The sequence below is a fragment of the Parahoeflea olei genome (assembly GCF_001703635.1).
GTDB classification, from domain to species: domain Bacteria; phylum Pseudomonadota; class Alphaproteobacteria; order Rhizobiales; family Rhizobiaceae; genus Hoeflea; species Hoeflea olei.
In genome coordinates this window covers 452700-508554 of record NZ_LQZT01000012.1, presented here as the reverse complement: position 1 = coordinate 508554, position 55855 = coordinate 452700, and the positions used below count along the sequence as shown (strand labels likewise).

Sequence of the window (55855 nt, the reverse complement as noted above, 5' to 3'; positions counted from 1 at the left end):
AATATAACCGCCGCCGGCAATCAGGATCGATTTCGGCAGTTCCTCGAGGTGAAACGCCTCGTTGGAACTGATGCAGAACTCGTGGCCCGGCAGCGCCGCATGCGGGTTGGCGCGGCCGCCGACCGCGATCAAAATCCGCTCGGCCGTCACGGTCTGCCCCGTGGCCTTGAGCAGCACCGAATGCGGCCCGGTGAGTTCGGCGCGCGAGGCGATGATTTCCGCACCGGCGTTTTCCAGCCCGCGCCGGTAGAGCGCCTCCAGCCGGTCGATCTCACGGTCCTTGTTGGCAATCAGCGTGGGCCAGTCGAAGCTTGCCTCGCCCGGCGTCCAGCCGAAGCCGCGCGAATCCCCGAAATGCTCGTGGAACTGCGAGGCGTAGACGAACAGCTTCTTGGGCACGCAGCCGCGGATCACGCAGGTGCCGCCGAACCGGTATTCCTCCGCGATCGCCACCTTCTTGCCGAGCGAGGCGGCAAGCCGCGCCGCGCGCACGCCCCCCGAGCCGCCACCGATGACGAAGAGGTCGAAGTCGTAATCGCTCATGAAAGCTGGTCCTTTTCGCGCGCTGCGGCGCAGTCGGGGACGCCGCTGGGGGTGGCAGGGCCGGCGGGCGCCGGCAGAGCCGGTGTTTTAACCGAGCGGCCGCAAAAGAAAAGCCCGGAACGGGTCCGGGCTTTCAAACATGGCGCACGGTTGCGTGAAGCAAGCGGCCGGCGCATCGGAAGGGCACGGCTGCCCGCGTCCGAGACCCGGACCGGCAGGCCCCTCGCCCGCGTCAGTTCTTGGGCATGACTTCTTCGTCGCCGACCTTCGGCCGCGCGCCGATCTTTTCCTGCAGCGCCTGGTTGACGTTCTGCGCCAGATCGCGGGCGATGCCCGAAGACCAGATCTCGGCCGACTTGATCAGTTCGCGGGTGACCAGCGGGCCGTTGTCGATCAGCTTCTTGCCGGGGCCGGAATTGTAGAAATCGGCGATCGCCTGCAGCTCTTCCTTCGTAAAGGCCTTGGCGTAGATCTGCGCGGCTTCCTTTTCCAGGTCGGCGCGACGCGGCACGATCTTGAGCGCTTCCTCGTCGATGGTGGCGCTGATGACTTCCTGAAGGTCGGCATTGGAGCGAATCAGCTCGACCTTGAGCTGCTCGGCGGCCGCCGGAATCACCGCGTCGAACTGGTCGGTGGACTTGAGCGCGGCTATGGCAGCACGGGCGGCTGCAATGTGATCATCGCTGATATCCTGCGCGAGCGCCGAGTGGCCCGCAATGACGAGGCTCGACGCCACGATCAAACCCGCGCCGAAACGCTTGAGACCGGTAAAGATAGTCATGTTCGGTGTCACTCCTGTTTAAGTCTTCGCCGTCAATGTCCGCGCGCCACTTTGCGAAGCGATGATCGCGGCATCCGCCATGTTGAGAAAGAGTCCGTGCTCGACCACACCGGGAATCGCGGCCAGTCCGATTGCGAGCGCTTCTGCATCGGGAATGCGGCCAAATGATGCATCGAGAATGAAATGTCCGCCATCGGTGAGATAGGGTCCATCCTTGTCGGGACGCTGCACGATGTCGCCGGTCAGGCCGAGCCGCGCGGCAAGCCGCTCGACCGCAAGCCGGGTCGCCGTCAGGCCGAACGGGGCCACCTCGATCGGCAGCGGGAACCGGCCGAGCGTATCGACGAGCTTGCTTTCATCGGCGATCACGATCATGCGCGCGGATGCCGCAGCGACGATCTTCTCGCGCAGCAGCGCGCCGCCGCCGCCCTTGATCAGGCCGAGCGCGCCGTCGACCTCGTCGGCGCCGTCGATGGTCAGGTCGAGTTCCGGCAGGTCGTCGAGCGAGAACAGCGGCACCCCGAGTTCGACGCAGAGCCGCGCGGTGCGTTCCGAGGTCGGCACTCCCTGGATGGCAAAGCCGTCGGCCACCTTTTCGGCCAGCAGCCGGACGAATTCATCCGCGGTCGACCCGGTTCCGATCCCCAGCCGCATTCCGTCCTCGACGTGATCGAGTGCCGCCTGCGCTGCCGCGATTTTGAGTTGCCGGGCGTCCATGCCAGCTTTCCGTCGTTGTTGATACCGGATGGCCTGTTAGCATGTAAGATGCGGGGAGGCAAAGCCCGTCTGACGCGCCCCGCCGTTCCGCCGCCGCGGCCCCGCTCCGGCGACGCGCTGGTCGCCGCGGCATTGCCAGCCCCGCCCACAGGCGCTAGGGAACCCGCACCGAAACCACCCACCCCGGAGCGCACATGACCTCTCCCCTCGTCATCTTCGACCTCGACGGCACCCTGCTCGACACCGCGCCGGACCTGATGGCGAGCTTGAACCATGTGCTCGGCCTCAACGGGCTTGAACCCGTCACCTTCGAGGACATGACCTGGCTCGTCGGCCAGGGCGCCAAGGCGATGATCGAGCGGGCCTGGGCGCATCACGGCCACCCCTCCTCGCCCGAACAGCTCGAATCCGCCTTCGACGCCTTTCTGGTGCATTATTCCGCCGAAATGCCCGGCCGCTCGCAGCCCTATCCCGGGCTGATCGCGGCACTCGACCGGCTCGAGGCCGCGGGCATGCGGTTTGCGGTGTGCACCAACAAGTCCGAAGGCCTGGCGCTGCGCCTGCTCGACAGCCTCGACCTGACCCGACGCTTCGCCGCCATCACCGGCGGCGACACCTTCAAGGTCAAGAAGCCGCATGGCGACCACATTCTCGGCACCATAGACAAGGCCGGCGCAGACAGGACGCATGCGGTGATGATCGGCGACAGCGTCAACGACATCCGCGCCGCGCAGAATGCCGGCGTGCCGGCGATCGCCGTGCCCTTCGGCTATTCCGACAAGCCAGTCACCGATTTCGACCCCGACATCGTCATCGATCATTTCGACGACCTGACCCCGGGCATGGTCATCGACCTGATCGCCGCCCGCGCCGGTCGCGGCTGATTTTCCGCCAAGCTGGAGGGCGGCCAGACCCAGACTTCCGGCAGCCGACCCACAGGCTTGTGCATCGACGTGCGATCTGGTGCTTGACGCCTGCCCCAAGCTGCGCTTATACCGCCGCTCAGCCGATCGCACCGGATCACTCCGGCGTCAGCGACGGGCGCGTAGCTCAGCGGGAGAGCACTGCCTTCACACGGCAGGGGTCACAGGTTCAATCCCTGTCGCGCCCACCATTCTTTCAGTTCCGGGAGAAGATAGCGCAAGCTGCGGCGGCACAACGTCGCCCTACCGGCGCGCGCGCCGCCCGGACGCAGCGGCCACTTCATGCCGCGCCTCCGCCGCCCCGAGTGCAGCCCCGTCCTGGCGCAGCGCGAAGCCGAGCGCGTCCTCGGCGGGTTGCGGACGGGCAAAGACGAAGCCCTGCACCACGTCACAGCCCAGTTCACGCAGCAGCGCGACCTCTTCCGGCGTTTCCGCGCCTTCGGCGACGGTCGTCATGCCGAGGCCTCGGCCAAGCCCGATGATGCCGCGCAGAAGTTCGGTCCGGCGTTCGGAGCCGGTCACGCCATCGATGAAGATCCGGTCGATCTTGAGCTTGTCGAAGGGAAGCTGGGTGAGATAGCCGAGCGACGAGAAGCCGGTGCCGAAATCGTCGAGCGCGAGCACCACGCCATGGGCCTTCAGCGCCTTCAGCACCGAGCGGACGCGGGTTTCCTCCTGGTCCACCAGAAGCGATTCGGTCAGTTCCAGGCACAATAGCTCCGGCGGGAACCCGGTTTCGGCCAGCACCTGGCCCACATCGGTGACGAGGTCCGTGCCCCACAGTTGCGCCACCGAGACATTGACCGCGACTTCGCGCGGCGGCGCGCCGGCATCGAGCCAGGCCTTGGCCTGGAGCACGGCCTGGCGCAGCACCCAGTGGCCGATGTCGCAGATCAGATGCGAGCTTTCGGCGATGGGGATGAAGACCGAGGGCGAAATCGGGCCGAGCGTGGGGTGGTTCCAGCGGATCAGGGCTTCGAAGCCCTTGACCCGGTCGGTCGCAAGATCGATCTGCGGCTGGTAATGCAGCATCAGCCCCAGGTCGTCCTGCAAGGCCGCGCGTAGATCGCTGGCGAAGGCCACCTTGCGCTGCACCGCTTCATCCATCCCGGGCTCGAACACTGCATAGCGCCCCCGCCCTTCCTCCTTCGCCCGGTACAGCGCCAGATCGGCATTGCGCAGAAGGTCGGTCACGCAGGCGCCGTGGTCCGGTACGCGCGCGATGCCGATGCTGGTGCCGATGGCGATATCGACCTGGTCGATCATGGTGGTGCCGGAAATCACCTTCAGCACTTCGCCGGCGACCGCCTGCCAATCCAGATCGCCCGTTGCGCTTTCCGCGACGACCGCAAACTCGTCGCCGCCCAGCCGGGCGATGAAGTGCTGGTTGCCCAGGGTGCGGGAGAGCAGATGGGCGATCCGGACCAGAAGTGCATCGCCGGTGGTGTGCCCGAGCGTGTCGTTGACGTCCTTGAACCGGTCGAGATCGAGCAACAGCAACGCCCCGTTGGACGCCTTGCGCATGCACCGGTCGATCATGTCATCGAGGCGGCGCTGGAACAGCGCGCGGTTGGCGAGCCCCGTCAGCGGGTCGTGATAGGCGAGCTGCTCGAGCTGGGCTTCGGCCTCCTTGCGGTCGCTGATGTCCTGGATGGTGCCGTAGATCCCCACCGCATTGCCGCTGTCGTCATAGCGCGTCTTCGTGGTGACGGCGAAATGGCCGATCGAGCCATCGCCGCGACGGGCCCTGAGGTCGATCTTGCTGATGGTGCCGTCGCGCCGCGCCTGGACCTGGGATTCGATCAGTCGCCGCGCGCCGTCTCCGGCATAGAGCGACAGAACCGCGCCATAGCTGGGGACGAAATTGCGAGAGTAGTGCAGAAGCCGATAGACTTCGTCAGACCACCACAGGTTCCGGGCTCCGAAATCATAGCTCCAGTCGCCGATCTTGCCCAATGCCTGGGCTTCGTAGAGCTGCGCGGTGCGCCGTCTCAGGCTGTCGCTGAAATCCTCGAGCTGCCGGACCGCCGTGTTGAGCGAACGCAACGGCCGGACCCGGGCAAAATAGGCGGTGATGCCGAACAGCGTGCTGAGCACGGCAAGCCCCAGCACCTGAAAGGCAAGACCGGCGAGCGGAATGCTGACCTCGGTCCTGCCGACCAGCTTTCCGGCCGACACCAGCGGCGCGGACCGCGAAAGGTTGAGGCGGCCGGGATCGGTCCCGACCGACAGGATCTTGCGGCCGTTGGCGCGAAACACCGTCAATTGGGTTTCGGCAAGCTGGCTCTCGTCGAGCTCAAGGATTTCGGCCAGCCTCACCCGCTGGTACTGCCACATGGTTTCCTGGGTGTAGATGTATTTGGAAAGCCGCGCGGCCTGCAATTGCGCAACGAAGGCCACGTGGCGGCCGAGGTAGCCGATCGAAACCGTGGCATAGGTCAGCGGCGGGACCACCGAAAGCAAAACCGCAACGACAAAGGCCGCGCGGATGCGCGGCTTCAGATTGATGCTCGCGTTCAGTTTGCGATAGGCAGACATGCAGCCTCTCGCAATAGAGCCACGCCGGCATCCGAGCGGACAAAGGAGATGAAGCGCTCGGCGAGCGCCGTGGGCTCTGCCGGCTGCACGATGTAGAAGAGCTTCTGATAGGGATAGAGGCCGCGCTCGAGATTGTCGACGGTCGGTTCCTGCCCGTCGATCGACAGGAAATGCAGCGGCCGCTTTTCGGTGAGCACCTGGGCAAGGCTCGCCCCCACCAGCGACCCGTAGATGTCGGACGCCATGGTGAGGTTGTCCTGGTCGGTGCCGGCGACGGAAACGTCGATCCGCTCGCGCACCGTCTCCATCGCCTCGGCCATCCCCGGAAAGGTCTGCCCCAGCAGGGTCGTGTCGCTCTCGCTGAGCGGCCGCAGCACAACCCGGACCGGGGTATCGTCCGGCCAGCGCGAGTCCACCGACGAGAAAAAGCCGGCGACATCCTTGGCTTCGATGTTTCCCGGTCGTGGATAGGACGTCACCATGCCATAGGGGGTGCGGGCAAAAGGCGCTCCCGACAAGCCGAGTTCCGCTTCCCCCGGCTTGAGCGGACGGGCGGAAATGGCGATATCGATGGCACCGTCATAGGTGGCTTCGATGGCGCCGGAGCTGCCGAGCCCGCTGATGACCTCGACGGTTGCCCCCTCCTCCTGCGCCTCGAAGGCCGCGCCCAGCATCTTCATGAATTCGGTAGAGGCCCCGGTCCCGCCGATGCGCAGGGTTTCGGACTGGGCAGATCCCGCCTGACCAAGGCTCAGGGCAACAAGACAAAATGCCCATGCCGCAAATCGCCTTCCCGGACTCGATTTCATGCCAGCCCCCCAATTTCTACCAGATCATTTTAGAAATACTGGCTTAACGTCATGTAAACTTGCCGACGCAGGAATTCACGTCACCTCGAAGCGCTGTTTTACATGAACCCCGGGCTTCCCAACCATCGACCCCGAATCGGCTGCCGGCGCGGACGGCTCGGCAAAGCATGCCGGTCCCGCGGAAGGGTCTGGCAAAGCATTGCCGGAATACCTATCTCAGAAGGGCCAACGGTTCCCGCGGGCTTGATCCAGCACAAGACGGCAAAGCCGGCGCAGCACCCTGAATTGGCATCGCAATCCCGGCTCTTTCAGCGCGCCGCCGGCTAGCCCGGCGCCGATGCTCGCGAGGGCTGAAATCCATGCATTGCCGGAGCCAAACCGAATGAAGAATCCCTACGACATTCTCGGCATCAAGCGGTCGGCGAGCGATGCGGAGATCAAGGCGGCCTTCAAGAAGCTTGCCAAGAAGCATCACCCCGACCTGCATCCCGACGACAAGGCGGCCGAAGCCCGTTTCAAGGAGATCTCGGGCGCACACGAATTCCTGAAGGACAAGGAGCGCCGCCGCCGCTTCGACGCCGGCGAGATCGACGCGACCGGCGCCGAGACCCGGCAGCAGCGGTTTTACCGCGACTATGCCGGCCCCTCCGGCGCCCATGCGCGCCAGGACGGCTTTGCCAGCAACGAGGACCTCGAATCCTTCTTCGCCCGCGCCTTCGGCGGCGGCATGGGCGGCATGGGTGGCATGGGCGGGCGCGGCAGCATGAAGGCGCGCGGGCAGGACGTGACCTACACTTTGCGCGTTCCCTTCCTGACGGCGGCCCAGGGCGGCGTGCAGAAGCTGCAACTGCCCGACGGCAAGACCTTGAACGTCACCATTCCCGAAGGCGCCGAGGACCGGCAGAGCCTGCGGCTCAAGGGCCAGGGCGGCCCTGGCTTCAACGGCGGCCCGGCAGGCGACGCGTTTATCGAACTGCATATCGAGCCCGATGCCCATTTCGTGCGCAAGGACGACAATGTGCATATCGAGGTGCCGGTGACGCTCAAGGAAGCCGTGCTCGGCGCGCGCATCGAGGTTCCGACGATTGCGGGGCCGGTGAGTCTCACTGTGCCGAAGGGCTCGAACACCGGCACCAAGCTCCGGCTCAAGGAGCGCGGCATCCGCAATGCGAAAACAGGCCAGCGCGGCCACCAGTATGTGACGCTCAAGGTGATGCTGCCGCCTGCCGAGGAGCCCGAGCTCGCAGCCTTCCTCGAAGGCTGGAAGCCGCGGCATGCGCAGGATCCGCGCAAGGAGATGCTGAAATGAAGAAGCTCGAAGAGATCGTCTCGCTTGTCCCAGACCTCAACCGCGCCGACCTGGACCGCTGGCTGAGAGACGCGCTGATCGAAGCCGAGGAGCGCGAGGGCGGACCGCGGTTGAGCGACCTGCAGGTCGCCCGCGTGCAGCTGATCTGCGCGTTGCGCTACGACATGGACGTCGAGGAGGAGACGCTGCCGGTGGTGCTCGACCTGATCGACCAGCTGCACGCCACCCGCGAACGGCTGTTCCGGCTGAGCCAGGCGGTGCTGGCCCAGGACGAGGAAGTCCGCGACGCGGTGCTGACCATGCTCGGCCGCAGCGGCGCCCGGCGCTGAGGCCGGGCGGACGCGGCTTCAGCCTGCACCTCAGGCGCAGATTTCGAACAGGCCGGCGGCGCCCATGCCGCCGCCCACGCACATGCTGACCACGCCGTATTTCGCGCCGCGGCGCCGGCCCTCGATGAGAAGGTGGCCTGCCATGCGCGCGCCGCTCATGCCGTAGGGATGGCCGATCGAGATCGCCCCGCCATTGACGTTGAGCTTGTCCGGATCGATGCCGAGCCTGTCGCGGCAATAGAGGAGCTGCGAAGCGAAGGCCTCGTTGATCTCCCACAGGTCGATGTCGTCGATCTTGAGCCCGTGGCGGGCGAGCAGCCGCGGCACCGCGAGCACCGGGCCGATGCCCATTTCCTCGGGCGCGCAGCCGGCGACCGCCATGCCGCGGAAGATGCCGAGCGGCGAGAGGTTTCGGCGCGCGGCCTCCTCCCCTGACATCACCACCAGCGCCGATGCGCCGTCGGAGAGCTGGCTGGCATTGCCCGCGGTCACCACCTTGTCCGGCCCCATCACCGGCTTGAGCGACTGAAGGCCTTCGAGCGTGGTGTCGGGGCGGTTGCTTTCATCGGCGGAAAGCGTGACCTGCTGCTTCGAGGTTTCGCCGGTCGCCTTGTCGGTCACGAGCTTGACCGCATCCATCGGCACGATCTCGGCATCGTAGCGGCCCGCGCGCTGGGCTTCCGCCGTCCGGCGCTGGCTTTCGAGCGCATAGGCGTCCTGCGCCTCGCGGCTTACGGAATAGCGCTCGGCCACCACTTCCGCCGTATCGAGCATGCTCATGTAATAGCTGTCGGCCAGGTCCGCGATCCGGTAGCAATGCTTGTTCCAATGCTCGTTCTGCACCAGCGAAATGCTCTCGACGCCGCCGGCCATGGCGATCTCGACGCCGTCATTGCGCACCTGGTGCGCGGCCGCCGCGAGCGCCGAGAGGCCCGAGGCGCATTGCCGGTCGATGGTCGCGGCCGCGACCGAGACCGGCAGGCCCGCTGCGATCACCGCATGGCGCGCGGCATTGACGCCCGCCGTGCCCTGGGTCAGGGCCGACCCCATGGTGAAATCCTCGATCTCGCCGCCCTCCAGGCCCGCGCGGGCGACCGCGGCGCGGATCGCATGCGCCATCATCACCGGGGCCTGGGTGGCATTGAAGGCGCCGCGATAGGCCTTGGCAATCGGCGTGCGGGCGGTGGAGACGATGACGGCTTCGCGCATGGGGGCGTCCTTCTTCAGATCTTGTCGAGCCCGCACCAGCGGGCGATGAACAGGGCCGTGGCCTGGGTCACGCGGCGGACGGACTCAAGCTCGACCTGTTCGTTGAACCCGTGAATCGCCTCCGCACGGGGTCCATAGACCAGCGCGGGCGTGTCCGCATAGAGGCCAAAGAAGCGGGCATCGGTGGTCGCGGTGATCGCGAGTTTGTCGAGCGCCGAGCCGTTAACGCTCATATGCGCATGCTCAAGCTCCGAGATCGCCTGGGTGGCAGCCGGCGAACGGTTTTCCGACAGCGCGTAGCCCTCGGCGTGGAAGCCGTGATAGACGATTTCGGGCGCGTTCTTGCGCAGGAACGGGTGCTCGGACGCCGCCTCCCGGAGCACCGCCTCGATTTCGGCCTTGGCGACATCAAGATCCTGGCCCGGAAACAGGCCCATGCGCACGTCGAACACGCACCAGGCTGGCACCGAGCTGGCCCAGTCGCCGCCCGAAATCTTGCCGATATTCAGATTGAGCGCGTGGTTGTGGTCGGCATAATCGGAATGGCGGCGGTCCGCGCGGTTCCAGCGGTGCTCCATCTCGTGCAGCGCCGCAATCAGCGGGATCGCCGCCTCGATCGCGTTCGAGCCGCTGCCGGCATAGGCGACATGGGTCGGCATGCCCTTCAAATGGACCTGGAACCACAGAACCCCGAGCTGCGCGGTGACGAGCTTTTCCGAGAACGGCTCGGGGATCAGCGCGGCATCAGCACGGTAGCCACGTTCGAGACAGGCGAGCGCGCCATTGCCGGTGCATTCCTCTTCCACCACCGACTGGAAGAACACGTCCGACGCAGGCTGGTAGCCCAGGTGCCTCAGCGCATCGAGCGCGAACAGGTTGGAGGCGAGCCCCGCCTTCATGTCGCCGGCGCCGCGGCCATACATCCAGCCGTCCTCGATGCGCGGCGCGAATGGCGGCGAGTGCCACATGTCGAGCGGCCCTTCCGGGACCACGTCAATATGGCCGTTGAGGATCAGGCTTCGGCCCTTGCCGCTGCCGCGATGCGTGCCCACCACATTGACCGCGTCCTCATAGGCGCCGATCACCGGCGAAAAGCCCGGCAGATGGGCGATCGCATCGACATCGATGGTCCAGCGGTCGACGGCGTAACCGCGGGCGCCCAGTTCTTCGGCCATGAAGTCCTGTGCCGACTGCTCGTTGCCGCGGGTCGAGGGATGCGAGGTCAGTTCCGCGAGGAAGTCGACCTCCCGGTCGAACACGGCATCGACAGCGTGAAGAATGGAAGTCTCGTCATGCGAGGTCATGTTGTCCGCCTGGTCTAGAATCTGGGGATCGGCCCGTCGGCCACGATCAGCGGCGCCCCGGTGGCAAAGCGCAGCTCGGCGAGCTCCACCCCTTCTGCCAGTTCCACGAGATGCAGGCCATCGGGCCGGACGTCGCACACCGCCATGTCGGTATAGATGCGGTCGACACAACCGCGCGCTGTCAGCGGCAGGGTGCAGCGTTCGAGGATCTTCGGGTTGCCGTGCTTGTCGGTATGGGTGGTGAGCACCCCCACCCGCCGCGCCTTCTGCGCAAGCTCGATGGCGCCGCCGACGCCGGCGGCGAACTTGCCGGGGATGATCCAGTTGGCAAGATCACCGTTGGCGGCGATCTCGAAGGCGCCGAGGAGGGTGAGATCGAGCCGCCCTCCCCGGACCAGCGCGAAGGAGACGGCGCTGTCGAAGAACGAACCTCCGGCCGCGCACAGGATATAGCCGCCGCCGGCATCGATCAGGTTGCGGTCCTCGCGGCCCGGCGCCGTCAGGCCGCCGACGCCGGCGATGCCGTTTTCCGAGTGCAGGCAGACGGGACAATCGGGCGCCACATGGGCCATCACCTGGGTCGGAAGCCCGATGCCGAGATTGACGGTCATGCCGGGCAGGATGTCGCGCGCGGCCCGGGCGAGCATCCTCTGCTTAGCGCTTGACGACACCGTAGACCTCCATGAGTTCGGGCGGCAGCGCCACCAGATGGTCGACGAAGGGCGCCGGCGTGTGGATCGCGTCCGGCGCGAGGCCGCCGAGCGGCACCAGGTCTTCCGCCTCGGCAATGGTGCACTCCGCCGCCATCGCCATCAGCGGATTGAAATTGCGCGCGGTCGCCACATAGGCGAGATTGCCGAAGGTGTCGGCGGTGGCCGCATGCACCAGCGCGAAATCGGCCTCGAGCGCGGGTTCGAACAGCAGCGTCTCGCCGTCGATCTCGATCCGCTTCTTGCCCTCGGCCAACAGCGTGCCGACGCCGATGTCGGAGACGAAGCCGCGGAGCCCGGCGCCAGCGGTGCGGATGCGCTCGGCGAGGATGCCTTGCGCCACGAACTCGACCTCGATCTCGCCCGCATTCATCATCCTGACCGCATTGCCGTTGAGCCCGACATGGCTGGTGATCAGCCGTTTGACGAGCCCGGCCTGAAGCAGCCAGTCGACGCCCATGCCGGGCTCGTTGGCGTCGTTCTTGATGATGGTGAGGTTCCTGGGCCCCTGACGCACCAGTTCCTCGATCAGCGTGAACGGCGTGCCGGGCACGCCGAAGCCGCCGATCATGACGCGGGCACCGTCGCCGATCTTCGAGATCGCCGCCGCGAGATCCGTGGTCTTGTCCGGAAACGGCATTATCGGTTCACCGGCAGGTTCATCTCCGCAGCCATCGCATCAAGGCAGTCGATGAGCGTCGCAATGATCTCGCCGATCTGCGCCTCGGTGATGATCAGCGGCGGGCAGACCAGGAAATGGTCGCCTTCCTTGCCGCCGCGGGTGCGGCGCGAATAGATGATCAGGCCCCGGTCATAGGCGAGATCGACCAGGCGGTTGTAGGCGTTCAGCTCCTTGGGCAAGGGCGCCATGGTCTCGCGGTCCGAGACCAGTTCGAAGGCGAGCAGCAGGCCCTTGCCGCGCACATCGCCGATGAACGGATAACGGTCCATCAGGCCGGTGAGTTCGCTCTTCAGGCGATCGCCCATCACCCGCGCATTGTCGACGAGCCCGAGCCGGTCCATTTCCCCGAGCACCGCGCAGCCGGCGGCACAGGCGAGCGGATTGCCGGCATAGGTGAAGCCATGCATGAAGCCGCCGGCATCGAGCACCGTGTCGACGATCGCATTCTGCGCCACCATCGCGCCGAGCGGCGCATAGCCCGCGGCAAAGCCTTTCGACAGCGCCACGATGTCGGGGACCACGCCCCAGTGCTCGGAGGCGACGAACTTGCCGAACTCGTCGCAGATCTCGCGGATGCGGCCGTAATAGCTGTCGGGGGCGACCAGCGCGCCTGTAGAGGCGCCGCCGACCGGCTCCATCAGGAAAGCGAGCACGGTTTCCGGCCCCTGCGCCAGGATCTCATCGCGCAGCATGTCGGCATATTTGAGCCCCCGGTCGTGATCGGAGAGATTGTCGCGGTCGAGATAGCACAGCGGTGCGGGGACCTTCGGCATCGGCCGCAACATCGGCTCGAACGGCTTGGTGAGCGGGTCGTAGCCGGTGAGTGCCACCGCACCGAGCGTGCCGCCGTGATAGGAGGGAAAGCGCGAGATCACCTTCCAGCGGCTCTCCTGGCCGACGGCGAGCGTGTATTGCCGCGCGAGCTTGACCGCGCTTTCGACCGCTTCCGAGCCGCCGGAGACGAAGAACACCCGGTCGAGCCCTTCGGGCATGCGCTCGGCGGTCATCCGCGCGAGCCGCTCGGCCGGCTCGTTCTGGAAATGCAGCCGGTAGCCGAAGGTCGACTTGTCCATCTGCGCCTTCATGGCGGCGAGCACATTGGGATTGGAATGGCCGATATTCGACACCATCGCGCCCGACGAGCCGTCGAGATAGCGCTTGCCGGTGGTGTCATAGAGATAGATGCCTTCCGCGCGGTCGAGCATCGGCCGGGCCAGACGCGACTGGTAGAACAGGTTGGACTTGAGATCTGCGCCGCTGGTCTTCACGTTAGTTGCGTCCTCTGAGGTGTTTGCGAAGGAAATTCCGGGTGCGTTCATTGGCCGGGTTTTTGAAGATCACGTCGGGCGGCCCCTCCTCGACGACGACGCCCTGGTCCATGAACAGGACCCGGTCGCAGACATCCTGGGCAAAGCCCATTTCGTGGGTGACGATGATCATGGTCATGTGCTCCTCGGCGAGCTGCTTCATGACGAGGTTGACCTCCTCGACCAGCTCCGGGTCGAGCGCGGACGTGGCCTCGTCGAACAGCATCACCTTGGGCTTCATGGCGAGCGCCCGGGCGATCGCCACGCGCTGCTTCTGCCCGCCGGAAAGCTGCGAGGGGTAATAGTCGATGCGGTCGAGCATGCCGACCTTGGTCAGTTGCTCGACGGCGAGTTCTTCGGCTTGGGCGCCCGTGATGCCCTTGAGCATCTTCGGCGCGAGCGTGATGTTTTCCCTGACCGTCAGGTGCGGAAACAGGTTGAAGTGCTGGAACACCATGCCGATGTTCTGCCTGACCTTGTTGATGTGGGTCTCGTACTGGCGCGGCGGCAAAGGCTTGTTGACCTGCTCGTCCTCAAGCCAGACTTCGCCCGAGGTGAGCGGATCGAGATCGTTGATGGCGCGCAACAGCGTCGACTTGCCCGACCCGCTCGGCCCGATGATGGCGACGATCTGGCCCTTGGTCACCTGCAGGCTGATGTCCTTGAGCACTTCGAGCGAGCCGTAGCTCTTGGCCGCGTGCCTGATGTTGATGATCGGATTTCCGGTCATATGGGTCTCCCTCAAAGCCTCAGCGGGCGATCTGGATGCGCCGCTCGATGCGGCGCAGCCCGGCCTCGAGGCCAAGATTGATGACGTAGTAGCAGGCGGCGGCAGCGACATAGAATTCGAACGGACGGAAGGTGCGCGAGATCGCCATCTGCGAGGAAAGCGTGAGTTCGGTGACGCCGATCACCGAGACCAGCGCGGAATCCTTCAGAAGCGCGATCATGTTGTTGCCGATCGGCGGCACCACGGAGCGGATGGCCTGCGGCACCACCACCTTGCGCAGCGTCTGCCCGCGGCTGAGCCCCAGCGTGCGCGCGCCCTCGTATTGCCCCTTGTCGACGGCGAGAATGCCGGCCTGGATGATGTCGGAATTGTAGACCGCGAAATGCAGGCCGAGCCCGATCACGCCGGCGACGAAGGCCGGCAGGTCGACGCCGATCTGGATCAGCCCGAAATAGATCAGGAACAGCTGCAGCAGCAGCGGCGTGCCCATAAACAGCCAGGCAAACAGCCGGAACGGATAGCGGATCGGCCAGGGCGCATAGAGCGCGATCACGGCAAACAGGATGCCGCCGAAAAAGCTCAGCACGGCAGCCGATATGGTGATCGCGACGGTCCAGAGCGCGCCGGTCAGCAGCGCGTCGAAAAACGGCGGGACGACGGAAAAATCAAGACCCATGACGGCCCCCGCATGTGCTTGAGTGCCGGGTCATTTGAGCGCCACCCGCCGGTCGAGCCAAGAGACGGCGGTGCCGGTAACATAGATGATCGCCATGTAGATGGCGCCGGCGAGGAAGAACATCTCGAACGGCTTGTAGGTCGAACCGATATAACGCTGCGCGGTATAGGTCAGTTCGACCACCGAAATCGCCGCCACCAGCGCGGTGCCCTTGATCAGCGCGTTGATATTGACGCCGAGCGGCCGGATCATCAGCCGGAGCGCCTGCGGCAGCGTGACGGCGCGAAAAGTCTCGAAGCGGCTGAGGCCCAGCGTGCGCGCCGCCTCGGTCTGGCCGCGGTCGACCGAGATGATGGCGCCGCGCATGGTTTCGGTCATGTAGGCGCCGATATTGAAACCGAGCGCCAGCACGCCCGCCTCGAAGGCCTCGAGCTGGATGCCGATCTGCGGGCCGCCGAAATAGAGGATGAAGACCTGGATCAGCGCCGGCGTGCCGCGGATCAGGCTCACATAGGCCGCGCCGATGAAGCGCAGCACCACCGAGCGCGACAGCCGCGCCGCGGCGCCGAGCGCGCCGCAGACGAGCCCCAGCAGCATCGACAGCACCGACAGCTGGATCGTCACCCAACCCGCCTCGATGAAGTAGGGAAAGACGCGAATGATCAGATCCGTGTCCACGGTCCGGTCCCTTTCGGCTCAGTGCCGGTCGACGCGCGGCAGAAGCGGCAGCGCCCGGATCTCGCGCACCAGTTCGACGGTCGCGTTGACGGCGGCATCGAGGAACAGCTTGCCCTTCTCCGCGGTGGCGACCGTGGGATCGCCCATGGTGCCGTCTTCGGAAACCGACGACCACCAGCGCATCAGCATCGCCTTGCCGCCGCCGCCGGCGAGATCGAGATTGAAGAACTTGCTGCCCGGATTGTGGGCGATCTGGCTCTTGGCCGTGCTGAGATCCACGAGATCGGGATGCAGATGCATGTAGATCGAGGCCTCGAACTCGCCCGCATGGGCTATCCCGCCGAGCGGAGAGCTGCGGATCTCGTTGATTTCCTTCGAAATCAGGTTCCAGTAGGAGCAGCTCACGCAGAGCACTTCGGACTGGATCACGGTCTTGCGCGCGGCGAGATCAAGCACCGGATGGTTCGAGCCGTGCGAATTCAGGAGCAGGATGCGGCGGAAGCCGTGATGGGCGAGCGACTTGGTCACATCGGTGATGAAGGAAATCAGTGTCTCGGGCTCGATCCAGATCACGCCCGGAAAATCCTTGTGGTGCTCGTTGAAGCCATAGGGGATCGGCGGCATCACCAGGATGTCCTCGGGCGCGAGCTTGGCCGCTCCCTCCGCCACCGCCATGCCGAGCACCGTGTCGGTGTCGAGCGGCATGTGCGAGCCGTGGTCCTCGGTGGCCGACACCGACAGGATCACCACCCTGTCCTTGTCCGCGTCGCGCACTTCGTCGATCGTGAGTTGGCCGTAATGGGTCTTCATCGCGTCATCCTGGTGCCCGCGGGAAACGGGCGGGTTCGAACTGTCGGAAAAATCCCGCGCGAAGATGTTTCGCGCGGGACCGGGAAACGGGATCAGCGAATGTCGCCGCCGACCCATTCATTGGCGATCTTGAGATAGGTGCCGTCTTCCTGCATGGCGTCGAGGGCTGCCTGCATTTCGGCGGCAAGCTCGAGGTTGCCCTTGCGGATGGCGATGCCGGCACCGACGGATTCGGTTTCGAGATCGTTGAGGGCCACGAGCTCGCGGTTGCTTTCCTTGGCGGCCAGGATGACGGCGACGGAATCGGCGATGATCGCGTCGACGCGGCCGTTTTCGAGTTCGAGCAGCAGTTCGGGCAGGCCCTTGTAGGTCTTGACGGTGTAGCCCTGTTCACGCGCCCACTGTTCGTGGGTTTCGCCGAGCGTCACGCCGACGGTGGCATCGCCCAGCTGGCTCACGGAGGTGAGCGGCGAACCGGTCATGGTGAAGATCGCGCGCTTGGTGGTGTAGTAGGGTCCGACAAAATCGACCACCTTCTCGCGTTCCTCGGTGATCGACATCGAGCCGACGATGGCATCGTATTTGTTGGCGAGCAGGCCACCGATGATGCCGTCCCAGGCGGTGGTGACGATCTCGGCCTCGAGCCCCATGCGCTTGGCGATTTCGGTGCCGATGGCCGCGTCGAAACCGACGACTTCGTTCTGTTCGTTGACGAAGTTGAAGGGCGGATAGGCGCCGCTCATGGCGATGCGCATGGTGCCCTTTTCCTTGATGGCGGCCAATTCGTCGGCGGAAGCGGCTCCGGCGGTGACGAAAGCCAGCGACCCGACCGCAATCGCGGCCCCGATAATCCTGGTAAACGCGTTCATGTGACGCCCTTTTCTGTTCCATTGCTGATGTTCTGAGGGACCGTGGCAGCCGGGGAAGCGAGAAATGCCGCATCAGCCCTGGGGCGTTTTGTGACATGCCGCTTTACCATGGATCAAACAGATATTATCAATCCAGAGCATAAACAGGATTTATGATGCAGCCCTACGAACAACGGTTTCCCTGGAATCTCGACTGGAACCTGCTGCGCACCTTCATGATCGTGGTGGACCAGCGCGGCCTGACCCGGGCGGCGGACTTTCTGGGGGTGACGCAGCCCACCATTTCGAGCGCGCTCAAGCGGCTTGAAACCACCATCGGAGCCTCGCTCATTGACCGGCGGCCGGGCCATTTCGCCGTGACCGAGGCGGGACAGGTGCTCTACCAGGAATGCACCGCGCTGTTCGGCGCGGTCTCGCAGATTCCCGGCCTGATCACCAAGGCGCAACGGCGCGTGACCGGCCACATCACCATCGTCATGACCAGCCACGTGGTCTGCGATCACCTCGACCGCGTGCTCTACAGGTTCAATGAAGACCATCCGGGCGTGACCTATTCGATCTCGATCGCCGAAAGCTCGGAAGTGCTCAACCGCGTGCGCCAGAACCGCGCCACCTTCGGCGTCTGCCTGATGCGCGATCCCGATCCCGCACTTCTCGCGCAGCCGCTCTACCGGGAACGCTTCGCGCTGTATTGCGGGCCGCGCCACCGCCTGTTCGGCAAGACCCAGATCAAGCTTTCGGAACTCAAGGGCGAAAACTCCGTCTCGTTCCAGACCGAGGTCGAAAGCGGACCGCTGTTCCTGCTTGCGCAGCTGCGCGAGCGCGCCCTGCTCGACCCCGAAGTCAAGGGCGTCTCCGCCAATCTCCCGGAAGTGCGCCGCATGATCGTCGCCGGCATCGGCGTGGGCGCCCTGCCCGTCCATGTCGCAAGCCGCGATGTCGCGGCCGGCCTGTTGTGGCCGCTGCCGCCCTATGGCGGGTTGCCGACGGCGGATATCTACTTCGTCACCAATCCCCGCCGCAGCCTCAATCCGGCCGAAAGCGTTCTGGTGGCCGCGATCGGGCAACTGATCGAGACCACGCCGATCGCCGAACGGACATATCCCTGAGCAGCCGCCTCGGCTCGAAGCCGCGCCGGCGGGAATAGGCCTAAAGACGAAGTCGTCTTTTCGGATGAACCGGCATAGGTTCCGCGATGGCCCGAAGCGGAAGCGGTACGAACGACACCGCGACGCATCTTGATTGAACCGGACAATCGTGTGGGTTAGGGTCAGGAATCCGGATGGGGGATAGTGTGGTCGTTACCAGCAAAGATCCGCGACGGGCGTGGCCATGAGCGGACATGATGCGGCAGTGTTCGAGTTCATCGAACGCGTGGAAACACATGCCTCGATCGATACGCTTCTCGACGATTTGCTCGAGGTGGTGTCGGGGTTCGGCTTTCAGCACATGATCTACACCGGCCTGCCCGCCGGCGATGCCTCGATCGCGACACTGGTCAAGACCAACCGGTTTCCCGAGGACTGGTGGTCGCGCTATGTGGAGGGCGACTATGCCCGCTCCGACGCGGTGTGCCAGCAGGTGTTCGACAAGATCGAGCCCTTCGTCTGGAGCGAGGTCGATGCCGAACGCGCCGCGATGGACGGCGCAGCCCGGGTCGCAGGCGAAGCCGCCGAGCACGGGCTGGCCGACGGCTATGTGGTGCCGTTGTTTTCCCGCGACGAGTGGCTGTCGGTGATGTCTTTCGGTGGACCCGACAAGATCCTGCTCAGCCCGCGCGAACGCGGCGCCGTCAACCTGATGGCGGTCTACGCCTCCTCCACCATCGAGCGGCGCCAGAGCCGCCATCCGCGCCGTGCGCGCCTGACCGGGCGCGAGCGCGAGGTGCTGCTGTGGACTGCCGCCGGCAAATCCTGCTGGGACATCTCCGTCATCCTCAATGTCAGCGAACAGACCATCCGCTTCCACACCGCGCAGATCCGCGCAAAACTCAACGCCTCCAACATAACCCACGCGGTTGTGCGGGCCATTCAGCAGGGAGAGATCACGCTCGGTCAACTGGCGGATTCGCTAGGCGACATGGGGTGAGCGGGCTGCCTATCCTTTTCCCCGGGCAAAAGAAGGGGAGAGAAAATGATAGAGGCTCACGTCGTCACCATTCGCAACAAGCATCTCTACGAGCGTGAATTCGAAGAGTTTTTGCGTCGCCGCCATGAATATTACGCCGTCACCAACCGCTGGGTACCGATCAGCGACGACGGGCTCGAACTCGATCCGTTCGATACGCCGCAAGCGACCTACATGCTCGGCATCATGGGCGACCGGGTAGTCACCTCGGCGCGGCTGATGCCGACCAGCCTGCCCAATCTGGTCTCGGAGGAATTTCCGCACATGTGCGAAAATATCGGCCTGCCGCAGCGCGAGGACTGGGCAGACTGGACCAGGACCTATGTGCTGCCCGAATATCGCGGCGTCGGCTCGACCGGTATTCTGGGGCAGATGTTCTGCGCGGTCATGGAATATTGCGTCGAGGAAGGCATCAGCCATGTCGGCGGGGTGCTGCAGCAATACCTGCTCAAGCGCTGGCTCGACATGGGCTGGAACGTGATTCCGGCGGGTCTGCCGCGCATCCTGTCGGGCGACTGGTGCCTGGTGGCCTATATCGAGGTCAACGAAATGGCGCTGGAAAGCGGGCGCGCCCATGCCTCGGTTCCGGGACCGCTGCTGGTGCGCCGCGGCGAACAGTTGCCGTTCATCGAATCGGCGCCGCGTCGTCTGGCCGGAGCCGCCCTATGAGCGAGCAACCGACCGGCATGGAGCAGACCATCGCACTTCTGAAAATCCAGGGGCTTCTCGCCGCCGCCTACGAACTCGCGCGGCAAAATCCCGACAACAAGTTTCTCTCCTATCTCATCAAGATGGCGAGAATGGAGGCACAGTCCCGGCTGGCCACGCGCGGCGCGGATGCCGGCGAGCTGGACAATCCGGACAATCTCGACCGGATCTGAGAAGGCGGCGCGCGCCGGGCCCGACAACAGGGCCTGCGCGCACCTGCCCCGGGACGGGGCACATATTCGCGTTGCTTTTCACCTTTCCTTAAAGCGAAACGCCTATGCTTCCGCCGTGGACATCCTTTCGGGGACAGCATGATGCGGGTCCGCAACGCCGGTCGAATCCCCTGATATCCCGGCATTGTTCAAGTCACCGGTTTCTTCGGCGCGTCCTGGCCTGAGCCATTGCGAGCGGACGAAGACGGCACCGGTCACGCTTAGCATCCGTTGTATCGCGTAAGGAGTTAGAAGTGGCAGCTGCAAAACCCAACAAAGGCAAGGCCGACGGCGCCTCCGGCAACATGATGGGACTGGTCTCCAAGGGCCTCGCGGTCACGGCAACCATCCTGGCGAGCCTGTTCTTCGCCGCCGCTCTCGATCTCGGCCATCTCGATCTCGCGCACACGCTTTCGGGCCCGGCCATCGCGCTCGTGCCGCTGTTTGCGATCCTCGCCATCGCGGCGATGTTCCTGGTGCCGAAATCCGACGCGGACGCAGCCGCGATCGCCAATGCGGCGCAGATCGCCGAACTGCTCGAATTCCAGTCCAGGGCCACCTCGCAGATCATCGCACTCCAGAACAAGGTCGATTCGCTGAGCGGCCAGGACGCCGAAACCCTGAAGGCCCGCAACAAGGAGCTTCAGGACCAGCTCGACGCCATCCACCAGGCCGAGCGCGACAAGGTCGACAGCCAGATCGAGGCGCTGCGCCAGCGCAACGAGGAGCTCGAAGCCCAGATCAAGGCCTGGGCGCTCGAAGCCGTGGGCAAGAGCGTCAAGGGCGAAACCCCGCAGCCGATGAAGGCTGCCTGAGACCGCTTCGGCCGGTCACTTTGGCCCTTCACGCCGGCCCGTCACTTCGGCTTGTTTTCCACCCCCGGCCCGCACCCGCGGCGCCGGGGGTAGGTGTATTCGGGCCGGCTTTCGCGCGCCGGGAGACGGCGCAGCGTCGCACCCGCCCGCCCCCGCGCGGGTTGCAGTTGCAAAGCCGTGGGGGTTCGGTCAATGATGCCCCATGGCCAGTGAAATCGAGCGCAAGTTCTTGGTGGAAAGTGACGATTGGCGCGGCCTGGTCCAGTCCTCGCGCCCAATCGTTCAAGCCTATGTCGCCATCGATGGCGACACGTCGCTGCGGGTGCGCATTTCCGGCGGCACCAAGGCGAGCATCACGCTGAAAGTGGGTGTGTCGGACATGACCCGCGAGGAATTCGAATATGCCGTGCCGCTTGATGACGCCCGCGCGATGGTGGCGGCAAGCCGCGGCCGGCTCATTGAAAAGACCCGCCACCTCATTCCCGCCGGCAGCCATCTGTGGGAAGTCGATGTTTTCGGCGGCAGCCTCAGCGGCCTCGTGATCGCCGAGGTGGAGCTGTCGTCCGAGGACGAGACGCCCGCCCTGCCGGCCTGGCTCGGCCGCGAAATCACCGGCGACCGGGCCTATACCAACGCCATGCTGGCGACCCACGGCCGGCCGGAAGGAGCCGACGCATGAGCTACCGTCTTCGCCCCGGCGCCAAGCTGACGCGCGAGATCCGCCGCATTGCCACGGAGCAGTACCGCCAGGCCATCGCCGTCCTGCGCACCCAACCCGACGGCGAGGCAGAGGCCATCCACGACGCCCGCAAGTGTTTCAAGCGCCTGCGCGGGCTGATGCGCCTGATCTCCGGCGCCGCCCCCGATTTCGCGGCGCGTGAAAATGCGCGGCTGCGCGATGCCGCCCGGACACTTTCGCAACTGCGCGACGCCACCGCGCTGGTGGAGGCGCTCGACCACCTGATCGAAAGCGAGGCGACGGCCGACAATCACGAGGTGCTGTTTGGCATCCGCTCCCGCCTCGCCGAACGTCGCGACCGCATCGCCGCCGCGGACACCGCTGGCGCGGAGCGCATCACTGCAGCGATTTCCGCCTGCGAGGCGGGTATTGCCGCCCTCGACGGGTTAAGCCTGCCGGGCAAGCGCGCCCGCGCCGCCAAACTGGTGTCGCGCGGGGTTGCGAAGAATTACGGCCGCGCCGTGAGCGCGCTCGAAACCGCGCTTGCGAGCGGGGACCCGGCGCACTGGCACGATCTGCGCAAGCGCATCAAGTACCACCGCATGCATGTGCAGTTGCTGGGCGCGCTGTGGCCGGGGGAAATGGCGCTGCGCGCCGACGTCGCGGATCTGGCCGGCGAGGCGCTCGGCGACGACCACGATCTCGTCACGCTCGACGCGCTGATCGCCGCGGACCCCGATACGCTGGGCACCACCGATGAGATCGCGGTGCTGCGCGGCTGCATGGCCGCCCGCGCGACGCGCCTGCACGCGCAGGTCCGCGATCTCGTCACCAACCTTCTCGCCGACGACCGCAAGCTCGTCGAGCGCCGGATCGAGGCCCTGTACAAGGACGCGGCCGATTGACCCGTTCCGCGCGGGCATGGAAAGCGCACGGCCGCTTTTGAGGGCGCGTCAGGCGTAAACGCCCGATCACCCAATCCTCAAGACGCGAAAACGCCGCTCAAATGGCCCCAGCAATGGCGGCCCGCGCCAAAACCGCGCCCCCTCCGGGCAAAACCCGGTCAATCTGCGTGAACGTGCCGATGGCCGTGGCCGCCCTCACCGTCGCCGATCACCTGGGCGTTCACGCAGGCGTGGTTCGCGCATTCGAGCTCGAGCGTGGTGTGGCTGAGGCCAAAATCCTGCCTGAGCCGGTCCTTGACCGCGTGCTTGATCGCATCGGCCTCGCCCCAGCGCCCGGCCTCGATGACGAGATGGGCGTCAAGCGCCGCGTCATGTTCCTGCATGCGCCACAGATGCACGTGGTGTACGCCGCCCACGCCATCGACGGCACCGATCGCGCTCACGACCTTTTCGGTGTCAAGCTCCGGCGGGCTGCCGAGCATCAGGATGCGGATCACGCCGCCGATCTCGGAAAAGGCCATCCACAGGATGTAGCCTGCGATCAGCAGGGTGACCGCCGGGTCGATCCACACCCAATCGAACAGGATGATGAGGCTGCCCGCCACGATCACCGCCACCGAGCCGAGCGCATCGGCGACATTGTGCAGGAAGGCCGCGCGGATGTTGACGCTGTCCTTGGACAGCGAATAGGTGAGCAATGCCGTGACCACGTCAATCACCAGCGCAAGCGCGGCGATGATCACCACCAGCCAGCCGTCGACGCCTTCCGGCACGAGGAAGCGCATCACCGCCTCATAGACCAGATAGATCCCGATGACGATCAGCGAGGTGTAATTGATCAGCGCCGCCACCACCTCGGCGCGGCCGTAGCCGAAGGTCATCGCGGCGTCGGCAGGTCGGCGGGCGATCTTGCGGGCGAAGAAGGCGATCACCAGCGACAGCGCGTCCGACAGATTGTGAACCGCGTCGGCGATCATCGCCAGGCTGCCGGACAGGATCCCGCCCAGGATCTGCGCCACGGTCAGCGCGAGATTGACGACCACCGCCCAGACGACGCGCGCATCGCCTGCTTCCGGATCGACATGGTGATGGTGGTGGTGATGGCCGCTCATGGGGATTCTCGCCTGAAATGGATATCTGCTGCTGCATCAGGTCTAATCCCTCCAGCCGCTAGAGGTTCAAGCAAAAAAGTCGCAGCGGCACAAAAGAGACGGCACAAGACAGGACCAGGCTGTAGGCGCGCCCCGAATGGACGACGGCCCGCAGGTGCCCCCTCCGGCCCCGGGGAAGCCCCTGCCCTTGTCCTGGCGGGGAGGGATGCGCACATAGGGCGCGTCCCCTCCGACAAAAGGCATCAGACGTGAGCACGTTCACCTATCCGCATTTTCCGACGCGCCCGGGCTATATGACCGCCGACATCCAGCGCGCCTACATCGCTGCGGCGGTCTCCCGGGGCCTGCTGCCGGCCGAGGCGCACCGGATGGCGCAGGTGATTTCGCTCGACGCGCCCAACGATCCCGCCAAGCCGATCCAGTTCTGGCAGCTCTATTCCGTGCTCGGGCCAGACCGGATCGTGGCGATCGTGCGGGATTTCTACCAGCGCGTCTTTGCCGACGAGCCTTGGTTCGTCGCCCCCTTCGCCCGGGTCGGTCCGCTCGATCACCATGTCATGACCCAGTCGCAGATGTGGATCGACGTGATGGGCGGCGGCCCGGCCTATCACGGCGCCGAGTTCCGGCTGAACTTCCACCACACCCACAATGCGATGGAGCTGATGACGGCTGAGGGCGCCGCCCGCTGGACCCGGCTGATGGTGGAAACGCTCGACGCCTGCGAGCCGCACATGACCGGCGACCCGCGCATCCGCCCGGCACTCAACACGTTTCTTGGCCATTTCATGGACAAATACGCGGGCGATTTCCGCTTCGATGCGCCCGGCGCTTTTGGCGTGAGCAACCCGCCGCTCAAACGCAGGATCAATTTCATGACCATGACCACGGAAGCGATCGAAGCGCTGGACGAGGAGGAATTGCGTCAGGCGCTCGGCGAACGCGGCATCGACACCACGGCCTACCCGACCAAGCAGGACCTGGTCGACAAGGCGCTGATGCTGTGACACCGGCGCTGCGGACCGGCTTGGCCGGTGCCCGCGCGCCATCGGCCGCAAGCCATCGCGCCGCGGCAGCCCCCGGTGCCAAGGCAAGCCGGCGTCGCCGCAAGCGCGCCCGGCTTTAACATATATTAAGCATCATCTAACACTATGGCGACAGCGACAGTGGGCCACTCCGCGTGAGGGCCGAGCATGATGCAATCTGTCCGAGTGCGCCCGGAGTTCCCGAGGCGTCTTGTCCTGTCCGATAGCCACCGCGAACCGGCAAGCATCTGTCTCGCCCCGGTTCCGATCATTCCTTGAAAGTGACCATGAAGAAAACCGTGACCATACGCATCAAGCTGATCGGCATCATCGCCGCCGCGGCCCTTGGCTTCGCAAGCCTTGCAGCCATCGGCTGGTTTCAGGGCGACCGGACGCAGACATCGATCCGCTCCGCCGGGGCCACCTTCCAGGAGATCGACACGATCGAGGCCATGCGGCTCGCCAATGTCGAATTGACGCTTGCCGCGATGGACACGATCATCGACCGCGACGAGGGCAAGGTCCTGCCCGAGCGGGCTGAAACGGTGGCCCGTTCGCTGGCTGTGCTTCGCGACGGCGCCAGCGAGGCGCGGGCGGTGGCAGCCAAGATCGGCAGGCCCGACCTGATGGACGGGTTCGCCGACGACCTCGCCGAGATCGCCAATGCGATCGACGTGCAGCTGACCGCCCTGATCGAAAGCAAGGCCGAAGCCGACGCCTTTGCGGCGATCGACGACGCGATCGACGGCAGCGGCGAACGGCTGAACGCCAAATTGAGCGAATTGTCGGTGATCGGCAAGGAGCAGGTCAACGCCCAGCTGAATTCGGTGGTGGAGGCCGCGGGCGCTTCGAAGGTCAAGCAGTCGGCCTCGGCCCTGGTCTTCCTGCTGTTGATCGGCGGTCTGGTCACCCTGATCGCCCGCGGCATCCTGCGCTCGCTCGCCGAATTGCGGGAAGACATGCAGGCCGTCGCCCATGGCGACCTCGACCGCGACATCCGCGGCGCCGAGCGCTCGGATGAAACCGGGCTGATGGCCAAGACGCTGCTCGCCTTCCGCGAGGCGGCCATCGGCAAGCTCAACAGCGACCGGGAAGTGGAAGCGGCGCGCGCCGAGAAGGAACGCCGCGACGCATCGAGCGCGGCCGACCGGGCGCAGACGGAAGCCGAACGCGGTCGCGTCATCGCCGCGCTCACCGAAGGTCTCGAGCGGCTGTCGTCGGGCGATCTGAGCTATCGCATCGGGGAGGCCTTTGCGCCCGATTACGAGAAGCTGCGCACCGAGTTCAACGCCTCGGTCGCGGCCCTCGCCACCACCATGCGCGAGATCTCCGCCGGCACCCAGTCGGTTCAGCTGTCGACCCGGGAAATCAGCTCGGCCTCCGACGACCTGTCCCGGCGCACCGAACAGCAGGCGGCCTCGCTCGAACAGACCGCCGCAGCGCTCGACCAGATCACCGCCACGGTCAAGACTTCCTCGCAGCGCGCCGACGAGGCGAGCCTGATGGCCTCCAACGCCAAGACCGGGGCCGAGAAGTCCGGCACCGTGGTGCGCAACGCCATCGGCGCCATGGAAAAGATCGAGGAATCCTCGCACAAGATCAGCCAGATCATCACGGTGATCGACGACATCGCCTTCCAGACCAACCTGCTGGCGCTCAATGCCGGCGTCGAGGCCGCGCGCGCAGGCGAAGCCGGTCGCGGTTTCGCCGTCGTCGCACAGGAAGTGCGCGAACTGGCCGGCCGGTCGGCCAACGCGGCCAAGGAAATCAAGACCCTGATCGAAACCTCCTCCTTGGCGAGATCGAGGAGGTCGTGGCCCGTATCAACGACCACATCCAGTCGATCGTCACCACCTCGCACGAGCAGTCCAACGCGCTCGCCGAGATCAACACGGCGATCAACCAGATGGACCAGATGACCCAGCAGAATGCGGCAATGGTGGAAGAGACCAATGCCGCGACCCAGGGGCTCTCGGGCGAGGCTCTCCGGCTCGAGGAACTGGTCAGCCGGTTCCGGCTCGATGCAAGCGCGGCAGCGCCGCACGCTGCCCCTGCCCCTGACCGGGCTGCGGCTCCGGCACTGGCGACCAAGGGCGCACAGCCCGCCGCCTCTCCGGCGCGCGCGCTCGGCCAGAAGATCGCCCGGGCCTTCGGCGGCGGGCAGGCTACCGCGGCTCCGGCGGAAAGCTGGACCGAATTCTGATCCGCACCGCCGGATCCGCCCACTTGCGGCCGCCGGAACCGTTCCGGCGGCCGTTTCATGTCCGGCCAACCCCGCCGCCCGGTCGCTGCCTGCCATGATTGCCGCCAGCGCCATGCCGCAGCGCAGAAAATAATCGGGCAAATGCCTGCCAAACCGATTGAAATTGCCGTGCGCCTTGTGGGATGGTCCGCGCCATGTTCGAGATTCTGACCATCACCCTCAATCCCGCCTTTGATGTCTCCTCTTCGGTCGAAAGCGTGGTCCCCGGCGTCAAGCTCCGCTGCGACAAGCCGCGCCACGATCCCGGCGGCGGCGGCGTCAACGTCTCGCGCGCGATCCTGCGGCTGGGCGGCCAGTCCGAAGCCTTTCTCGCGCTGGGCGGCGAGACGGGTGCGGCCTACCGCATGCTGCTGGAGGCGGAAGGCATTCCGCTCGCGCATTTCCCCATCGACGGCAACACGCGCCAGTCCTTCGCCGTGGTCGAGACCGCGACGCGCAAGCAGTACCGCTTCCAGCTGCCCGGACCGTCCTGGCCGGCCGAACAGACGGCAGCGCTGCTGGCAGCCCTCACCCCTTACCTGACGCGTGACCGCATCGTCGTCGTGTCCGGCAGCCTGCCCGCCGGCGTGCCCGCAGACATCGCCAACACCATCAACAAGATGGCGGTCGACGCCGGGGCGCGCATGATCCTCGACACCTCGGGCGCAGCGCTCGTGGCGGCGGCCGAAAATTCCGGCCCGCCCTTCGCGCTGCTCAGGATGGATGGCGAGGAGGCCACGGAGGTCTCGGGCCGCGACTTCGCCTCCCCCGGCGAACTCGCCGACTACGGCTCCGAACTGATCGGCCGCAACGTCGCCGAAAAGCTGGTGATGTCGATCGGCGCCAAAGGCACCGTGGGCGTGACCGCCGGCGAACGTTTCTTCTGCCGGCCGCCGAAAATCGAGACGCTGAGCGCGGTCGGCGCGGGCGACTCGATGGTCGCGGCCATCGCCATGGCCCTGTCAGCGGGCGAAAGCTTCCGCGACGCGGTGCGCAAGGGCGTCGCCGCCGCGGGCTCCGCGGTCATGACGCCGGCCACGGAACTGTGCTCGAAGGCCACCGCCGAGGAGGTTCTGACGCGGGTGACGACCGAAGACCTCTAAAGGCCTCAGAACCCGAGTTTCGACGAAAATCCCGATATCACCTCGGCGCTTTGCTTGAGCGCCGCACGTTCGCCGGCGTCGAGATCCGGCATCAGGTTGGCGATCACGCCCTCTGCGCCGACGATGCGCGGCAGCGACAGCGGCACGTCGCTTATGCCCTCGATGTCGGGATTGACCTGGGACACCGACAGCACCGCGCGTTCATCGCCGATGATGGCGCGGACGATGCGGGCAAGCCCCGCGCCGATGCCGTACCAGGTGGCGCCCTTGCCTTCGATGATGGTGTAGGCCGCACCGCGGACCTGGTCGGCGATCGACTGCCGCGCGGCCTGGTCGAGCGGCCGGCCGATCTGTTCGGCAAACGAGACGATCGGCACGCTGCCGGCCATGGCGCTCGACCAGACCGGGACCTCGCTGTCGCCGTGCTCGCCGAGCACATAGGCATGGATCGAGGTCGGCGCGATGCCCAAGTGATCGCCGAGCAGGCTGCGCATCCGCGCGGTGTCGAGGATCGTGCCCGATCCGATCACCCGTTCGGCCGGCAGGCCGGAAATGCGCTGGGCGGCAAAGGTCATCACGTCGACCGGGTTGGTGGCGATCAGCAGGATGGTCTCGGGCGCCGCCGCCATCACCCCGCCGATGACGCTGCGGAACACCGCGACATTGCGCTCGAGCAGCGCAAGCCGGCTCTCGCCGGGCTTCTGGCTCACGCCGGCGGCGATCACCACCACCGCCGCCCCCTTGAGATCGTCATAGCCGCCGGCACGGATCGCCACGGTCTTGGCGAAGGGGGTGCCGTGGGCGATGTCCTGGGCCTGGGCGCGCGCCAGCGCCGGATTGGCGTCGACCAGCACGATTTCGGTGCCCACGCCCATCAGCGCCATGGCATAGCCGGCGGAGCTTCCCACCATTCCGGTTCCGACAATTCCGATCTTCATGGGCTAACCCTCCGGCTGGGAAAAGACGTGGTCTTCAGCATTGCGATGGCGTGGCCGATCGCCCGGCACGCCAGGATGGGAACGGATTCGCGTCCGGACGGGACGGCGCTCAGGCAGCGACCTGCCGAAGCTGTTCGAACCATGCCTCAAGGCTGCCGGCCTCGGCGGCCAGTTCCTCGGCATAGTCGCCCGCAAACGCGTCGAAAGCCTCCTGGTTGAGCGCATTGACGCCGAGCAGGACCGGGATGTCGCGCGCCAGCGCCTCGCCGATCATCGGGCGGAAGCCCCTGCCCTCGGCCTCGTGCTTGCCGAATTTGTTGATGATCAGCAGGTCGGGCGCAGGATCGAGCGTGGCCTCGACCAGCGCCACCGCCTCTTCAAGCGCGATCGGGTCGAGCCGGCAGCCGCGCGAGGCTTCGCCCAGCACCTGGTTGATGCGGATCACCGGCCCGTCCGGCAGCACCCGCACATCCATGTCGCAATGGCGCGAGCCGGGACGGTCGGAATTGGTCTGCACCACGCCGGCGAGCCGGACTCCGCGCCCCTGAAGATGCTCCGAAAACGTCCACAACAGCCGGTCGGTCAAGCCGCGCTCGACGGTTCTGACAAATGCCAATGCCATGATCTCTACTCCTGATACCGAGAATGGAGACTACCCCCGCGGCCGATGAAAATCAAAGCCCCCTCCGCGACTTAGTGACGCCCAAGCGGTCAAATGCAACGGCCCGCGCCCCCTTTTCTGGCAGGGGCGCGGGCCGCAGCCGGTTTCGTCATGGGCAGCGGCGCAGCCGCAGGCCGTCAGGAGGTGCGCGCCGCCTCCGTGGCGGCGATCGCCTTTTCGAGATAGCCGTCGCGGCCATAGACATCGGCAAAATAATGGACCGTCCCCGCATCGTCCGGCCAGGCGGTGAAATAGGCCACGTGCACCGGAATGGTGCTCGGCAGGTTGACCTGCTTGTTGCGCCCGCCGGCGATGTAGGAGCCGATTTCGGCAACCGACGTGCCGAGCACCTTGGCTGCCATCGCGCGCGGATCCTCTAGCCGGATGCAGCCGTGGCTGTAGGCGCGGGTGTCGCGCTGGAACAGCGATTTCGACGGCGTGTCGTGCATGTAGATGGCGTGGCTGTTGGGGAACAGGATCTTGAGCTCGCCCAGCGCATTGCCGTCGCTCGGCGGCTGGCGCACGCCGATGCCGCTGCCCTGGCCGACGGTGTTCCAGTTGACCGCGCTCGAGGACACGGCACGCCCGCCAACCGTCACCTCGTAGCCGAGTCGGTCGAGATAGGACGGATCGGCCCGGAGTTTCGGCAGCATCTCGTTGACGATGATCGACTGCGGCACGCCCCAATAAGGATTGAATTCAACCAGTTCGATCTCGTCGTCGAAGAAATAGGTCTGGTTTGCCTTGGTGCCGACCACCACCCGCATCGACAGTTCCGGCTTGCCGCCGTCGTAATAGGTGGCGGTGTAGGCCGGCTGGTTGATGAACACGCGGCGCGCGGGCAGAACGCCGGGCAGCCAGCGCGCCCGCTCCATGGCGAGCCGCACCTTCTCGATCTTGTCGGCATTGCTGATGCCGACCATGGCGCGCCGGGTGGCCGGCCCCACGACGCCGTCAGGCTTGAGGCCGGCTTCCTTCTGGTAGTCCTTGACCAGCGCCACCAGTTCCTCGTCATACTCGGGCTTGCCGGCATAGCTCGCGAACAGCAGCGCGTGCTCGGCCTTGAGCGCATCGCTGCCCTTGAGGGCGAGCGCGGCCATCACATTGGCAAGTTCGGGGTTCGACTGCCCCGGCTTGATCAGCACGTCCTCGGCGATGTCGATGCGCTCGGCGTCGTCAAGGCCTTCAAGCCGCTTGAGCTCGGCCTTCAGCGCCTCGAAATGCGCGCCCTGCGGATTGAGCGCGAGCAGCGCCTCGGCGGGATCGGCCGCGCGCGAGAGCGCTTCGAGCCGGTCGGCGACATTCGGTGCCTTGCGCTTGAAATCGTGATAGCCGGAAATCCGGTTGGGATCGACGCGCCCGCGGGTGGCGTCGAGGATATAGTCGGCAACCGCCGCCGAAAGCCGCATCTCGAAGGCCATCAGTTCCTTCTGGCGTTCGGTGCCCTGGCCCACGTCGAAGCTGTCGGCGGGAACATCGACATGGTAATCGCGCGCCGACAGTCCGACCGCATCGGCATCCTCGAGCACCGCGATGACCGCACGTGCCCGGTCCGTGACCGCGGTGCCCGCGACCCACATGTAGCTCGGATGCGCCGAGTAATGCTCGATCAGCCCCTTGGCGGCTTCCGGCAGCGCGCGCAGCGACAGCACGTCGAGCGCCGCGCGGCCTTCGGTGAAGGGATCGATGCCGAGCGGCGCAAGCCCGGTATCGGACACCTCGTCCACGGCACCGGTGGTGATCGGGTCGGACAGCTTGGAGAAATCGACCGCCACCAGCGTGTCGGGCTTGTAGGTGCGGTAGCTCGGACCGCTGATGCGCTTGACGGGCTTGACCGGCTCGGCTGCCTGCACCGCTTCCTGCCGGGCCTGCTCCCGCGCCAGCTTCTCGCGCTGCCGCTGGGCCGGGCTCTTGAAGAGCACATCCAGCAGCCCCTGCGCCTGAACCGGCGGAGGCGCCGCAACGACGCCCGTGAAAGTCACCGCGATGGCGATCGCCGCCACGCCTGCACGCATCTTGATAGTCATGCTTTTCCCAGATTGTTGGGCGCCCGCCGCAAGGCCCGCGCCATCCCTCAAATCACCCGTTCGCGCCGGAGACTATCAAATCGCGGGCTGGATGGAAAGAATGGCGGCCGCCCCCGGCGGATCGCGAAAAGCCGGGAGGACGGCCATCGCGCTGTGGCTTTCGGGCCGCATCGAGGCTTTATCACACGTCACCGGCCCGCGCGAACCGCGCGGCCGCCCGCCTCGTACCACCCCCTCGTGCGGTTGACGAGCGCGACCAGCGACAGCATCACCGGGACCTCGATCAAGACGCCAACCACGGTGGCAAGCGCCGCGCCGGAGTTGAAGCCGAACAGGCTGATCGCCACGGCGACCGCGAGTTCGAAGAAGTTGGACGCACCGATCAGCGCCGAGGGCCCGGCGATCCCGTGCGCTTCGCCCATCAGCCTGTTGGCGAGATAGCCCAGGCCGAAGATGAGATAGGTCTGGATCAGGATCGGCACCGCCAGCACCGCGATGATCACGGGTTGCGCCAGGATCGCCTGGCCCTGGAACGCGAACAGCACGATCAACGTCAGCAGCAGTGCAAGGATCCCCAGTGGCTGCAGCCGCGCGAGCAGGTCCTCGATGCCGGCGGCACCGCGCGCATTAAGGACCCGGCTGCGCAGGAGCTGCGCGATGATCACCGGCACGACCACATAGAGCGCCACCGACAACAGCAGGGTCTGCCAGGGCACGGTGATCGCCGACATGCCCAGAAGCAGCGCCACGATCGGCGCGAAGGCGACCACCATCACCAGATCGTTGAGCGTGACCTGGCTCAGCGTGAACAGCGGATCCCCCTTGCTGAGGTTCGACCAGACGAACACCATCGCCGTGCAGGGCGCCGCGCCGAGCAGGATCAGCCCGGCGATATAGCTGTCGACCTGGTCCGCCGGCAGCAGCGGCCGGAACAGCCAGCCGATGAACAGCCATCCGAGCACCGCCATGGTGAAGGGCTTGATCGCCCAGTTGACCGCGAGCGTGACGGAGATGCCCCGCCAGTGCCGGCCCACCTGCCCCAGCGCGGCGAAATCGATCTTGACGAGCATCGGCACGATCATCAACCAGATCAGCACCGCGACGGGCAGGTTGACACTGGCGATCTCGGCCGAGCCGATCCACTGGAACACGGCCGGAAAGGCCGAGCCGAGCGCGATGCCCAAGCCGATGCACACCACCACCCACACTGTGAGATACCGCTCGAACACCGACATGCTCTGCTCCCGCTCCCGATCACCGGCGCCCGCCCCGATGGTGCACGCCACTCACTTCGACTAATCATGATATGTCGATTAATGCAACAGGATCGTGACAGCGTCCGGCTTGGGTCCCAATTGCAATCATGCGGTCTTCAATCTAAGACCCGTCATCATCATCGCGCGGCAGCAGGCACCGGAAAGGCACCCCTTGGCAAACGATCTCTTCCCCCTTGGACCCGACACTACCCCCTGGCGCAAGCTCACCGACAAGCATGTCGGCATCGAAAGCTTCCGCGGCCAGGAGATCCTGACAGTTGAGACCGAGGGCCTGCGGCTGCTCGCCGAAGCCGCCTTCGGCGATATCAACCACCTGCTCAGACCCGCCCATCTCAAGCAGCTCGCCACCATCCTCGAGGACCCGGAAGCCACCGAAAACGACCGCTTCGTCGCGCTCGACCTGCTCAAGAACGCCAATATCGCCGCCGGCGGCGTGCTGCCCATGTGCCAGGACACCGGCACCGGCATCGTCATGGCCAAGAAGGGCCGCAAGGTCTGGACCGAGGGCGGCGACTACGAGGCGCTGGCGGCCGGCGTGCGCGACGCCTATGAACGGCGCAACCTGCGCTATTCGCAGCTCGCGCCCCTGTCGATGTTCGAGGAAAAGAACACCCGCACCAACCTCCCCGCCCAGATCGACATCTACGAGGAAGGCGAGGACGCCTACGACTTCCTGTTCGTCGCCAAGGGCGGCGGCTCGGCCAACAAGACCTATCTCTACCAGGGCACGCCCTCGCTGTTGACCCACGACCGCATGATCGAGTTCCTCAAGGAGAAGATCCTGACGCTCGGCACCGCCGCCTGCCCGCCCTACCATCTGGCGATCGTCATCGGCGGCACTTCGGCGGAGATGAACCTCAAGACCGTCAAGCTGGCCTCGACCAAGTATCTCGACGCGCTGCCGACCAGCGGATCGGAAAGCGGCCACGCCTTCCGCGACCTCGAGATGGAAGCGGAAGTCCACAAGCTCACCCAGCAGATGGGCGTGGGCGCGCAGTTCGGCGGCAAGTATTTCTGCCATGACGTGCGCGTGATCCGCCTGCCGCGCCACGGCGCCTCGCTGCCGATCGGCCTCGGCGTCTCCTGCTCGGCCGACCGCCAGGCCAAGGGCCGAATCACCCGCGAGGGCATCTTCCTCGAACAGCTCGAGACCGAGCCGTCGAAATACCTGCCCGAAATCGACGAGGGCAAGCTCTCGGAGCATGTCGTCAAGATCGATCTCAACCGGCCGATGAGCGAGATCCTGGCGGAACTGTCGAAACATCCGATCAAGACGCAGCTGTCGCTGACCGGCTCGATCATCGTCGCCCGCGATCTCGCGCATGCCAAGATCCGCGCCCGGCTCGAGGCGGGCGAGCCGATGCCCGACTATTTCAAGAACCACCCGGTCTATTACGCCGGCCCGGCAAAGACCCCGGAAGGCTATGCCTCGGGCTCGTTCGGCCCGACCACGGCGGGGCGGATGGATTCCTATGTCGACCAGTTCCAGTCCTTCGGCGGATCAATGGTGATGCTCGCCAAGGGCAACCGTTCGCGCGCGGTCCGCGAGGCCTGCGCCCGCCACGGCGGCTTCTATCTCGGCTCCATCGGCGGTCCCGCGGCGCGCCTGGCGCAGGACTGCATCAAGAAGGTCGAAGTCCAGGAATACCCGGAACTCGGCATGGAGGCGATCTGGCGCATCGAGGTGGAAAACTTCCCGGCCTTCATCGTCATCGACGACAAGGGAAACGATTTTTTCAAGGAACTGAATCTCGGTTGAAATAAGCCGCTTTGAAATTCAGTGAGTTAGGCTTCTCCCCGTCGCCCGGGGAGAGCCTCCTGCCCCGTCGCAGTTAACATTTCCCAAATACTTGTCCCGTAATAATCGCAGAAGAAATTAGAGCTTGAGGGCGGAAAATGTCAGCTTCTGCTGGGAACAAGGTGCAGACTCTGGATACGGCCACCATGGTCCTCGCGACCATGCGCCGTCGCGGAATCTCCGGTTTGCCGCGCAACTATGAACTCGTCTACGAAGCCCTCAACGCCTCCAACCCGAGACTGACGCGGGATTTCGAACAGCTCGGCCGCAATCCCGCCCAGGAAGATCTCGACGAACTGGGCAAGCGGCATTTCCCGCACCACCACCGCACCGGCGTGGTCGAAGGCGCCCATGACAGGATTTCCGGCGAGCTCGAAGGCATGCTGCGGCTGCTCCGGCAGGAGCAGTCCTCGCTCGAAAGCTACTCCAAGCTCTTGGGGGAAACCTACAGCCGCATCTCCAGCAAGAGCGCCTCGAGCGCCGATATCCTGTCGAGCGTCATCAACGTGCTCAGCAACGCCACCGGCGACACCATGCAGAAGGGCAAGATCGTCGTCGAGCACATGGTCGAGCGCGCCCGCGAGATGGAACAGGTCAAACTCGAACTCGACGAATACAAGCGCATCGCCAACACCGATCCGCTGACCCGGCTCGCCAACCGCCGCGCCTTCGACGAGGTGCTTTCCAACATCTACAACGATGGCCGGAAGGCGATGTATTATGCCCTGATCGTGGCCGACATCGACCATTTCAAGAAATTCAACGACACCTTCGGCCACCCCGTGGGCGACCGCGTGCTGGGTGTGGTGGCCGCGGTGATGAAGAGCACGCTGCGCAAGGACGTGTTCATCTCCCGCACCGGCGGCGAGGAATTTGCCGTGGTGCTGGAAGGCACGAGCCTGGAAGTGACCATCGAGATTGCCGAACGCATCCGCCGCGCCGTCGAGCAGACGCCGCTGAGGAACCAGAAGACCGGGGTCGATTACGGCCCGATCACCCTGTCGCTGGGACTGTGCATGGCCAGCGACGCGGAAAGCGCCGAGGAACTCTACAACAAGGCCGACGTGGCGCTCTACACGGCCAAGAACAGCGGCCGCAACCGGATTCACGTCTACAATCCGGCCCTCAATCAGGATTTTGAGAAGAACTGGGCCATCTACAGGGGCTGAGCGCCGCGCGCCGCGCCCCGCAGAGCCTGCCGGTCAGCCGGCCCGGACCACTCCCGGCCGGATTGTGCGCGCGCTCAGGCCGTGCCGCCGCGGGCTTTCCCGGCCGAGCGGCTTCCCACCGATCCCGGCCAAATCCGCCACATTTAGGCCATTATGCTGGACAGGCGCTGGCGAAACAGGTACCGATTGACCGTATTCGGCCCTACGCGGCGCGCGGCAGGCCGGGCCCCATTTTCAACCACAGCTCCGGATCTCGCCATGAAACGACTGATTTCCTCCGCATTTCTCGCAGTGTGCCTGATGGCTCCGGCCGCGGTGCACGCCCAGCCCGCCGGCCAGAATTCGTCGGAGTCGAAATCGCTGTTGCAGATCCTGTTCCCGCCGTCGGAAAACTACAACAAGCACCGCCGCTCGGATAAGTCGCCGATCAAGCGCAAGGTGATCTCGTTCAACGAGAACCATCCGGTGGGCACCATCGTCATCGACACCTCCGACCGCCGGCTCTACCACGTGGTCAAGCCCGGCAAGGCGATGGCCTATGGCATCGGCGTTGGCCGCGAAGGCTTCACCTGGCAGGGCAAGAACACCATCACCCGCAAGGCCGAATGGCCGGGCTGGACCCCGCCGCAGGTGATGCGCGACCGCGTCAAGCGCCAGGAAGGCCGGGTGTTGCCCGCCTATATGGAAGGTGGCCCGGACAATCCGCTCGGCGCGCGCGCCATGTATATCGGCTCGACCATCTACCGCATCCATGGCACCAACCAGCCCTGGACCATCGGCCAGGCGATGTCGTCGGGTTGCATCCGGATGGCGAACGAGGATGTGATCGACCTTTACAACAAGGTCGATGTCGGCACCCGCGTGATCGTGCGCCAGTAAGCTCCCGAGATTGGCTCAAAGCCTCTGAAAACCGGCCGCTGCGGCCGGTTTTTTTTGTCACCACATCGTCGCCTTGGCCCGTTCGGGCCAGGCCTGGTCGTAGCTTTCGGCGTCGAATTCGGCCTTGAGCTGCTTGAGCAGGCTGCCGGCGCTCGGCACCGAACCGGCAGCGGGCCACGCCTCCCGGTCCCAGATCCGGGCACGCATCAGCGCCCGGGCGCACTGGAAATAGACCTCGCCCACGGTGATGATGATCGCCGACCGGGGCGGCTTGCCATCCATCGCAAGCGTTTCGAGCAGGGCGGGATCGACCGAAATGACGGCGCGGCCGTTGATCCTGAGCGTGCTGTCCGAGCCGGGGATGAAGAACAACAGGCCGACGCGGTCGTCGCGCACGATGTTCCTCAGCGAATCGATCCGGTTGTTGCCGCGCCGGTCGGGCAGGATCAGCGTGGTGTCGTCCCGGATGGTCAGCACCTGGCCGGGATCGCCCCGCGGCGAGCAGTCGAGCCCCTCGGGGCCGCAGGTCGCCAGCGCCACCAGCGGCGACAGTTCCACCATCCGGCGGTAGCCTTCGGTCAGCCGGGTGGCGACCTTGGCCATGGCCGCCTCCGAGCGCTCTCCGTAGATCGCTTCAAGCTCGGCAATCGAGGTTACGAGGGTCATGCAAGTCTCCGCGGCTTTCCGGTTTCGTCGCCGGGCAGTGTAGCGCTCCGCGCGCTTCCGGAAAGCGGCAAATCGACAATCTGTCCGCCGCCGTCCTCCCCCGAGGCGAAGGCCGCCACGGCCCGGGTGACGGCAGGCGCGGAGACAATACGCCGGTGGCCCGAGCCGGTGGCGCGCATCAGCCGCACATGCGGGCCGAGCGCGGCAATCGCCTCGGCATTGGAGAACGCCACTTCCTTGTCGTCCTCGGCGTGAACGGCGAGCATCGGCAGCCGCAGGCCGTGCAGCAGCCGGTCGACCCGGAACTCGGAGAGCGGCCTCCCGGCCACGCGCAGGACCTGGTGCTCGAAGGCGGCCTGGGCGCGCGGCCCGAGCCCCAGCAACTGCCCGGCCCAGGTGAACACCCCGGAAAGATCGGCCGGCGCAGCGATGGTGACGATCCGGTCGGGCCGGCGCTGGCGCACATGCAGCACCGCCCCCGCCGCAGCGGCCATCACCGACAGGCCGCCGAAGGAATGGCCGACATAGGTATGGAAGCGCCCGTGCTGGCGCCAGGCCGCGTCGATCGCCTCCACCGCCTTTCCGAGATGCAGCACCCGCCCGGTGGAGGCGCCGTGTCCGGGAAGATCGAGGCAGACGACCGTGTGACCGCGCGCGACCAGGGCATCGGCCAAGGCCACCAGATGATCGCTGCGCGACCGGTAGCCATGCACGAGAAGCACCTGTTCGCCGCTCGCCGCTTCCGGCGCGGGGCGGAACACATGGGTGGCGACGACGCTGCCGGGAATGAGCAGCCGCACGGTCTCGCTCTCTCCCATGCGCGCCCGCGCGGCGGCGATGGCCCGGGCCTCCTTGTCGCTCTGCGGCTTGACCGAACGGGTGCGACAGAACAGCCAGAACGCCAGTTCTCCCGCCTTTTCGGGTGAATATGCGGCAATCGCGCCGAGCGCCGCACGGGTGACCTTTTCAACAAGAGATGCCATAGTGGGGTTTCCGGACAAGTTCAGCCATGAACAGATTTGTACAACCATGAACAAAAATCAAGCCCTGCCCTGGGACAATCCGCGTTTTCGCAACTGGATCGCGGTCGGCCGCGCCTGCCAGGTGATGGGTCTCGCGCTGACGCGCGCGCTCCAGCCACTCGACATCAAACCGCCGCATCTCGATATCCTGGTCAATCTGTACCGCTCGCCGGGGATATCCCAGCAGGATCTGGCCCACAAGCTGCTTGTGGGCCGTTCGAACCTGTCGATGCTTTTGCCGCAGCTTGAGAAGCGCGGCGTGATCACGCGCACCGGCGACGCCAAGGACCGGCGCGTGCTCAGGCTGGAGCTCACGCCCGCGGGTATCGAATTGACCGAACAGGCTATCGCCATCCAGTCGGAGCTGGTCGAGCGGACGATGCAGACGGCAAGCCCCGAGGAATGCAATCTGGTGGGTGACGTGATGACCCGCATCATCAAGAACCTGACCGGTTCGGACATCAGCGGCTCAGAGGGCTGACGGCAGCCTCGATCGGCCCATCCGCTGCCAGAAGACCGTCACCGAGGCGGTCCGCGCCGCAGTCCGCGCGGCCAATCGGCTCAGCCCCGGCTCAGGCCCTTTTCCTTGAGCTCCTCGAGATAGGCGGCCCAGCGCGCGTCCTTGTCCGCACCGAGTTCGGAGAGGAACGCCCAGGTGTAGATGCCGGTGTCGTGACCGTCGTCGAAGGTCAGCCGCACGGCATAATTGCCGACAGGCAGCACCCTGACGATGGTGACCGCCGCCTTGCCGCCCACCGTGACGCGCTGCGAGGGCGAATGCCCCTGCACTTCCGCCGAGGGCGAGCACACGCGCAGCAGTTCCGCCTCGATCGCGTAGCGGCGCCCATCGGTAAACCCGACGCTGAGCGTCCTGCGATCGGCCGAGACCCGCAGTTCCGTGGGCCATGCCGTTGTGTGGTCAACCATGTCCGGTGCTCTCCGCGGGTTTGGACGCAATCGGACCTGATCTAATCCCTCGGGAGCGGGTTCACAAGCAGCCCCGGCCGTGACAGACACCGCCAAAGCGGCTTTCCCTTGACGGGGAAGCCGCGGATGACGACACTGGAAAGCTGAGCGTCCCCTGTGAACGCGCAGAAAAAGCTCTATCTCTTGGAGTGGAGAGCATCGTGGCTGCGCCAGGCGATTTTGCCCGGCCACGCGACGCACGAAGGGCAGACGACAAAGGACCACCCGCAATGCCACATACCCCAAATCCGGCGATGGTTGACCCCTTTGGCCGGGAGGTGACTTATCTCCGGGTCTCGGTCACCGACCGCTGCGATTTTCGCTGCACCTACTGCATGGCGGAAAACATGACCTTCTTGCCCAAGAAGGATCTCCTCACCCTCGAGGAACTCGAGCGGCTGTGCGCGGTGTTCATCGACAAGGGGGTCCGCAAGATCCGGCTGACCGGCGGCGAACCGCTGGTGCGCAAGAACATCATGCATTTCGTCCGCCAGGTCGGCCGCCACGTCGATGCGGGCCGTCTCGACGAGTTGACGCTGACCACCAACGGCTCGCAGCTCGCCCGCTTCGCCTCCGAACTGCGCGACTGCGGCGTGCGCCGCATCAATGTCTCCATCGACACGCTCGATCCCGACAAGTTCCGCCAGATCACCCGCTGGGGCGATCTCGACAAGGTGCTCGAGGGCGTCCGCGCCGCCCAGGCAGCGGGCCTCAAGATCAAGATCAACGCGGTGGCGCTCAAGGATTTCAACGACACGGAGCTTCCCGAAATGCTTGCCTGGGCCCATGGCGAAGGCATGGACATGACCGTCATCGAAACCATGCCGATGGGCGAGATCGGCGAGGACCGCACCGACCGTTACCTGCCGCTGTCCAAGCTCCGGGCCGATCTCGAAAACCGCTTCACGCTCGAGGACATTCCCTTCAATTCGGGCGGACCGGCGCGCTATGTCACCGTTCGCGAGACCGGCGGCAAGCTCGGCTTCATCACGCCGATGACCCACAATTTCTGCGAAAGCTGCAACCGCGTGCGCCTGACCTGCACCGGCACGCTCTACATGTGCCTGGGCCAGGAAGACGCCGCCGACCTGCGCAGCGCGCTCCGCGCCTCCGAAGGCAACGAGCTGCTCTCGGCCGCCATCGACGAGGCCATTGGCCGTAAGCCCAAGGGCCACGATTTCATCATCGATCGCACCACCCGGCAGCCAGCCGTCTCCCGCCACATGAGTGTGACGGGCGGCTGAGCCGTCCCGCGCGCGAAAGCCCGATCCATCACAATCGCTGATGGTTTGCCCCTGTCCCGACGCTGGGTCGGGGCTTCCTGAAATGCTAGTATGCCAGCAAGGCCAGCGATTCACAGCCGGCGGAAAACCGGAACCATCATGGCCCTGTCCAAAAATATGCGCGGCGCGCTGTTCATGTCCCTGGCAATGGCCGGATTCACGTTCAACGATGCCATCACCAAGCTGCTGACCGCGGATCTCGGCGTCGCCCAGCTGATTTTCATGCGCGGCGTGGTCGCCTCGGTGCTGATCTATCTTCTCGCCCGCCATCGCGGCGCGATGCGATCGTGGCGCCGTGCCGCCGACCCGTGGGTCATGCTGCGGGTCGTGGGCGAACTGGGCGGCACGCTGACCTTCCTGATCGGCCTGTCCCATATTCCGCTGGCCAATGCCTCGGCCATCCTGCAAGGCCTGCCGCTGGCCGTGACCATGGGGGCGGCGCTGTTCCTGGCCGAGCCGGTCGGCTGGCGTCGCTGGGGCGCGATCATCGCCGGCTTCATCGGCATCCTGATCGTCATCCGCCCCGGGCTGGACGGGTTTTCGCCCTATGCGCTGATGATCGTCGGCACGGTGCTGTTTGCCACCATGCGCGACATCGCCACCCGCAAGGTCGACCCGGAGATCCCCTCGCTGTTCCTGTCCACGGTAACGGCGGTGGCGGTCACGCTGGCCGGGCTCGTGCTGATCTGGCCGACAGGCGGCTGGGACCCGGTCAGCGCCCCGGAACTCGGCCTGATCGGCCTTGCCGCCTGCCTCCTGCTGGTGGGCTACCATTTCATCGTCGGCTCGATGCGCGAGGGCGACATCTCCTTCATCGCGCCGTTCCGCTACACCAGCCTGCTGTGGGCGCTGGCCCTGGGAATCGTCGTCTTCGGCGACTATCCCGACACCTATACCCTGGTCGGATCCGCGATCGTCATCGGCTCGGGTCTCTACACGCTCTATCGCGAGCGGATCCGCAGCGACGAGATGCCCGCAAGCCACGCGCCGGTCCGGCATTCGCCCTGAGCCAAAGGCCTTCCTTCGCCTTGAGGCTGGACGCTCCGGGCCGTTTCTCGCGAGAGCCTTGGCCCTGCCCTGGCTGCCGCTCGAACCGGCCTGCCCCAGGCGGCAGCGCAGCAAGGGATCGGAACTCACACCTTCGAAATCATGAGCCATCCTCCGCGCGGCCGCAGGCGATGCCCGGCAGATCAGCCGGGGCGACCCGGGCCCTTGTCAGCCGGAGCAATTCCTGTCGGCAGGGAGGCGGAAGAAGCCGCGGCTTGCGCCGCCGACGGCTGCGTGCCCGGCTCTCCGCTCGCTGCGCCCGCGCCGGAGCCGGCCGTTTCCTGCGCCTCGCGCGCCAGGGCGCCCGACTCCCAGTCGAGCAGAAGCTGGACATGCCTGCACTCGCCCCAGGGCGCATTGCAAAACGGGCACTGATCAGCATCTCCTGCGCCTGGCATAAAGCCGCCTTTGGTTTCATCGACGCAGATCATGCGCCCTCGTCCGCATTATCCATCCGGAATATTAGCGGATCTTAACAAGGAATGCCCCAAGGATTAAGGGGGATGCAAAACAAAAGCCGGGCACGAAGGTGAAAGCCCTGCCGGCTCGGCAAGCCATCGTCAACCGCGCAACGCCCGGCGCGAAATCGCCGACCCGGCGCCACATCGCGTGATTTCGTTTGCATCGGCGCGCGCCACGGCACAAAACAGGCGCCATGAAAAAAGCGATCTTTCTCGACCGCGCCACCCCGCCGCACATCTTCACCCTGGTGATCGCGGCAGGGCTCAGCGCCTTGACCATGAACCTGATTTTGCCGTCGATGCCGAGCATCGCCGCCTATTACGGGGCCGACTACGCGCTGGTACAGCTGGCGATCTCCGGCTATCTCGCGATCACCGGCCTGCTGCAGCTCGTGGTCGGCCCGCTCTCGGACCGATTCGGCCGCCGTCCGGTGATGATCGCCAGCCTCGTCATCTTCCTCATCGCGACCGCGCTTGCGCCCTTCGCCCCGACCATCGAGACCTTCCTCGCCATCCGCATGGTGCAGGCAGCGGTGGTCTCGGGCATGGTGCTGTCCCGGGCGATCGTCCGCGACATCGTCGATGCCGACCGTGCCGCGTCCATGATCGGCTACGTCACCATGGGCATGACGCTGGCGCCGATGATCGGCCCGGCGCTGGGCGGTCTGTTCGACGAGATCTTCGGCTGGCAGTCGACCTTCGCGCTGCTGTTCGTGTTCGGCCTCGCCGGCCTGGCGCTCACCTTCGCCGATCTCGGCGAAACCAATCTCAACCGCTCCTCCAGCATGCTCAAGCAGTTTGGCGCCTATCCCGAACTGTTCCGCTCGCGCCGGTTCTGGGGCTACACGCTGACGGCCACCTTCGCGTCGGGCGCCTTCTTCTCGTTCCTCGGCGGCGGCCCCTTCGTGGCCACCGAAATTCTCGGCATGTCGGCCTCCGAACTGGGGCTCTATTTCATCATCACCGCGCTCGGCTACATGGGCGGCAATTTCCTGTCGGGCCGCTTTGCCCAGCGCGTCGGCATCAACCGCATGATGGCCGCCGGCTGCCTGGTGGCGGCCTTGGGCATGACGCTGTCGCTGCTGCTGTTCCTCGCGGGTTTCTCGCATCCGCTGTCCTTCTTCGGCCCGATCTTCTTTCTGGGCGTCGGCAACGGCGTGACGCTGCCGAGCGCCAATGCCGGCATCGTCTCGGTGCGCCCGCATCTCGCGGGCTCCGCCTCGGGGCTTGGCGGCGCGATCACGATCGGCGGCGGCGCGGTGCTGTCGTCGATGGCGGGCGCGGCGCTGACGCCGACCTCGGGCCCCTACCCGCTGATCCTGATCATGCTCGTCTCCAGCCTGCTCGGCGTGCTGTCGACGCTCTATGTGATAAGGGTCGAGCGCAGCCTCGCCCCCGAAGCCCGTATCGAGGACGCATCATGAGGATCTGGGGCGGCATACTGGCCGGCGGCCGCGGCCTGCGCATGCAGGGACTCGACAAGCCCTTCGCCGACCTGGCCGGCCAACCGCTGGTCGCGCATGTGATCGCGCGTCTGGCGCCGCAGACCGCGGGGCTGGTCATCAATGCCAACACCGCGCCCGAGCGGTTCCACGGCTTTGGCCTCGATATTGTCGCCGACAGCCATGCGGGCTATCGCGGCCCGCTGGCGGGCATCGAGACGCTGCTGCGCGCCGGGCGCGCGCGCAACGCAAGCCACATGCTTGTCGCACCGGCCGACACCCCGTTCCTGCCGCATGACCTCTGTGCCCGGCTGTCGGCCGCCGCACAGGCCCCGATGGCGGTGCGCGTCGCCTGCTCGTCCGGACGCCGGCATCCGGTGGTGGCGCTCTGGCCGACGGCCCTCCACGACGATCTCGACCGCTACCTCGCTGCGACGGATGACCTCAGCATGGCCGCCTATATGCGCCGGCTCGACCTCGCCGAGGTGGATTTTTCCGATCCACTCGGCCGCGATCCGTTTTTCAACATCAACGACCCCGCCGATCTTGCGCATGCCGAACGGCTTGCCGCCACGGCGTCGGATCGCGCCGGTTGAAATTCACGACTGACGCGACTTGGCCTTGGGTAAGCTCCTTTTCCTGTTGCAATCGGCGCGCAATCAGTGGGAGTATCGCCGCCAGGGCGGCCACCGAGACCGCCAACATCAGGGAATGCAGCGGCAACAAGCTGCGATCCGGCCAACAGAGAGGTAACCCATGCGTATGTCCAGACGTTTCACCCTTGCAGTCTCCGCGGCTGCGCTCGCCCTGACCATGGGCACGGCCGCCCAGGCCGAAATCAAGAAGGTCATCATCGGCACCGAGGGCGCCTATCCGCCCTTCAACAACCTGGAATCCGACGGCAGCCTGGTCGGCTTCGACATCGACATCGCCAATGCGCTGTGCGCCGAAATGAAGGTCGAGTGCGAGTTCGTGACCCAGGACTGGGACGGCATCATCCCCGCGCTGGTCGCCGGCAAGTTCGACGCCATCATCGCCTCGATGTCGATCACCGACGAGCGCAAGGAGAAGGTGGACTTCACCAACAAGTATTACAACACCCCGCCGGCCGTGGCCGTGCCCAAGGACAGCACGCTGACCGAAGCCACCGACGAGGCGCTGGCCGGCAAGCTGATCGGCGCGCAGTCGTCGACCACCCACTCGAACTATGCCGAGGAAAAGTTCCCCTCTGCAGAGCTCAAGCTCTATCCGACGCCCGATGAATACAAGCTCGACATCGCCTCGGGCCGCGTCGATGCCGTGATCGACGACGTGATCGTCATCACCGAATGGCTGAAGACCGACGACGGCGCCTGCTGCAAGCTGCTGGCCACGCTCAAGAACGACCCGGTGATCAATGGCGAGGGCGCCGGCATCGCCATCCGCAAGGGCGAGACCGAGCTCAGAGACATGTTCAACACCGCGATCGCCGCGATCCGCGAGAACGGCACCTACAAGACCATCAACGACAAGTATTTTGACGTCGATGTCTATGGCGACTGATCCGGCCATGCGCGGATAAGCGACCGGACCGAACGGCGGGCGAGGTTTCGCCCGCCGTTTCCACGCCAAGACCGCAGGCAATGCGGCAGGGCACAGGGGATCGCATGGAACCGACAGCCTCGCTCTGGACCGAGCTTTACTCTTTCATCGCACTGTTCGATCCGTTTTGCGGACCCGTGGGCGTGCTCAACCTTCTGCCGGAGGGATCGCTTCTCTCCTGCGGCGACAGTGGCTGGGGCGACGAGGTGGCGGGCGGTTTTTTCGTCACGCTGGCGCTTGCCGTCTGCACGCTGCCGATCGGGCTCATGATCGGACTGTTCATCGCGCTCGCGCAACAGACCGATGTGCGCCCCTTGCGCATCTCCGCCAATATCTACACCACCATCTTCCGCGGCCTGCCCGAGCTTCTGACCATCTTCATGATCTATTTCGGCCTGCAGATCGCCGTGCGCATGGCAGCGCTCTCGCTCGGTTATGACAAGGGTTTCGAGATCAACTCCTTCGTCGCCGGCACCATTTCGCTGTCTCTGGTGTTCTCGGCCTACGCATCGGAAGTGCTGTCCTCCGCCTTCAAGGCGATCCCCAAGGGCCAGTACGAGGCCGGCAACGCGCTGGGCCTCAGGTCCGGCAAGACCATGCGCCTGATCATCCTGCCGCAGCTGATCCGCATCGCCCTTCCCGGGCTCGGCAATCTGTGGATGAACCTGTTGAAGGACACCGCGCTGATCTCGGTGATCGGTCTCGGCGATACGCTGCGCTGGTCGGGCGTGGCGGCGAAGGTGACCAAGGAAGCCTTCTTCTTCTATGGCATCGCCTGCCTTCTGTTCCTGCTGCTGGCGATCGCCTCCCGTGGTGAAGGAACTGATCCCGCCGCAGCCGGCGCCGCCCGCGCCGCCCTTCGAGTGGACCCGCCTGCACATCCTCGGCGCCGTGCTCCTGGGCTTCTGGATCCTCGCAGGGATCGCGCTCGTTGCCTGGCTCGTCGGCGCCTGGGACCCCGACAAGGTCGCCACCTACGGCCCCAAGCTCGTCTCCGGACTTGGCGTGACGCTGACGCTGGTCTCGATCTCGATCTCGCTCGGCGCGCTCCTGTCGGTGCCGATTGCCTTCGGGCGGATGTCGAAAAACCGCCTGCTCTCCAGCTTCGCCTATGGCTATGTCTATTTCTTTCGCGGCACGCCGCTGATCGCGCAGCTGTTCCTGATCTATTACGGCTTCGGCAGCTTTCGCGACCAGCTCGATGCCCTCGGCCTCTGGGTGTTCTTCCGCGACGCCTGGAATTGCGCGCTGCTCGCCTTCACGCTCAACACCGCCGCCTACCAGGCCGAAATCCTGCGCGGCGCCATCGAAAGCGTGCCGCGCGGCCAGCACGAAGGCGCGGCGGCCCTCGGCCTCACCCCGTTCCAGACTTTCCACCGCGTGGTGCTGCCGCAGGCGATGATCGTGGCGCTCCGCCCCTATGGCAATGAGATCATCCTGATGATCAAGGGCTCGGCGATCGTCGCCATCGTCACCGTATTCGACCTGTTCGGCGAGACGCGACGGGCCTATTCGCGGACCTTCGACTTCCAGATCTATATCTGGGCGGCGGTGTTCTACCTCGTCATCGTCGAGACGCTGCGCAATATCTGGGCCAAGCTCGAACAGCGCCTGACCCGCCACCTCAAGCGCTAGCCGTGGCCCCGCCCGGCCGCCCCCTTTGTAATCCCCGCGCGGCTGGTCTATGGAGGGCCGAAGCTGAGTGGAGACCGAAGTGATGGCCAAGAAGACCGACGACGACGCGCTTGCCGATGCCTATAACCGCGCGCTGGCCCTGGAAAAGGCGGGCGATTTCGACGCCGCCGCCGAAGCCTATACGCTAGTGCTGGCGCTCGATCCCGACGACCACGGCGGCGCCTGCGTGCGCCTCGCCTCGATGAAGCGCGGGAGCGTGCCCAAGCGCGCGCCCGAGGCCTATGTGGCGACGCTGTTCGACCAGCATGCGGACGTGTTCGACAAGGTGCTGGTCGAGGATCTCGGCTACCATGTGCCGATGCTTCTGAGGCAGCGGCTGATCGAGCTTGGCGAGACCTCGTTCGAGCGGATGCTCGATCTCGGCTGCGGCACGGGGCTGACCGGCGGCGCGCTCGAGGACATGGCCGATGACGCGACCGGCGTCGACCTTGCCGAAAACATGGTCGAGATCGCCCACGAAAAGGGTCTCTACGACACGCTCTACGTGGCCGACGCGATCGACTATCTCGAAGACAATGACGACGACCCCTTCGACCTGATCGCCGCCACCGACGTGCTGCCCTATCTGGGCGCGCTCGAGCCGCTGTTTGCGGCGACCGCGAAAAACGCCCTGCCCGGCGCGCTGCTCTGCTTTTCGAGCGAATCGCTGCCCGACGCCGACTTCGAAGGCCGGCCCTACACGGTCGGCCGTTACCAGCGCTTCGCCCACACCGAAGCCTATGTCCGCGAGGCCCTCGAGGCGAACGGCTTCGCCGTCGTTGAGGTAACCAATATCGTCGTCCGCCACGAACAGGGCCTGCCGATCGCCGGGCATCTTTATGTGGCGCGGAAGGGGTGAGCGGAGACCCGGTTCACGCGCCCGAGAGAAAATGCCTCTTGATCGCGACCGTACCGGGACTGGACCGGACATGGCAGAGCGATACCCTTCGACCGGATGCCAAGTCGACCGGAACGCCCCTCATCAGAAGTTCGCGCGCTACGGGGTGTGAGTTCGCGCCCGGGACTGGCCGTTACCTCACCAGGTCGGCATCTGCGTGCTCGAAAGCCGAGGTCATCTCCCTGATCTCGCGCTCCGGTGCACCCAGAGCTCGAGCGACGTCCTTCCAGGCCCGCGTGGCGTTGGCGACCTCCGCAATGATCTGATCGGCCTCCCCGGCACCGAGAAGGTAGTTCTCGTGTTGGGACCGGTGCAGTTCGATGCTGGCGTCCGCATTGTCGTCGCTGACATAGCTCCTGAGCACGCGTGGCTGGTGCGGCACCGGGTTGATGTCGTAGGCAGGCGAGAGAGACCAGCCGCCGTTCCCCCGTAAAAACCCGTGATTGCGCATGTGGTCATCCAGGTTCGTCACCAGAATGGAGAAGGCAACCCGCCGGAAAAGCTCGCGGCGATCCTTGTCGGGCGTCACGCTTTCCGAGGTGATCACATCCGCGAGATCGAGATAGCTGTAGCTCTCCCCGTCCCGCCCGTTGAGCATTGCCAGCGCCGATAGGAAGGGGATCCTGCCCTCTTCATTCCGATCAAACCGACGCGACAGGAACACTGGCCTGCCGCCGGCTGTCTCGAGCGTGTGATCGGCCACCGTGATCCCGGCCCGCCTGGCAAGCCCCAGCGCGACCGCTTCCCAACGCTCGACACTATAGGCGTCGGTCTCCTTGGGGAATTTTGCGACGGACAGGCATCCGTGCTGATCGAGAATGCTGGCCTTCGGCCGGGCGCCGCCCAGAGAGCTTCCCGGCGCGAACAGCAGGCTGAGGTCTTTGATCGTCTCTTCCCCGCGCATCACACGCTGGGACGCCTGGAGCAGGTCGCCGAGACTGAGCAGCGCCGGCACGCCGACCCCTTGCGGCGCCTGGAAGGCTTCATCGAGCTTGTAGCGCAGCGCACCGAGCCGAGATTCGTCGTTGACGCCCAGCAGATAGTCGGCTTCCTGCAGTGTTTTCGGGCGGCGCCCCTCTGCCTCCGCCGCGCGCCCCTCATAGCGGCGCATGACGGTGCGCCCCCAGGTATCCGGGGCGGAATCGCCGAGCGGCGCGAGCATGTCCTGCCCAGCGCCAGGCACGAACTGCCCGGCTCCCAGCGGCAGGTCCGGGGACAGCGGAAAAGCGTTCTCATCCGTGAGCCACCCCTCATGGTAGGTGAAGGAGACGCGCTCCCGCCCACGCCCGGAGATGCGATGCAGCGTGCCCACGCGGCGCAAGCCCTTCCAGTCGATCCAGACCTCAACCATTCTTCAGCCTCGCCCGTCGGGGAAGCTCATCGAGGGAAATCTGCTCGCCGACCGGATCGTCGAGTTCCCCCCATCCTTTCAGGAGCCCGAGCGCCTGCAACACCGCGGCATAGGTGCCGATCTTGACCGCGGGATTGCCCGCCTCGATTCTCGCCACGGTCTGCCGGGTCGTTCCGGCGCGTTCGGCCACGATCTCGGCCGTCAGCTTCCGGCGCAAACGGGCAACGCGGATGCTTTCGCCAAGCACCAGAAGCTCCTTGCGGGCGGCACGGGGAACCTGGATCGCTGTCGCCATAACGTCATCTCCTGAGCACATAAGTCTCCATAACGTTATTTTGGCATAACACAAAAGTCAAACAGACCTTCTTCCTGCAGGCCCTGCCCTCCGATCACCGCCTCTCGCCGTCTGACAACGGGCAACCTGGAGGCAATACACCCAAAGCCCTTGACAATATTGCATTTCCTCATGTGCCGGCGACGGTTTCGCCATCCCCAATCCCAAGGCTTACGCGCAAGGCAATGGCCTTCCATCTTCCGTGCTTAGTCGCGGCCACCTCCCAAGGGCTTGAGCACGTCCAAAGGCGCGGCGTGCGCGGACCCATGAGAAAGGGCCGGACACGATCGTGCCCGGCCCTCCTCTGGTGCGGTCCGCGGGGACGCGCCCCGCGAAGATATGGCTTACTTCGCGGCGGCGCGGGCGTCTTCGAGCCAGCCGTCGACGGCTTCCTGGTTGTCGGCGATCCAGGCGGTGGCCTGGGCCTTGATGTCGTCGTCGCCGGCGTTCATGGCCGCGTTCTGGGCAAAGATGTCCTCGAGCGGAATCTTGACTTCCTCAAGCAGCACCTTGACGGCCGGGTTGGCTTCGATGAAGGCGTTGTTGGCGACCGGGACGATGTCGTTGGCGACGAAGCCCATCGAGCACGGATCGGCCACGCAGGTGTCGAGCCCCTCGGCGGCCGCCGGGGCTTCCACGCCCTCGCGCTCCGGCACCTCGATCCAGACCACGTCCTTGCCGGGCTGCAGCTCGTTCACGGTCCAGTTCGGCGTCCAGGTGTAGAACAGGATGTGCTCGCCGGCTTCATAGGACGCGATCGCATCCGCCATCGAGGCCGAATAGCCGGCCTTGATCGGGTTGATGTCGTCGCCGAGGTCGTAGTCCTCGAAATGCTTGGAAATCGTCACTTCGCAGCCCCAGCCGGGCGGGCAGGCGACGAGATCGGCCTTGCCGTCGCCGTTGCGGTCGAAGGCTTCCTTGACCTCAGGGCGCTTGAAATCGTCGAGCGTCTTGATGTCGAACTTGTCGGCGGCGGCCTTGTCGATCAGGTAGCCCTGCAGCGCGCCGCCCTTGGCGACGGCGCCGACGATCGAAGCCGAGCCCTCAAAGGCCGGGGCGAAGGTCTCGTGCAGCGGGAACCAGCCATTGACCCACAGGTCCATGTCGCCCTGGGCAACCGACTGGTAGAAGGCCGGCGCGTCGAGCGTGGTCGGGCCGGACACCTCGTAGCCGAGCGTTTCGAACAGCTGCTTGTAGATTTCCGCATGGAACCAGCCGGTGTCCCAGCTCGCCTGCGACATCTTGATGGTGGTGCCCTCGCCCGGCTTGTCCTGGGCGATAGCCGGGGCGGCGGACATGCCGGCTGCGGCAAGAAGCGCTGCGGCGGCGGTGAGTGTGCGAATTCGGTAAGCCATGGTTAGGTCTCCGTCTTTTTGCTTGTGTTTTGGGGGTCCGCGCCAAAATCATGCGCAAACCACACCTTTTGACTCCGGACCGGCGGCCCGGAGGAAGGCGGCACTCAGGCCGTCTTGTCTGAATAGGTCTGGGACGCGGGCTCGACGGTCTGGCCGCTCACGAAGCTCTTCAGCGCCGCGATCAGCCCCGTTTTCTGGCCTTTGCCGGGCTCGGCAAAGCCTTGCGTAATGCGGTCGAGCACGATCGCGAGAATGACGATGCCGACGCCGCCGGCCGTGGCCTGGCCGACATTGAGGCGTCCGAGACCGGTGTTGACGACGAGGCCAAGTCCCCCCGCGCCGATCAGCGCGGCGATCACCACCATCGACATGGCGAGCATCAGCGTCTGGTTGAGGCCCGCCATGATGGTGCGCATCGCCAGCGGCACCTGCACTTCGAGCAGCGTCTGCGTCGGCGTGGCGCCGAAGGCCTCGGCCGCCTCGATCAGGTCGCCACGCACGTTGCGGATGCCGAGATTGGTCATGCGGATGATCGGCGGCAGCGCGAAGATGATGGTGGCGATGATGCCGGGCGCCATGCCCACACCGAACAGCATCACGATCGGCACCAGATAGACGAAGCTCGGCACCGTCTGCATGATGTCGAGGATCGGCCGCGTGAGTTTCCAGGCCCGGTCCGAGCGCGCCACCAGGATGCCGATGGGCACGCCGATCACGGTGCAGAACAAGACCGAGGTGATGATCATGGCCAGCGTCGTCATGGTCTCGGGCCACAGCTCGATCATGTCGATGAAGCAGAAGCCGACAATGGTGACGATCGCCATGCCGCGGCCGACGACGCGCCAGGCGAGCAACGCGAAGGCGGCCGTGACCGCCAGCATCGGAACCCAGGCGAAGAAGGCGTCAAAACCTTGCAGCACCTCGTTGACCGGCACCTGCAGGGCGCGGAACAGCGGGCGGAAATTGGGCACGAGAAAACCGCGCACGAAGGCGTTGATCCAGTCCTCGAAGGGAAGGATCAGAAGATCTGACGGGCTCATTGATTGGGCCTTTCCTGCTTGGCATCGCGCACGTCCGACCCCAGCGGTTCGGGTGCAGCGGGCTGCGGCGGAAGGGCGTCATCCGCTGTCCCGTCCTCGTCGTCGCCGGCACTCTCGTCGGAGGCCAGATGCCCGAAGATCGAGGCGGGCTCGATCGAGCCCACGAACTTGCCGTCCTCGTCGGTCACCGCGATCGGCGCGCCGGACTGTGCGGCCGTGTACATTTCGTTGATATAGGATTCGCCCGAAACGCTCGGCACATCCGTGTCCATGAGGTCGGCGACCGGAGTATCGGGCTTGGCGGCCTCCAGCGTCTCGCGCGTGACGGCGCCCACCAGCATTTCCTTGGCATCGACCACATGAGCGAGGTCGACACCGGCCTTGTCCATCACCGCCAGCGCCCGGATGGCCTTGGTGTGAACCGGGATGTGATCGGCGTCCTTGGCAATGTCGGAGGCCGTGAAGACGCGGGACCGGTCGACATCGGCCACGAAAGCGCGGACATAATCATCGGCCGGATGGGACACGATGTCCTGCGCGGTGCCGACCTGCACGAAGGCGCCGTCCTTCATGATGGCGATGCGATCGCCGAGCAGCAGCGCCTCGTTCAGATCGTGGGTGATGAAGATGATGGTCTTCTTGAGTTCCTTCTGCAGCACGATCAGCTCGTCCTGCATCTCGCGCCGGATCAGCGGGTCGAGCGCGCCGAAGGGCTCGTCCATCAGCAGGATCTCGGGGTCGGTGGCAAGCCCGCGCGCAAGTCCCACCCGCTGCTGCATGCCGCCCGACAACTGGTCGGGCATCGAGTCCGCGTGATCCTGAAGCCCGACGCGCGCCAGCGCCTCGATGGCCGCCTGCCGCCGCTCGTCCTTGCCGAGGCCCCTCACCCGCAGTCCGAAAGCCACGTTCTCGGCAACCGTCTTGTGCGGGAACAGCGCAAAATGCTGGAACACCATTGTGATCTCGCGCCGGCGGATCTCCCTCAGTCGCTTCGCATCGCAACTGGCGACATCGTCGCCGCCGATCATGATCTTGCCCATCGTCGGCTTGATGAGCCCGTTGAGCGTCCGGACCAGGGTGGATTTGCCCGAGCCCGACAGGCCCATGATCACGAAAATCTCGCCCTCGTTGACCTCGAAGCTGACATTGTCGATGCCGACGGTGACGCCGATGTCGCGGAAGATTTCGTCCTTGGCTCGCCCCTGTTTGAGAAGCGAGAGACCTTCCCCACGCTTGTCATTAAACAGCTTGGAGACGTTTTCAACTTTCAATTTTATCGTCATGGCGTGGGGTCTACCGCGCTGCAGCGACAATTGGAACCCTTGGAGCCGGGATGACGCCAGAATCAGGGAGCCAGGGAGGCTCGGCGATGCATTGTTTTTCGCCGCCGTTCCGCAGTGAAACCTCAGTAGCTTCTGCGCTTCATCAGAAAGCCTGACCCCGAATAGTGTAGCAAATCTTGCAACAGATGGCCGCCTTTCTTTCGGCTAACTTCGCCAAATCAAAGGAAAAAAATGTGAAAAATCGTTACAATCGCAGCGAAATCGGCGAATTTGCCGAGGGCTCGAGGGGCTTGGCGGCTGGCCGTTACCGAGTTTCCGGCGGCCCACCGGCGCCGGATCGCGACCCAAGCCAGTGCGAGTCGCACCCCGCACTGCAGCATACCTCGCACGCGGTCTCGATGGATTGCCCGACCGCGGCCGCGTCAAACCCTCGGGCACTGCCCGCGATGCCCGCCCCAGGATTTCCGCGCCTAAAGCCGCCTGGCGACGAACAGGATCAGCAGGAACAGCAACACGCCGACTACGTAGCCGGCCACGGGACTTGCGCCATAGTGCTTCATCCACGGCCAGACCAGAGGCACCAGAGCCACGACCAGCAGGATGGCCAGTCCCTTGGCGATCATTCTCACTGCCGCTCCCTGCCCGTCACTCCGGCGTGAGCCGCCACACGCCTTCCACGTCAACCGGGCCGGTGGACGGGATCTCGATCGACCTCACATCGGCCCAGAGCCCGGCAAAGTCGCTGTAATGGCCCGAAAACACATTGCCCGACTGGCCGGTGGTCTGGATATAGGTGGCGCGGTCGAGATCGCCCAGATCGAAGATGCCGCGATAGCTCGAGGCATTGGTGTTGGCGTAGGGGTCGCGGTCGTCCTGGAGCTGGGTGCGGCCCCGGTCGAGCGTAAACGGTCCGCCTCCGCTCGCCACCTCGACATTGAAGAAGCGCTTGAGCACATCCACTTCGCCGAAGGGGCGGTGCGCGCCCTTGGCATAATGCGCCGCGCCATAGGTCCAGCCCTCGGGATCGCCGCCATAGCGCGTCTTGAGATCGGCGATCGCGTCGCCCAAGGATTTTGCGAGGATCTCGTCGCAGCTTTCCTCCCTCCCGGTACCCTTCACATTGCACCAGTTGCGGGCGGTGTCGCCGGCAAGCAGCTTTTCGAGCACCTTGCCGCGCGCGCGGAACCAGTCCTTGAACAGGAAGCCAAGATCGTCCTGATAGGTGTCGATCATGAAGTGGCGCACCCAGGCGAGCATCAGCAGCGGCTCCATCCGCTCGCGCACCATGGTGTCGTCCCAGGCGGCAAGCTGATCGGCCAGCGCGCGCTGCTCCTCGCTCAGGTCCTGGTCCGCGAGCGCGGCCAGCATCATCGGCTTGATGCCTGCCAGGGCGGGCGAAAACACGTCGGCCTGCACCGCGCGCGACCGTTCCATCGTCTGCGGTTCGTCGGCACCGTTGATCAGCTGTTCGATCCGGTTCTGCCGGTAGGGCTCCTCCCAGTCGAAGGTCAGGTGGATCGGGTAGTCGGGACCGACGATCTTGGTGTTGGCGGTGGCGATCAGCCCGTCCTCGGGATTGGTCTCGCGTGGCAAATCCCTGTAAGGCGCATAGCCGCGCCAGTCATAGATCGCGTTCCAGCCCGGCGCCGGCGCCCGCCCCATCAGCTGGTTGGCGGGATCGCGCCGCGGCACCCGGCCGGCGGCGACGAAACCGATATTGCCGGCCTTGTCGGCCACCACCATCGACTGCATCGGCGTGAGGAACGCGTCGAACCCGGCCTGGAAATCCTCGACCGAGCGCATAGCCATCAGCCGGGTGCCGGCAATCGCCGTGGTGTCGTCATGGGCGAGCGCCACCCATTGCAGCGCTGCCACCGTGCCTTCCGGCAACAGCTTGTCGAAATGCTTGTAGCTTGCCGGCAGCACCGGGCCGTGCCGGGTCCAGCGGCGGGTGAAGCTGTGGTCGTCTCCGCCCTTGACGCGGATCGTCTCCTGCTTCTGGCCGAACGGCGTCCAGCCGGTGGGCGTGAGATACTCGTCGGGATTGTCCGGATTGACGCGCTCGACGAACACGTCCTGCGCATCGGTCGCCGTGTTGGTGAAACCCCAGGCGATGTCGCTGCCGCGGCCCAGCAGCACATAGGGCGTGCCCGGCAGCGACACGCCGATCAGGTGCCGCGGCGCGTCGAACTCGTCGGTGACTTCGAGATGGGCGAGATACCAGATCGATGGCGCCATCAACGCCAGATGCGGGTCATTGGCGACGATCGGCGCGCCGGATTCGGTGCGCTCGCCGGAAATCACCCAGTTGTTGGATGCGCCGGACGAGGTGACGGCCTCGATGCCTGCGAAGGAGCCGGATGCATCGGCGGTGATCGCCGTCTCGCCGAGCGGCACCGGATCGAGCCCGAGAAGCGCGGTCAGGTCCGGCATCGGCGGCGGCGCGTCGACATCGAGATAGGGCAACAGGTCCTGGATCTCGGCCTCGGAAAACCCAAGCCTGTGAAAGCCGAGCCTCAGTGCCTCGTCGCCCATGTTTTCCGCAAGCGAGATCGACATCATCTTGATCGCCGTCAGCGTGTGCGCCGGCGTCCACGGCTCGGGCTGGACACCGAGGATCACATATTCGGGCGGAAGCGCCGAGGAGAACGCCCGCGGCTCGCGGCTGATCCAGGCATTGATGCCGCGCGCATAGCCTTCGAGCATCGCCATGGTCTCGGCGTCCATCGCGTCGAGCGAGGCCACCGCCGCCTCGTGAATGCCCATGGTCCGGAGCCAGACATCGGTCTCCACCGTCGCCGAACCGAACAGTTCCGACAGCCGCCCCTGCCCCGCCATGCGGCTCACTTCCATC

At 65.5% G+C, this 55855-nt stretch carries 55 protein-coding genes, 1 tRNA gene and 1 pseudogene (2 of these 57 only partly in view); 27 read left to right on the top strand and 30 right to left on the bottom strand.

The window, feature by feature from the left end; genetic code table 11:
• From gor to rpiA, 3 genes are all read right to left on the bottom strand, one after another.
• Window positions 1–543: the 5' end (the start) of a glutathione-disulfide reductase gene (gor, locus tag AWJ14_RS10970; RefSeq protein WP_066178458.1), read on the bottom strand. It extends 846 nt beyond the left edge of the window; the window shows 543 of its 1389 coding nt (coding positions 1–543); the start codon lies at window positions 541–543; its stop codon lies beyond the left edge, outside the window.
• Between the two features lie 232 nt (window positions 544–775).
• Window positions 776–1324 (bottom strand): DUF2059 domain-containing protein, encoded by a 549-nt coding sequence (locus AWJ14_RS10965; protein ID WP_066178455.1) that lies wholly within the window; start codon window positions 1322–1324, stop codon window positions 776–778.
• A gap of 18 nt (window positions 1325–1342) precedes the next feature.
• Window positions 1343–2041, bottom strand: a complete 699-nt coding sequence (gene rpiA / locus AWJ14_RS10960) for a ribose-5-phosphate isomerase RpiA (protein WP_066178453.1) — start codon at window positions 2039–2041, stop codon at window positions 1343–1345.
• A 194-nt stretch (window positions 2042–2235) separates the two neighbouring features.
• On the opposite strand from rpiA, the gene AWJ14_RS10955 reads away from it, so the two are divergent.
• On the top strand, window positions 2236–2925 hold the full coding sequence (locus AWJ14_RS10955) for an HAD family hydrolase (protein ID WP_066178450.1): 690 nt from the start codon (window positions 2236–2238) through the stop codon (window positions 2923–2925).
• Between the two features lie 155 nt (window positions 2926–3080).
• A tRNA-Val gene (locus AWJ14_RS10950) sits at window positions 3081–3155 on the top strand.
• A 52-nt stretch (window positions 3156–3207) separates the two neighbouring features.
• Here the strand turns inward: AWJ14_RS10950 and AWJ14_RS10945 are convergent.
• Both AWJ14_RS10945 and AWJ14_RS10940 read right to left on the bottom strand, forming a co-directional pair.
• Window positions 3208–5502, bottom strand: a complete 2295-nt coding sequence (locus AWJ14_RS10945; RefSeq protein WP_066178448.1) for a putative bifunctional diguanylate cyclase/phosphodiesterase — start codon at window positions 5500–5502, stop codon at window positions 3208–3210.
• Complete coding sequence (locus AWJ14_RS10940; RefSeq protein ID WP_083220185.1) at window positions 5481–6311, bottom strand: substrate-binding domain-containing protein; 831 nt, start codon at window positions 6309–6311, stop codon at window positions 5481–5483. The genes AWJ14_RS10945 and AWJ14_RS10940 overlap by 22 nt, the downstream gene beginning before the upstream one ends.
• Before the next feature lie 382 nt (window positions 6312–6693).
• On the opposite strand from AWJ14_RS10940, the gene AWJ14_RS10935 reads away from it, so the two are divergent.
• Both AWJ14_RS10935 and AWJ14_RS10930 read left to right on the top strand, forming a co-directional pair.
• Entirely contained in the window at window positions 6694–7620 is a 927-nt protein-coding gene (locus AWJ14_RS10935; RefSeq protein ID WP_066178443.1) for a DnaJ C-terminal domain-containing protein, read from the top strand.
• Window positions 7617–7949, top strand: a complete 333-nt coding sequence (locus AWJ14_RS10930) for a chaperone modulator CbpM (RefSeq protein WP_066178441.1) — start codon at window positions 7617–7619, stop codon at window positions 7947–7949. The genes AWJ14_RS10935 and AWJ14_RS10930 overlap by 4 nt, the downstream gene beginning before the upstream one ends.
• 30 nt (window positions 7950–7979) lie before the next feature.
• Here the strand turns inward: AWJ14_RS10930 and AWJ14_RS10925 are convergent, their stop codons facing one another.
• The 10 genes from AWJ14_RS10925 to AWJ14_RS10880 all read right to left on the bottom strand — a co-directional run bounded on the left by AWJ14_RS10925 (window position 7980) and on the right by AWJ14_RS10880 (window position 16924).
• A complete protein-coding gene (locus AWJ14_RS10925; protein ID WP_066178438.1) occupies window positions 7980–9158 on the bottom strand; it encodes an acetyl-CoA C-acyltransferase in 1179 nt (392 codons plus the stop codon).
• Window positions 9159–9172: 14 nt separating this feature from the next.
• Window positions 9173–10462, bottom strand: coding sequence for an ArgE/DapE family deacylase (locus tag AWJ14_RS10920; protein WP_066178434.1), 1290 nt, complete (start codon window positions 10460–10462; stop codon window positions 9173–9175).
• 14 nt (window positions 10463–10476) lie between these two features.
• On the bottom strand, window positions 10477–11133 hold the full coding sequence (locus AWJ14_RS10915) for a 3-oxoacid CoA-transferase subunit B (RefSeq protein ID WP_245304214.1): 657 nt from the start codon (window positions 11131–11133) through the stop codon (window positions 10477–10479).
• The gene (locus tag AWJ14_RS10910) at window positions 11117–11812 is read right to left on the bottom strand and encodes a CoA transferase subunit A (protein WP_066178429.1); all 696 of its coding nucleotides are present in this window, start codon (window positions 11810–11812) and stop codon (window positions 11117–11119) included. The genes AWJ14_RS10915 and AWJ14_RS10910 overlap by 17 nt, the downstream gene beginning before the upstream one ends.
• Window positions 11812–13059: an aminotransferase family protein gene (locus tag AWJ14_RS10905; RefSeq protein WP_066178672.1), complete on the bottom strand. Its 1248-nt coding sequence runs from the start codon at window positions 13057–13059 to the stop codon at window positions 11812–11814. Before AWJ14_RS10905 ends, AWJ14_RS10910 begins: the two co-directional genes overlap by 1 nt.
• Before the next feature lie 64 nt (window positions 13060–13123).
• Complete coding sequence (locus AWJ14_RS10900; RefSeq protein ID WP_066178426.1) at window positions 13124–13891, bottom strand: amino acid ABC transporter ATP-binding protein; 768 nt, start codon at window positions 13889–13891, stop codon at window positions 13124–13126.
• Between the two features lie 19 nt (window positions 13892–13910).
• Entirely contained in the window at window positions 13911–14567 is a 657-nt protein-coding gene (locus AWJ14_RS10895) for an amino acid ABC transporter permease (RefSeq protein WP_066178422.1), read from the bottom strand.
• A 30-nt stretch (window positions 14568–14597) separates the two neighbouring features.
• Complete coding sequence (locus AWJ14_RS10890; RefSeq protein WP_066178419.1) at window positions 14598–15245, bottom strand: amino acid ABC transporter permease; 648 nt, start codon at window positions 15243–15245, stop codon at window positions 14598–14600.
• 18 nt (window positions 15246–15263) lie between these two features.
• Complete coding sequence (locus tag AWJ14_RS10885) at window positions 15264–16055, bottom strand: creatininase family protein (RefSeq protein WP_171904859.1); 792 nt, start codon at window positions 16053–16055, stop codon at window positions 15264–15266.
• A 92-nt stretch (window positions 16056–16147) separates the two neighbouring features.
• The gene (locus AWJ14_RS10880) at window positions 16148–16924 is read right to left on the bottom strand and encodes a transporter substrate-binding domain-containing protein (protein ID WP_066178410.1); all 777 of its coding nucleotides are present in this window, start codon (window positions 16922–16924) and stop codon (window positions 16148–16150) included.
• Window positions 16925–17079: 155 nt separating this feature from the next.
• Between AWJ14_RS10880 and AWJ14_RS10875 the strand changes: the two genes are divergently transcribed.
• From AWJ14_RS10875 to AWJ14_RS10845, 7 genes are all read left to right on the top strand, one after another.
• A complete protein-coding gene (locus tag AWJ14_RS10875; protein ID WP_083220183.1) occupies window positions 17080–18033 on the top strand; it encodes a LysR family transcriptional regulator in 954 nt (317 codons plus the stop codon).
• A 223-nt stretch (window positions 18034–18256) separates the two neighbouring features.
• Window positions 18257–19012 (top strand): helix-turn-helix transcriptional regulator, encoded by a 756-nt coding sequence (locus tag AWJ14_RS10870; protein WP_066178404.1) that lies wholly within the window; start codon window positions 18257–18259, stop codon window positions 19010–19012.
• Between the two features lie 45 nt (window positions 19013–19057).
• Window positions 19058–19720, top strand: coding sequence for an acyl-homoserine-lactone synthase (locus AWJ14_RS10865; RefSeq protein WP_066178402.1), 663 nt, complete (start codon window positions 19058–19060; stop codon window positions 19718–19720).
• Window positions 19717–19932 (top strand): hypothetical protein, encoded by a 216-nt coding sequence (locus tag AWJ14_RS10860; protein ID WP_066178399.1) that lies wholly within the window; start codon window positions 19717–19719, stop codon window positions 19930–19932. The genes AWJ14_RS10865 and AWJ14_RS10860 overlap by 4 nt, the downstream gene beginning before the upstream one ends.
• A gap of 293 nt (window positions 19933–20225) precedes the next feature.
• Window positions 20226–20786 (top strand): hypothetical protein, encoded by a 561-nt coding sequence (locus AWJ14_RS10855; RefSeq protein WP_066178397.1) that lies wholly within the window; start codon window positions 20226–20228, stop codon window positions 20784–20786.
• 202 nt (window positions 20787–20988) lie between these two features.
• Complete coding sequence (locus tag AWJ14_RS10850; protein WP_066178395.1) at window positions 20989–21465, top strand: CYTH domain-containing protein; 477 nt, start codon at window positions 20989–20991, stop codon at window positions 21463–21465.
• Window positions 21462–22370, top strand: a complete 909-nt coding sequence (locus AWJ14_RS10845; protein ID WP_066178392.1) for a CHAD domain-containing protein — start codon at window positions 21462–21464, stop codon at window positions 22368–22370. The genes AWJ14_RS10850 and AWJ14_RS10845 overlap by 4 nt, the downstream gene beginning before the upstream one ends.
• Before the next feature lie 158 nt (window positions 22371–22528).
• Here AWJ14_RS10845 and AWJ14_RS10840 read toward each other — a convergent pair whose 3' ends face one another.
• Window positions 22529–23482 (bottom strand): cation diffusion facilitator family transporter, encoded by a 954-nt coding sequence (locus AWJ14_RS10840; RefSeq protein ID WP_066178388.1) that lies wholly within the window; start codon window positions 23480–23482, stop codon window positions 22529–22531.
• Window positions 23483–23730: 248 nt separating this feature from the next.
• On the opposite strand from AWJ14_RS10840, the gene AWJ14_RS10835 reads away from it, so the two are divergent.
• The 4 genes from AWJ14_RS10835 to AWJ14_RS10825 all read left to right on the top strand — a co-directional run bounded on the left by AWJ14_RS10835 (window position 23731) and on the right by AWJ14_RS10825 (window position 27849).
• Window positions 23731–24486, top strand: coding sequence for a globin domain-containing protein (locus AWJ14_RS10835; RefSeq protein ID WP_210183524.1), 756 nt, complete (start codon window positions 23731–23733; stop codon window positions 24484–24486).
• Between the two features lie 305 nt (window positions 24487–24791).
• The gene (locus AWJ14_RS23005) at window positions 24792–26423 is read left to right on the top strand and encodes a methyl-accepting chemotaxis protein (protein ID WP_083220182.1); all 1632 of its coding nucleotides are present in this window, start codon (window positions 24792–24794) and stop codon (window positions 26421–26423) included.
• Window positions 26318–26707 carry a methyl-accepting chemotaxis domain-containing protein gene (locus tag AWJ14_RS22185; protein ID WP_171904858.1) on the top strand — a complete coding sequence of 130 codons (390 nt, stop codon included), beginning with the start codon at window positions 26318–26320 and terminating at the stop codon, window positions 26705–26707. The genes AWJ14_RS23005 and AWJ14_RS22185 overlap by 106 nt, the downstream gene beginning before the upstream one ends.
• Before the next feature lie 194 nt (window positions 26708–26901).
• The gene (locus AWJ14_RS10825; protein WP_066178664.1) at window positions 26902–27849 is read left to right on the top strand and encodes a 1-phosphofructokinase family hexose kinase; all 948 of its coding nucleotides are present in this window, start codon (window positions 26902–26904) and stop codon (window positions 27847–27849) included.
• Between the two features lie 5 nt (window positions 27850–27854).
• Here the strand turns inward: AWJ14_RS10825 and AWJ14_RS10820 are convergent, their stop codons facing one another.
• The 4 genes from AWJ14_RS10820 to arsB all read right to left on the bottom strand — a co-directional run bounded on the left by AWJ14_RS10820 (window position 27855) and on the right by arsB (window position 32710).
• Window positions 27855–28787 carry an L-lactate dehydrogenase gene (locus AWJ14_RS10820; protein ID WP_066178384.1) on the bottom strand — a complete coding sequence of 311 codons (933 nt, stop codon included), beginning with the start codon at window positions 28785–28787 and terminating at the stop codon, window positions 27855–27857.
• Window positions 28788–28896: 109 nt separating this feature from the next.
• On the bottom strand, window positions 28897–29409 hold the full coding sequence (locus tag AWJ14_RS10815; RefSeq protein WP_066178381.1) for a DUF2478 domain-containing protein: 513 nt from the start codon (window positions 29407–29409) through the stop codon (window positions 28897–28899).
• 176 nt (window positions 29410–29585) lie between these two features.
• Window positions 29586–31475, bottom strand: coding sequence for a L,D-transpeptidase family protein (locus AWJ14_RS10810; protein ID WP_066178376.1), 1890 nt, complete (start codon window positions 31473–31475; stop codon window positions 29586–29588).
• Between the two features lie 188 nt (window positions 31476–31663).
• The gene (gene arsB / locus AWJ14_RS10805; protein ID WP_066178373.1) at window positions 31664–32710 is read right to left on the bottom strand and encodes an ACR3 family arsenite efflux transporter; all 1047 of its coding nucleotides are present in this window, start codon (window positions 32708–32710) and stop codon (window positions 31664–31666) included.
• Window positions 32711–32903: 193 nt separating this feature from the next.
• Between arsB and AWJ14_RS10800 the strand changes: the two genes are divergently transcribed.
• The 3 genes from AWJ14_RS10800 to AWJ14_RS10790 all read left to right on the top strand — a co-directional run bounded on the left by AWJ14_RS10800 (window position 32904) and on the right by AWJ14_RS10790 (window position 36598).
• Window positions 32904–34511 (top strand): fumarate hydratase, encoded by a 1608-nt coding sequence (locus tag AWJ14_RS10800; protein WP_066178370.1) that lies wholly within the window; start codon window positions 32904–32906, stop codon window positions 34509–34511.
• A 137-nt stretch (window positions 34512–34648) separates the two neighbouring features.
• Window positions 34649–35719, top strand: coding sequence for a GGDEF domain-containing protein (locus tag AWJ14_RS10795; RefSeq protein WP_066178367.1), 1071 nt, complete (start codon window positions 34649–34651; stop codon window positions 35717–35719).
• Between the two features lie 258 nt (window positions 35720–35977).
• Window positions 35978–36598, top strand: coding sequence for a L,D-transpeptidase (locus AWJ14_RS10790; RefSeq protein ID WP_066178364.1), 621 nt, complete (start codon window positions 35978–35980; stop codon window positions 36596–36598).
• A gap of 57 nt (window positions 36599–36655) precedes the next feature.
• Here AWJ14_RS10790 and AWJ14_RS10785 read toward each other — a convergent pair whose 3' ends face one another.
• Together AWJ14_RS10785 and AWJ14_RS10780 are read right to left on the bottom strand one after the other, a co-directional pair.
• Window positions 36656–37264 (bottom strand): pyridoxamine 5'-phosphate oxidase family protein, encoded by a 609-nt coding sequence (locus AWJ14_RS10785; protein ID WP_066178361.1) that lies wholly within the window; start codon window positions 37262–37264, stop codon window positions 36656–36658.
• Window positions 37261–38247, bottom strand: coding sequence for an alpha/beta hydrolase (locus tag AWJ14_RS10780; protein WP_066178358.1), 987 nt, complete (start codon window positions 38245–38247; stop codon window positions 37261–37263). The genes AWJ14_RS10785 and AWJ14_RS10780 overlap by 4 nt, the downstream gene beginning before the upstream one ends.
• Window positions 38248–38293: 46 nt before the next feature.
• Between AWJ14_RS10780 and AWJ14_RS10775 the strand changes: the two genes are divergently transcribed.
• The gene (locus tag AWJ14_RS10775; protein ID WP_066178355.1) at window positions 38294–38767 is read left to right on the top strand and encodes a MarR family winged helix-turn-helix transcriptional regulator; all 474 of its coding nucleotides are present in this window, start codon (window positions 38294–38296) and stop codon (window positions 38765–38767) included.
• A gap of 80 nt (window positions 38768–38847) precedes the next feature.
• Here AWJ14_RS10775 and AWJ14_RS10770 read toward each other — a convergent pair whose 3' ends face one another.
• Window positions 38848–39213, bottom strand: coding sequence for a gamma-butyrobetaine hydroxylase family protein (locus tag AWJ14_RS10770; RefSeq protein WP_066178353.1), 366 nt, complete (start codon window positions 39211–39213; stop codon window positions 38848–38850).
• A 269-nt stretch (window positions 39214–39482) separates the two neighbouring features.
• Between AWJ14_RS10770 and moaA the strand changes: the two genes are divergently transcribed.
• The 8 genes and pseudogenes from moaA to AWJ14_RS10730 all read left to right on the top strand — a co-directional run bounded on the left by moaA (window position 39483) and on the right by AWJ14_RS10730 (window position 47599).
• Window positions 39483–40496, top strand: a complete 1014-nt coding sequence (gene moaA / locus AWJ14_RS10765) for a GTP 3',8-cyclase MoaA (RefSeq protein WP_083220179.1) — start codon at window positions 39483–39485, stop codon at window positions 40494–40496.
• A gap of 138 nt (window positions 40497–40634) precedes the next feature.
• On the top strand, window positions 40635–41543 hold the full coding sequence (locus AWJ14_RS10760; RefSeq protein WP_066178347.1) for a DMT family transporter: 909 nt from the start codon (window positions 40635–40637) through the stop codon (window positions 41541–41543).
• A gap of 694 nt (window positions 41544–42237) precedes the next feature.
• Window positions 42238–43467, top strand: a complete 1230-nt coding sequence (locus AWJ14_RS10755; RefSeq protein ID WP_066178344.1) for a multidrug effflux MFS transporter — start codon at window positions 42238–42240, stop codon at window positions 43465–43467.
• Window positions 43464–44081, top strand: a complete 618-nt coding sequence (gene mobA, locus AWJ14_RS10750) for a molybdenum cofactor guanylyltransferase MobA (RefSeq protein ID WP_066178342.1) — start codon at window positions 43464–43466, stop codon at window positions 44079–44081. The genes AWJ14_RS10755 and mobA overlap by 4 nt, the downstream gene beginning before the upstream one ends.
• A 160-nt stretch (window positions 44082–44241) precedes the next feature.
• Entirely contained in the window at window positions 44242–45027 is a 786-nt protein-coding gene (locus AWJ14_RS10745) for an ABC transporter substrate-binding protein (RefSeq protein ID WP_066178338.1), read from the top strand.
• A 104-nt stretch (window positions 45028–45131) separates the two neighbouring features.
• Window positions 45132–45875: pseudogene (locus AWJ14_RS21890) on the top strand (ABC transporter permease); the annotation flags it as partial.
• Window positions 45832–46701 (top strand): ABC transporter permease, encoded by an 870-nt coding sequence (locus AWJ14_RS10735; RefSeq protein WP_066178329.1) that lies wholly within the window; start codon window positions 45832–45834, stop codon window positions 46699–46701. The pseudogene AWJ14_RS21890 and the gene AWJ14_RS10735, both read left to right, overlap by 44 nt.
• An 82-nt stretch (window positions 46702–46783) precedes the next feature.
• Window positions 46784–47599, top strand: a complete 816-nt coding sequence (locus tag AWJ14_RS10730; RefSeq protein WP_066178327.1) for a class I SAM-dependent methyltransferase — start codon at window positions 46784–46786, stop codon at window positions 47597–47599.
• 172 nt (window positions 47600–47771) lie between these two features.
• Here the strand turns inward: AWJ14_RS10730 and AWJ14_RS10725 are convergent, their stop codons facing one another.
• From AWJ14_RS10725 to AWJ14_RS10700, 7 genes are all read right to left on the bottom strand, one after another.
• Complete coding sequence (locus AWJ14_RS10725; RefSeq protein ID WP_066178324.1) at window positions 47772–48989, bottom strand: type II toxin-antitoxin system HipA family toxin; 1218 nt, start codon at window positions 48987–48989, stop codon at window positions 47772–47774.
• Complete coding sequence (locus AWJ14_RS10720; RefSeq protein ID WP_066178321.1) at window positions 48982–49284, bottom strand: helix-turn-helix transcriptional regulator; 303 nt, start codon at window positions 49282–49284, stop codon at window positions 48982–48984. The genes AWJ14_RS10725 and AWJ14_RS10720 overlap by 8 nt, the downstream gene beginning before the upstream one ends.
• Before the next feature lie 383 nt (window positions 49285–49667).
• The gene (gene proX / locus AWJ14_RS10715; protein ID WP_066178316.1) at window positions 49668–50678 is read right to left on the bottom strand and encodes a glycine betaine/L-proline ABC transporter substrate-binding protein ProX; all 1011 of its coding nucleotides are present in this window, start codon (window positions 50676–50678) and stop codon (window positions 49668–49670) included.
• A gap of 104 nt (window positions 50679–50782) precedes the next feature.
• Complete coding sequence (locus AWJ14_RS10710; protein ID WP_066178313.1) at window positions 50783–51718, bottom strand: ABC transporter permease; 936 nt, start codon at window positions 51716–51718, stop codon at window positions 50783–50785.
• Entirely contained in the window at window positions 51715–52989 is a 1275-nt protein-coding gene (locus AWJ14_RS10705; RefSeq protein ID WP_066178310.1) for a betaine/proline/choline family ABC transporter ATP-binding protein, read from the bottom strand. Before AWJ14_RS10705 ends, AWJ14_RS10710 begins: the two co-directional genes overlap by 4 nt.
• A 482-nt stretch (window positions 52990–53471) precedes the next feature.
• Window positions 53472–53624, bottom strand: a complete 153-nt coding sequence (locus AWJ14_RS22405) for a hypothetical protein (RefSeq protein ID WP_171904857.1) — start codon at window positions 53622–53624, stop codon at window positions 53472–53474.
• A 22-nt stretch (window positions 53625–53646) separates the two neighbouring features.
• A protein-coding gene (locus AWJ14_RS10700; protein ID WP_066178307.1) for a penicillin acylase family protein crosses the window boundary here: on the bottom strand, window positions 53647–55855 show its 3' portion. Its footprint extends 254 nt past the window's final position; the window shows 2209 of its 2463 coding nt (coding positions 255–2463); its start codon lies beyond the right edge, outside the window; its stop codon occupies window positions 53647–53649.

Coding starts and splice junctions, on each gene's coding strand:
- AWJ14_RS10845 (WP_066178392.1), top strand. CDS start 21,462: ATGAGCTACCGTCTTCGCCCCGGCGCCAAGCTGACGCGCGAGATCCGC.
- AWJ14_RS10875 (WP_083220183.1), top strand. CDS start 17,080: ATGCAGCCCTACGAACAACGGTTTCCCTGGAATCTCGACTGGAACCTG.
- AWJ14_RS10865 (WP_066178402.1), top strand. CDS start 19,058: ATGATAGAGGCTCACGTCGTCACCATTCGCAACAAGCATCTCTACGAG.
- AWJ14_RS10860 (WP_066178399.1), top strand. CDS start 19,717: ATGAGCGAGCAACCGACCGGCATGGAGCAGACCATCGCACTTCTGAAA.
- AWJ14_RS10885 (WP_171904859.1), bottom strand. CDS start 16,055: ATGAAGACCCATTACGGCCAACTCACGATCGACGAAGTGCGCGACGCG.
- AWJ14_RS10850 (WP_066178395.1), top strand. CDS start 20,989: ATGGCCAGTGAAATCGAGCGCAAGTTCTTGGTGGAAAGTGACGATTGG.
- AWJ14_RS10755 (WP_066178344.1), top strand. CDS start 42,238: ATGAAAAAAGCGATCTTTCTCGACCGCGCCACCCCGCCGCACATCTTC.
- proX (WP_066178316.1), bottom strand. CDS start 50,678: ATGGCTTACCGAATTCGCACACTCACCGCCGCCGCAGCGCTTCTTGCC.
- AWJ14_RS22405 (WP_171904857.1), bottom strand. CDS start 53,624: ATGATCGCCAAGGGACTGGCCATCCTGCTGGTCGTGGCTCTGGTGCCT.
- AWJ14_RS10910 (WP_066178429.1), bottom strand. CDS start 11,812: ATGCCGTTTCCGGACAAGACCACGGATCTCGCGGCGGCGATCTCGAAG.
- AWJ14_RS10730 (WP_066178327.1), top strand. CDS start 46,784: ATGGCCAAGAAGACCGACGACGACGCGCTTGCCGATGCCTATAACCGC.
- AWJ14_RS10840 (WP_066178388.1), bottom strand. CDS start 23,482: ATGAGCGGCCATCACCACCACCATCACCATGTCGATCCGGAAGCAGGC.
- AWJ14_RS10930 (WP_066178441.1), top strand. CDS start 7,617: ATGAAGAAGCTCGAAGAGATCGTCTCGCTTGTCCCAGACCTCAACCGC.
- AWJ14_RS10925 (WP_066178438.1), bottom strand. CDS start 9,158: ATGCGCGAAGCCGTCATCGTCTCCACCGCCCGCACGCCGATTGCCAAG.
- AWJ14_RS10900 (WP_066178426.1), bottom strand. CDS start 13,891: ATGACCGGAAATCCGATCATCAACATCAGGCACGCGGCCAAGAGCTAC.
- mobA (WP_066178342.1), top strand. CDS start 43,464: ATGAGGATCTGGGGCGGCATACTGGCCGGCGGCCGCGGCCTGCGCATG.
- AWJ14_RS10775 (WP_066178355.1), top strand. CDS start 38,294: ATGAACAAAAATCAAGCCCTGCCCTGGGACAATCCGCGTTTTCGCAAC.
- AWJ14_RS10735 (WP_066178329.1), top strand. CDS start 45,832: ATGGCATCGCCTGCCTTCTGTTCCTGCTGCTGGCGATCGCCTCCCGTG.
- AWJ14_RS10820 (WP_066178384.1), bottom strand. CDS start 28,787: ATGAAGATCGGAATTGTCGGAACCGGAATGGTGGGAAGCTCCGCCGGC.
- AWJ14_RS10760 (WP_066178347.1), top strand. CDS start 40,635: ATGGCCCTGTCCAAAAATATGCGCGGCGCGCTGTTCATGTCCCTGGCA.
- AWJ14_RS10920 (WP_066178434.1), bottom strand. CDS start 10,462: ATGACCTCGCATGACGAGACTTCCATTCTTCACGCTGTCGATGCCGTG.
- moaA (WP_083220179.1), top strand. CDS start 39,483: ATGCCACATACCCCAAATCCGGCGATGGTTGACCCCTTTGGCCGGGAG.
- AWJ14_RS10785 (WP_066178361.1), bottom strand. CDS start 37,264: ATGACCCTCGTAACCTCGATTGCCGAGCTTGAAGCGATCTACGGAGAG.
- AWJ14_RS10745 (WP_066178338.1), top strand. CDS start 44,242: ATGCGTATGTCCAGACGTTTCACCCTTGCAGTCTCCGCGGCTGCGCTC.
- AWJ14_RS10965 (WP_066178455.1), bottom strand. CDS start 1,324: ATGACTATCTTTACCGGTCTCAAGCGTTTCGGCGCGGGTTTGATCGTG.
- arsB (WP_066178373.1), bottom strand. CDS start 32,710: ATGTCGGTGTTCGAGCGGTATCTCACAGTGTGGGTGGTGGTGTGCATC.
- AWJ14_RS10935 (WP_066178443.1), top strand. CDS start 6,694: ATGAAGAATCCCTACGACATTCTCGGCATCAAGCGGTCGGCGAGCGAT.
- AWJ14_RS10790 (WP_066178364.1), top strand. CDS start 35,978: ATGAAACGACTGATTTCCTCCGCATTTCTCGCAGTGTGCCTGATGGCT.
- AWJ14_RS10870 (WP_066178404.1), top strand. CDS start 18,257: ATGAGCGGACATGATGCGGCAGTGTTCGAGTTCATCGAACGCGTGGAA.
- AWJ14_RS10810 (WP_066178376.1), bottom strand. CDS start 31,475: ATGACTATCAAGATGCGTGCAGGCGTGGCGGCGATCGCCATCGCGGTG.
- AWJ14_RS23005 (WP_083220182.1), top strand. CDS start 24,792: ATGAAGAAAACCGTGACCATACGCATCAAGCTGATCGGCATCATCGCC.
- AWJ14_RS10725 (WP_066178324.1), bottom strand. CDS start 48,989: ATGGTTGAGGTCTGGATCGACTGGAAGGGCTTGCGCCGCGTGGGCACG.
- AWJ14_RS10795 (WP_066178367.1), top strand. CDS start 34,649: ATGTCAGCTTCTGCTGGGAACAAGGTGCAGACTCTGGATACGGCCACC.
- AWJ14_RS10895 (WP_066178422.1), bottom strand. CDS start 14,567: ATGGGTCTTGATTTTTCCGTCGTCCCGCCGTTTTTCGACGCGCTGCTG.
- rpiA (WP_066178453.1), bottom strand. CDS start 2,041: ATGGACGCCCGGCAACTCAAAATCGCGGCAGCGCAGGCGGCACTCGAT.
- AWJ14_RS10880 (WP_066178410.1), bottom strand. CDS start 16,924: ATGAACGCGTTTACCAGGATTATCGGGGCCGCGATTGCGGTCGGGTCG.
- AWJ14_RS10770 (WP_066178353.1), bottom strand. CDS start 39,213: ATGGTTGACCACACAACGGCATGGCCCACGGAACTGCGGGTCTCGGCC.
- AWJ14_RS10955 (WP_066178450.1), top strand. CDS start 2,236: ATGACCTCTCCCCTCGTCATCTTCGACCTCGACGGCACCCTGCTCGAC.
- AWJ14_RS10945 (WP_066178448.1), bottom strand. CDS start 5,502: ATGTCTGCCTATCGCAAACTGAACGCGAGCATCAATCTGAAGCCGCGC.
- AWJ14_RS10825 (WP_066178664.1), top strand. CDS start 26,902: ATGTTCGAGATTCTGACCATCACCCTCAATCCCGCCTTTGATGTCTCC.
- AWJ14_RS10710 (WP_066178313.1), bottom strand. CDS start 51,718: ATGAGCCCGTCAGATCTTCTGATCCTTCCCTTCGAGGACTGGATCAAC.
- AWJ14_RS10815 (WP_066178381.1), bottom strand. CDS start 29,409: ATGGCATTGGCATTTGTCAGAACCGTCGAGCGCGGCTTGACCGACCGG.
- AWJ14_RS10940 (WP_083220185.1), bottom strand. CDS start 6,311: ATGAAATCGAGTCCGGGAAGGCGATTTGCGGCATGGGCATTTTGTCTT.
- AWJ14_RS10720 (WP_066178321.1), bottom strand. CDS start 49,284: ATGGCGACAGCGATCCAGGTTCCCCGTGCCGCCCGCAAGGAGCTTCTG.
- AWJ14_RS10905 (WP_066178672.1), bottom strand. CDS start 13,059: ATGCTCGACCGCGCGGAAGGCATCTATCTCTATGACACCACCGGCAAG.
- AWJ14_RS10780 (WP_066178358.1), bottom strand. CDS start 38,247: ATGGCATCTCTTGTTGAAAAGGTCACCCGTGCGGCGCTCGGCGCGATT.